This is a genomic window from Burkholderia sp. LAS2 (genome assembly GCF_018417615.1).
GTDB lineage: Bacteria > Pseudomonadota > Gammaproteobacteria > Burkholderiales > Burkholderiaceae > Burkholderia > Burkholderia sola.
In genome coordinates this window covers 686494-741941 of record NZ_CP071053.1, presented here as the reverse complement: position 1 = coordinate 741941, position 55448 = coordinate 686494, and the positions used below count along the sequence as shown (strand labels likewise).

At 66.1% G+C, this 55448-nt stretch carries 59 protein-coding genes (2 of these 59 only partly in view); 17 read left to right on the top strand and 42 right to left on the bottom strand.

Annotation, left to right across the window (positions count from 1 at the left end; all coding sequences use genetic code 11):
- From JYG37_RS23735 to JYG37_RS23725, 3 genes are all read right to left on the bottom strand, one after another.
- Positions 1–878: the 5' end (the start) of a hydantoinase B/oxoprolinase family protein gene (locus JYG37_RS23735; RefSeq protein WP_213346552.1), read on the bottom strand. It extends 2761 nt beyond the left edge of the window; only the first 878 of its 3639 coding nucleotides appear in the window; the start codon lies at positions 876–878; its stop codon lies beyond the left edge, outside the window.
- Positions 879–1005: 127 nt separating this feature from the next.
- Complete coding sequence (locus tag JYG37_RS23730) at positions 1006–2304, bottom strand: MFS transporter (protein WP_213346550.1); 1299 nt, start codon at positions 2302–2304, stop codon at positions 1006–1008.
- 86 nt (positions 2305–2390) lie between these two features.
- Positions 2391–3164, bottom strand: a complete 774-nt coding sequence (locus JYG37_RS23725; protein ID WP_050017234.1) for a putative hydro-lyase — start codon at positions 3162–3164, stop codon at positions 2391–2393.
- A gap of 205 nt (positions 3165–3369) precedes the next feature.
- On the opposite strand from JYG37_RS23725, the gene JYG37_RS23720 reads away from it, so the two are divergent.
- Positions 3370–4302, top strand: a complete 933-nt coding sequence (locus JYG37_RS23720) for a LysR family transcriptional regulator (RefSeq protein ID WP_050017235.1) — start codon at positions 3370–3372, stop codon at positions 4300–4302.
- Positions 4303–4457: 155 nt separating this feature from the next.
- Complete coding sequence (locus JYG37_RS23715) at positions 4458–5348, top strand: hypothetical protein (protein WP_124679491.1); 891 nt, start codon at positions 4458–4460, stop codon at positions 5346–5348.
- Between the two features lie 10 nt (positions 5349–5358).
- Here the strand turns inward: JYG37_RS23715 and JYG37_RS23710 are convergent, their stop codons facing one another.
- From JYG37_RS23710 to JYG37_RS35030, 8 genes are all read right to left on the bottom strand, one after another.
- Positions 5359–5685: an antibiotic biosynthesis monooxygenase family protein gene (locus JYG37_RS23710; protein ID WP_050017237.1), complete on the bottom strand. Its 327-nt coding sequence runs from the start codon at positions 5683–5685 to the stop codon at positions 5359–5361.
- Between the two features lie 67 nt (positions 5686–5752).
- Positions 5753–6739, bottom strand: a complete 987-nt coding sequence (locus JYG37_RS23705; protein WP_050017238.1) for a YkgJ family cysteine cluster protein — start codon at positions 6737–6739, stop codon at positions 5753–5755.
- Entirely contained in the window at positions 6733–7554 is an 822-nt protein-coding gene (locus JYG37_RS23700) for a MetQ/NlpA family lipoprotein (RefSeq protein WP_213346548.1), read from the bottom strand. Before JYG37_RS23700 ends, JYG37_RS23705 begins: the two co-directional genes overlap by 7 nt.
- Positions 7551–8600, bottom strand: a complete 1050-nt coding sequence (locus JYG37_RS23695) for a formylglycine-generating enzyme family protein (RefSeq protein WP_050017239.1) — start codon at positions 8598–8600, stop codon at positions 7551–7553. Before JYG37_RS23695 ends, JYG37_RS23700 begins: the two co-directional genes overlap by 4 nt.
- A gap of 15 nt (positions 8601–8615) precedes the next feature.
- Positions 8616–10565 carry an arylsulfatase gene (locus JYG37_RS23690; RefSeq protein WP_089489016.1) on the bottom strand — a complete coding sequence of 650 codons (1950 nt, stop codon included), beginning with the start codon at positions 10563–10565 and terminating at the stop codon, positions 8616–8618.
- 291 nt (positions 10566–10856) lie between these two features.
- A complete protein-coding gene (locus tag JYG37_RS23685; RefSeq protein ID WP_050017241.1) occupies positions 10857–11168 on the bottom strand; it encodes a hypothetical protein in 312 nt (103 codons plus the stop codon).
- Between the two features lie 25 nt (positions 11169–11193).
- On the bottom strand, positions 11194–11877 hold the full coding sequence (locus JYG37_RS23680) for a hypothetical protein (protein WP_213346547.1): 684 nt from the start codon (positions 11875–11877) through the stop codon (positions 11194–11196).
- A gap of 311 nt (positions 11878–12188) precedes the next feature.
- On the bottom strand, positions 12189–12314 hold the full coding sequence (locus JYG37_RS35030) for a hypothetical protein (protein ID WP_256975687.1): 126 nt from the start codon (positions 12312–12314) through the stop codon (positions 12189–12191).
- Positions 12315–12664: 350 nt separating this feature from the next.
- On the opposite strand from JYG37_RS35030, the gene JYG37_RS23670 reads away from it, so the two are divergent.
- Complete coding sequence (locus tag JYG37_RS23670) at positions 12665–12847, top strand: hypothetical protein (protein WP_244138010.1); 183 nt, start codon at positions 12665–12667, stop codon at positions 12845–12847.
- 123 nt (positions 12848–12970) lie between these two features.
- Here the strand turns inward: JYG37_RS23670 and JYG37_RS23665 are convergent, their stop codons facing one another.
- Entirely contained in the window at positions 12971–13900 is a 930-nt protein-coding gene (locus tag JYG37_RS23665) for a LysR family transcriptional regulator (protein WP_050017244.1), read from the bottom strand.
- A 126-nt stretch (positions 13901–14026) separates the two neighbouring features.
- On the opposite strand from JYG37_RS23665, the gene JYG37_RS23660 reads away from it, so the two are divergent.
- From JYG37_RS23660 to JYG37_RS23635, 6 genes are all read left to right on the top strand, one after another.
- A complete protein-coding gene (locus JYG37_RS23660) occupies positions 14027–15046 on the top strand; it encodes a zinc-dependent alcohol dehydrogenase family protein (RefSeq protein WP_089489012.1) in 1020 nt (339 codons plus the stop codon).
- A 193-nt stretch (positions 15047–15239) separates the two neighbouring features.
- On the top strand, positions 15240–15530 hold the full coding sequence (locus JYG37_RS23655; RefSeq protein ID WP_011694564.1) for a co-chaperone GroES: 291 nt from the start codon (positions 15240–15242) through the stop codon (positions 15528–15530).
- 12 nt (positions 15531–15542) lie between these two features.
- Positions 15543–17183, top strand: coding sequence for a chaperonin GroEL (groL, locus tag JYG37_RS23650; RefSeq protein WP_050017246.1), 1641 nt, complete (start codon positions 15543–15545; stop codon positions 17181–17183).
- Between the two features lie 546 nt (positions 17184–17729).
- A complete protein-coding gene (locus JYG37_RS23645; RefSeq protein WP_050017247.1) occupies positions 17730–17951 on the top strand; it encodes a hypothetical protein in 222 nt (73 codons plus the stop codon).
- Positions 17952–18083: 132 nt separating this feature from the next.
- Positions 18084–18605 (top strand): PTS sugar transporter subunit IIA, encoded by a 522-nt coding sequence (locus tag JYG37_RS23640; protein WP_176016451.1) that lies wholly within the window; start codon positions 18084–18086, stop codon positions 18603–18605.
- Between the two features lie 48 nt (positions 18606–18653).
- On the top strand, positions 18654–19538 hold the full coding sequence (locus JYG37_RS23635; protein ID WP_213346545.1) for an amino acid kinase family protein: 885 nt from the start codon (positions 18654–18656) through the stop codon (positions 19536–19538).
- A gap of 80 nt (positions 19539–19618) precedes the next feature.
- Here the strand turns inward: JYG37_RS23635 and JYG37_RS23630 are convergent, their stop codons facing one another.
- From JYG37_RS23630 to JYG37_RS23575, 12 genes are all read right to left on the bottom strand, one after another.
- Positions 19619–21637, bottom strand: coding sequence for a family 2A encapsulin nanocompartment cargo protein cysteine desulfurase (locus JYG37_RS23630; protein WP_213346543.1), 2019 nt, complete (start codon positions 21635–21637; stop codon positions 19619–19621).
- Complete coding sequence (locus JYG37_RS23625; protein ID WP_050017251.1) at positions 21612–22544, bottom strand: family 2A encapsulin nanocompartment shell protein; 933 nt, start codon at positions 22542–22544, stop codon at positions 21612–21614. The genes JYG37_RS23630 and JYG37_RS23625 overlap by 26 nt, the downstream gene beginning before the upstream one ends.
- 138 nt (positions 22545–22682) lie before the next feature.
- Positions 22683–22904 (bottom strand): helix-turn-helix domain-containing protein, encoded by a 222-nt coding sequence (locus tag JYG37_RS23620; protein ID WP_050017252.1) that lies wholly within the window; start codon positions 22902–22904, stop codon positions 22683–22685.
- An 8-nt stretch (positions 22905–22912) separates the two neighbouring features.
- Positions 22913–23851 (bottom strand): serine O-acetyltransferase EpsC, encoded by a 939-nt coding sequence (gene epsC / locus JYG37_RS23615; RefSeq protein WP_050017253.1) that lies wholly within the window; start codon positions 23849–23851, stop codon positions 22913–22915.
- A gap of 28 nt (positions 23852–23879) precedes the next feature.
- Entirely contained in the window at positions 23880–24350 is a 471-nt protein-coding gene (locus JYG37_RS23610; RefSeq protein ID WP_089489009.1) for a rhodanese-like domain-containing protein, read from the bottom strand.
- A gap of 375 nt (positions 24351–24725) precedes the next feature.
- Entirely contained in the window at positions 24726–26126 is a 1401-nt protein-coding gene (locus JYG37_RS23605) for an amidase family protein (RefSeq protein WP_213346541.1), read from the bottom strand.
- Between the two features lie 76 nt (positions 26127–26202).
- A complete protein-coding gene (locus JYG37_RS23600) occupies positions 26203–26994 on the bottom strand; it encodes an alpha/beta fold hydrolase (RefSeq protein ID WP_050017286.1) in 792 nt (263 codons plus the stop codon).
- 84 nt (positions 26995–27078) lie between these two features.
- The gene (locus tag JYG37_RS23595) at positions 27079–27426 is read right to left on the bottom strand and encodes a DUF4148 domain-containing protein (protein WP_124594177.1); all 348 of its coding nucleotides are present in this window, start codon (positions 27424–27426) and stop codon (positions 27079–27081) included.
- Between the two features lie 259 nt (positions 27427–27685).
- Complete coding sequence (locus JYG37_RS23590) at positions 27686–28228, bottom strand: cytochrome P460 family protein (protein ID WP_050017257.1); 543 nt, start codon at positions 28226–28228, stop codon at positions 27686–27688.
- Positions 28228–29271 (bottom strand): alpha/beta fold hydrolase, encoded by a 1044-nt coding sequence (locus tag JYG37_RS23585; RefSeq protein ID WP_050017258.1) that lies wholly within the window; start codon positions 29269–29271, stop codon positions 28228–28230. The genes JYG37_RS23590 and JYG37_RS23585 overlap by 1 nt, the downstream gene beginning before the upstream one ends.
- Before the next feature lie 291 nt (positions 29272–29562).
- Positions 29563–30840, bottom strand: a complete 1278-nt coding sequence (locus tag JYG37_RS23580; RefSeq protein WP_050017259.1) for an epoxide hydrolase family protein — start codon at positions 30838–30840, stop codon at positions 29563–29565.
- A 198-nt stretch (positions 30841–31038) separates the two neighbouring features.
- Positions 31039–31743 carry an SDR family oxidoreductase gene (locus JYG37_RS23575; RefSeq protein WP_124554383.1) on the bottom strand — a complete coding sequence of 235 codons (705 nt, stop codon included), beginning with the start codon at positions 31741–31743 and terminating at the stop codon, positions 31039–31041.
- A gap of 134 nt (positions 31744–31877) precedes the next feature.
- Between JYG37_RS23575 and gcvA the strand changes: the two genes are divergently transcribed.
- Positions 31878–32768, top strand: a complete 891-nt coding sequence (gcvA, locus tag JYG37_RS23570; protein ID WP_213346540.1) for a transcriptional regulator GcvA — start codon at positions 31878–31880, stop codon at positions 32766–32768.
- A 25-nt stretch (positions 32769–32793) separates the two neighbouring features.
- On the opposite strand, the gene JYG37_RS23565 is transcribed toward gcvA, so the two are convergent.
- The 5 genes from JYG37_RS23565 to JYG37_RS23545 form a co-directional block, all read right to left on the bottom strand.
- Positions 32794–33381 (bottom strand): pyridoxamine 5'-phosphate oxidase family protein, encoded by a 588-nt coding sequence (locus tag JYG37_RS23565; protein WP_213346538.1) that lies wholly within the window; start codon positions 33379–33381, stop codon positions 32794–32796.
- A gap of 97 nt (positions 33382–33478) precedes the next feature.
- Entirely contained in the window at positions 33479–33670 is a 192-nt protein-coding gene (locus tag JYG37_RS23560; RefSeq protein ID WP_124554381.1) for a hypothetical protein, read from the bottom strand.
- Positions 33671–33682: 12 nt separating this feature from the next.
- Complete coding sequence (locus JYG37_RS23555; protein WP_050017263.1) at positions 33683–34882, bottom strand: aminotransferase-like domain-containing protein; 1200 nt, start codon at positions 34880–34882, stop codon at positions 33683–33685.
- A gap of 363 nt (positions 34883–35245) precedes the next feature.
- A complete protein-coding gene (locus JYG37_RS23550; protein WP_249746076.1) occupies positions 35246–35890 on the bottom strand; it encodes a hypothetical protein in 645 nt (214 codons plus the stop codon).
- Between the two features lie 289 nt (positions 35891–36179).
- Positions 36180–38480, bottom strand: a complete 2301-nt coding sequence (locus JYG37_RS23545) for an NADP-dependent malic enzyme (RefSeq protein ID WP_213346536.1) — start codon at positions 38478–38480, stop codon at positions 36180–36182.
- Positions 38481–38614: 134 nt separating this feature from the next.
- Here JYG37_RS23545 and JYG37_RS23540 point away from each other — a divergent pair, with 134 nt between their 5' ends.
- Positions 38615–39586, top strand: a complete 972-nt coding sequence (locus JYG37_RS23540) for a LysR substrate-binding domain-containing protein (protein ID WP_050017265.1) — start codon at positions 38615–38617, stop codon at positions 39584–39586.
- 5 nt (positions 39587–39591) lie between these two features.
- On the opposite strand, the gene JYG37_RS23535 is transcribed toward JYG37_RS23540, so the two are convergent.
- From JYG37_RS23535 to JYG37_RS23525, 3 genes are all read right to left on the bottom strand, one after another.
- Positions 39592–40269, bottom strand: a complete 678-nt coding sequence (locus JYG37_RS23535) for a hypothetical protein (protein WP_050017266.1) — start codon at positions 40267–40269, stop codon at positions 39592–39594.
- Positions 40269–40643 (bottom strand): VOC family protein, encoded by a 375-nt coding sequence (locus tag JYG37_RS23530; RefSeq protein ID WP_213346534.1) that lies wholly within the window; start codon positions 40641–40643, stop codon positions 40269–40271. Before JYG37_RS23530 ends, JYG37_RS23535 begins: the two co-directional genes overlap by 1 nt.
- A 178-nt stretch (positions 40644–40821) precedes the next feature.
- Entirely contained in the window at positions 40822–41514 is a 693-nt protein-coding gene (locus JYG37_RS23525) for a glutathione S-transferase (protein ID WP_089489006.1), read from the bottom strand.
- A 146-nt stretch (positions 41515–41660) separates the two neighbouring features.
- Here JYG37_RS23525 and JYG37_RS23520 point away from each other — a divergent pair, with 146 nt between their 5' ends.
- Positions 41661–42236 carry a TetR/AcrR family transcriptional regulator gene (locus JYG37_RS23520; RefSeq protein WP_213346533.1) on the top strand — a complete coding sequence of 192 codons (576 nt, stop codon included), beginning with the start codon at positions 41661–41663 and terminating at the stop codon, positions 42234–42236.
- Between the two features lie 119 nt (positions 42237–42355).
- Here JYG37_RS23520 and JYG37_RS23515 read toward each other — a convergent pair whose 3' ends face one another.
- From JYG37_RS23515 to JYG37_RS23500, 4 genes are all read right to left on the bottom strand, one after another.
- Positions 42356–42862, bottom strand: a complete 507-nt coding sequence (locus JYG37_RS23515) for a GNAT family N-acetyltransferase (RefSeq protein WP_050017270.1) — start codon at positions 42860–42862, stop codon at positions 42356–42358.
- Between the two features lie 105 nt (positions 42863–42967).
- Positions 42968–43402 (bottom strand): lysozyme inhibitor LprI family protein, encoded by a 435-nt coding sequence (locus tag JYG37_RS23510; protein WP_124594193.1) that lies wholly within the window; start codon positions 43400–43402, stop codon positions 42968–42970.
- Positions 43403–43496: 94 nt separating this feature from the next.
- On the bottom strand, positions 43497–44066 hold the full coding sequence (locus JYG37_RS23505) for a YdeI/OmpD-associated family protein (protein WP_050017271.1): 570 nt from the start codon (positions 44064–44066) through the stop codon (positions 43497–43499).
- Between the two features lie 96 nt (positions 44067–44162).
- The gene (locus JYG37_RS23500; RefSeq protein WP_050017272.1) at positions 44163–45290 is read right to left on the bottom strand and encodes an aminotransferase class V-fold PLP-dependent enzyme; all 1128 of its coding nucleotides are present in this window, start codon (positions 45288–45290) and stop codon (positions 44163–44165) included.
- A 277-nt stretch (positions 45291–45567) separates the two neighbouring features.
- On the opposite strand from JYG37_RS23500, the gene JYG37_RS23495 reads away from it, so the two are divergent.
- Positions 45568–46749: a serine hydrolase domain-containing protein gene (locus JYG37_RS23495; protein WP_050017273.1), complete on the top strand. Its 1182-nt coding sequence runs from the start codon at positions 45568–45570 to the stop codon at positions 46747–46749.
- Positions 46750–46849: 100 nt separating this feature from the next.
- Here the strand turns inward: JYG37_RS23495 and JYG37_RS23490 are convergent, their stop codons facing one another.
- The 4 genes from JYG37_RS23490 to JYG37_RS23475 form a co-directional block, all read right to left on the bottom strand.
- Complete coding sequence (locus tag JYG37_RS23490) at positions 46850–48022, bottom strand: NAD(P)/FAD-dependent oxidoreductase (RefSeq protein ID WP_050017274.1); 1173 nt, start codon at positions 48020–48022, stop codon at positions 46850–46852.
- Positions 48023–48175: 153 nt separating this feature from the next.
- The gene (locus tag JYG37_RS23485; protein WP_176016435.1) at positions 48176–49327 is read right to left on the bottom strand and encodes a branched-chain amino acid ABC transporter substrate-binding protein; all 1152 of its coding nucleotides are present in this window, start codon (positions 49325–49327) and stop codon (positions 48176–48178) included.
- Positions 49328–49741: 414 nt separating this feature from the next.
- A complete protein-coding gene (locus JYG37_RS23480; RefSeq protein ID WP_124630881.1) occupies positions 49742–49933 on the bottom strand; it encodes a CsbD family protein in 192 nt (63 codons plus the stop codon).
- 141 nt (positions 49934–50074) lie between these two features.
- Positions 50075–51613 carry a helix-turn-helix transcriptional regulator gene (locus JYG37_RS23475; protein ID WP_050017277.1) on the bottom strand — a complete coding sequence of 513 codons (1539 nt, stop codon included), beginning with the start codon at positions 51611–51613 and terminating at the stop codon, positions 50075–50077.
- Positions 51614–52005: 392 nt separating this feature from the next.
- Between JYG37_RS23475 and JYG37_RS23470 the strand changes: the two genes are divergently transcribed.
- The 3 genes from JYG37_RS23470 to JYG37_RS23460 all read left to right on the top strand — a co-directional run bounded on the left by JYG37_RS23470 (position 52006) and on the right by JYG37_RS23460 (position 52849).
- Entirely contained in the window at positions 52006–52170 is a 165-nt protein-coding gene (locus JYG37_RS23470) for a hypothetical protein (RefSeq protein WP_162838130.1), read from the top strand.
- A 74-nt stretch (positions 52171–52244) separates the two neighbouring features.
- The gene (locus JYG37_RS23465) at positions 52245–52595 is read left to right on the top strand and encodes a BON domain-containing protein (RefSeq protein WP_050017278.1); all 351 of its coding nucleotides are present in this window, start codon (positions 52245–52247) and stop codon (positions 52593–52595) included.
- A gap of 56 nt (positions 52596–52651) precedes the next feature.
- A complete protein-coding gene (locus JYG37_RS23460) occupies positions 52652–52849 on the top strand; it encodes a CsbD family protein (RefSeq protein WP_050017279.1) in 198 nt (65 codons plus the stop codon).
- A gap of 250 nt (positions 52850–53099) precedes the next feature.
- Here the strand turns inward: JYG37_RS23460 and JYG37_RS23455 are convergent, their stop codons facing one another.
- Positions 53100–54128, bottom strand: a complete 1029-nt coding sequence (locus JYG37_RS23455; protein WP_050017280.1) for a DUF1338 domain-containing protein — start codon at positions 54126–54128, stop codon at positions 53100–53102.
- Between the two features lie 225 nt (positions 54129–54353).
- Between JYG37_RS23455 and JYG37_RS23450 the strand changes: the two genes are divergently transcribed.
- A complete protein-coding gene (locus JYG37_RS23450; protein ID WP_050017281.1) occupies positions 54354–55310 on the top strand; it encodes a LysR family transcriptional regulator in 957 nt (318 codons plus the stop codon).
- 19 nt (positions 55311–55329) lie between these two features.
- On the opposite strand, the gene JYG37_RS23445 is transcribed toward JYG37_RS23450, so the two are convergent.
- Positions 55330–55448 carry the 3' portion of a hypothetical protein gene (locus JYG37_RS23445; RefSeq protein ID WP_050017290.1) on the bottom strand. It continues 343 nt past the right edge of the window, so the window shows 119 of its 462 coding nt (coding positions 344–462); its start codon lies beyond the right edge, outside the window — the gene reads right to left on this strand; it ends in the stop codon at positions 55330–55332.

Sequence of the window (55448 nt, the reverse complement as noted above, 5' to 3'; positions counted from 1 at the left end):
AAGCCGATCACCTGCTCGAAGCCGGCCGCACGCGCCGCGCGCACCATCCCGACGATGCCGCCGGCCGGGCCCGACAGGATCGCATCCTTGCCCTGGAACGCGTCGGCGCGCGTGAGGCCGCCGCTGCTCTGCATGAACTGCAGGTTCACGCCGGGCATCTCGTGCGCGACCTGCTCGACGTAGCGGCGCAGGATCGGCGACAGGTATGCGTCGACCACGGTCGTATCGCCGCGCGACACCATCTTCATCAGCGGCGACACCTCGTGCGACACCGACACCTGCGTGAAACCGATGCGGCGCGCGAGCGTCGCCAGCATCCGTTCGTGCGCGGTATGGCGATAGCCGTGGATCAGCACGATCGCGAGCGCACGCACGCCGCTGTCGAACACGCGACGCAACGACACTTCGGCACCCTGAACATCGAGCGGCACGGCCACGTCGCCGTGCGCGCCGACGCGCTCGTCGATCTCGACGACCGTCTCGTACAGCGCGTCGGGCAGCGCGATGTCGAGATCGAACAGGCGCGGCCGGTTCTGGTACGCGATACGCAGCACGTCGCGAAAACCGCGCGTCGTCGCAAGCGCGGTGCGTTCGCCCTTGCGTTCGAGCAGCGCGTTGGTCGCGACCGTCGTGCCCATCTTCACCATGTCGACCTGCGCGGGCGTGATCGGCTCGCCGGCCGCGAGGCCGAGCAGGTGGCGGATGCCGGCCACGGCCGCGTCTTGGTACTGCTCGGGGTTCTCCGACAGCAGCTTGTGCGTGACGAGCGTGCCGTCGGGCCGCCGCGCGACGATGTCGGTGAACGTGCCGCCGCGGTCGATCCAGAATTGCCAGCGCGCGGCGTCGGAGGGAACGGAGGAAAGGTGTCGGTCAGTCATGATGTCGGTCGATGCGTCGTTGAATCGAGGGACGAGCGCCGCCGCACGGCGCGCGTCGCACGCCGTGTCACGGTGTCGATGAAAAGGGAAAAAAGCGCGGGGCCGACGGCCCCGCCGCTGCCGTCGGTCAGGCGGCGTCGAGTTCGCGGCCGCGGGTCTCGGGCAGTGTCAGCGCGGCGACGATCACCACGCCGTACGCGGCGACCGCGAAGATGCCGATGCTCGTGCCGAGCCCGTACTGCTTGGACAGCGCGCCGATCAGGAACGGGAACAGCGCGCCGATCGCGCGGCCCACGTTGTAGCAAAAGCCCTGGCCGGAGCCGCGCACGCGGGTCGGGAACAACTCGGTGAGGAACGCGCCCATCCCCGAGAAGATGCCCGATGCGAAGAAGCCGAGCGGGAAGCCGAGCCACAGCATCGACGCGTTGGTCAGGTTCAGCGACGTGTACGCGAACGCGATCACCATCGAGCCGACCGCGAACAGGATGAAGTTCGGCTTGCGGCCGAGGCGGTCGGTCAGGTACGCGCTCGTCAGGTAGCCGACCCACGAACCGAAGATGATCATCGCGAGATAGCCGCCGGTGCCCATCACCGTCAGGTGCCGCTCGGTCTTCAGGAAGGTCGGCAGCCACGTCGTGATCGCGTAGTAGCCGCCCTGCGCGCCGGTCGTCAGCAGCGCCGCGCGCAGCGTCGTCGTGATCAGCTTCGGCGCGAAGATCTCGGTGAGGCTCGGCGCATCGGCCACTTGCGCCTGCGCGGCCTTCTCCTTCTCGTAGACATCCGGCTCCTTCACGTAGCGGCGGATCGCGACGACCAGCAGTGCGGGCGCGAGGCCGACGAGGAACAGCGCGCGCCACGCCTGCTCGGCCGGCAGCACCGAGAACAGCAGCGCATACAGCAGCGCGCACAGCCCCCAGCCGATCGCCCAGCCCGACTGCACGAGGCCGACCGCCCTGCCGCGGTCGCGCGCGCGGATCACTTCGCCGATCAGCACCGCGCCGGCCGTCCATTCGCCGCCGAAGCCGAAGCCCATCAGCGCGCGCGCCGCGACCAGTTGGTGATAGTTCTGCGCGAGCCCGCACAGCGCGGTGAACACCGCGAACCACATCACCGTGAGCTGCAGCGTGCGTACGCGGCCGATCCGGTCGGACAGGATGCCGGCGATCCAGCCGCCGAGCGCCGACGCGAGCAGCGTGATCGTGCCGATGAAGCCTGCGTCGGCCAACGAGATGCCCCAGGTCGCGACGAGCGTCGGGATCACGAACGACAGCATCTGCGTGTCCATCCCGTCGAGCATGTAGCCGACCTTGCAGCTCCAGAACGCGCGGCGTTCGCGCGGTTGCGCATCCGCGTACCACGAGAACAGGCCGCTGCGCTCGCGGCTCGCGGGCTCGGCGGCGCTCGCCGCGAAGGTCTTGCTTTCCATGGTGGTACTCCTGTCGTTGTGCGCCGATCAAATGGCGTGTGGTGCTGTGTGTCTGTCGTAGGTGTGTCGCGTGCGGGGCCGGCGGGTCAGAACACGGCCAGCGACGCGTTCGTGATGTCGGTCATCAGCATGTGGCCGGGCGTATGCGCGATCGCGATCGGCAGCTTCGCGTCCATCAGCGCGGTTTGCGGCGTCACGCCGCACGCCCAGAACACCGGCAGCTCGCCGTCGCGGATCGTCACCGCGTCGCCGAATTCGGGCGCGTCCAGATCCTCGATGCCGAGTTCCCGCGGATGGCCGATATGGATCGGCGCGCCGTGCACGCCCGGAAACCGGCTCGTGATCTGCACCGCGCGGATCGCGTCGGCGCCGCGCAGCGGCCGCATCGACACGACCAGCTGGCCGCCGAAAATCCCCGCGCGGCGGTTCGCGATCGACGTGCGGTACATCGGCACGTTGCGCCCCTCCTCGACGTGGCGCAACCCGATCCCTTCGCGGGCGAGCATGTCCTCGAACGAGAACGAGCAGCCGATCGCAAATACGACGAAATCGTCGCGCCACAGCGCTTCGAGCGATTCGACCTGCTCGGTCAGGCGGCCGTCCCTATATACGTTGTAGCTCGGCACGTCGGTGCGGATGTCGAGATCCTCGCCGAGCGCGGCGATCCGGAACGCACCCGGTTCGCCGACGCCCAGCAGCGGGCAGGCCTTCGGGTTCGCCTGGCAGAAGCGCAGGAAATCGTGCGCATACGCGTCGGGCAGGATCGCGAGGTTCGCCTGGGCAAACGGGCCGCAATGGCCGGCGGTCGGGCCGCGGAACGCGCCGCGGCGCACGGACTGGCGGAATTCGGAAGGCGTCATGATGGTCGGTCGCAGATCGGGATGGCGGGGCGATGACGGTGGTGTGTCATCGGATATGGCGAAGAATAGAAAGGAAAAAATTTTGTCGCCAACGAGTTTTTTTGCGCCCGTTGTATAGAATTTCTTAACGGGTCTGCGGGTTTTCCCCGGTCCCGTTCACTTTTCGTCGCCGGCAAGCTGCGCATCCATTGCTCGCCCGACTGCCATGAACACGCGTTTTCTCGAAACCTTCGTCATGCTCGCGAAGCTGCGCAACTTCCGCACGACCGCGGCCGCGCTGCACGCGACGCCGGCCGCGATCTCGCAGCGCCTGAAGGCGCTCGAGGACGAACTGCATACCGTACTCGTCGATCGCGACAGCCGCGCGTTCCGGCTCACGCCGAACGGCGAATACCTGCTCGGCTATGCGAAGGCCGTCGTCGAGGCGACGCAGGAACTGCAGGCCGCCGCGTCCGGCGAGCGTGCGCTGCGCGGCAAGCTGCGGCTCGGCGTGATCGAGACGGTCGTGCACAGCTGGCTACCGCATTACATGCGGCGGCTCGCGGCCGACTACCCGCAACTGGAAATCGACCTGACCGTCGACGTCAGCGTCGTGCTGCAGCGCCGGCTGATGGCCGGAGAACTCGACCTGATCATTCGCGTGGAAGGCAGCGACGAGGCGTCGGTCGTGTGCGACGCGCTCGCGAACTACCCGGTGCGCTGGATCGCGCGCGCCGGGCTGCTGCCGAACACGCGCACCGGCCTCGCGCGGCAGGTGCTGCGCCAGCCGATCCTCACCTACGGGCGCGGCACCGCGCCCCATCGCGCGCTGGAAGACATCGTCCGCACGCTCGCGCATGCGCACGGCGTGCCGCTGTCGGAGACGCGCATCACCGGGTCGCCATCGATCTCGGTGATCGTGCAACTGGTGCGCGACGGTTTCGGCGTCGCCGCGATTCCGGTGCTGTTCGTCGATGCGCTGATCGAAAGCGGCGAAGTCGTCGAGCTGCCGCTGCAGCCGTCGCCGCCGTCGATCGTCGTGTCGATGTCGCGGCGAACGGACGCGCCGCGGTTCGTGCACGGTGCGTCGATCGCCGCGCGGGCGGCGTGTCACGAGTATTGCGAAAAGAGCACGCGCTTGCTGGTCGAAGCGCTTTGACCCCGACGCGCTGGATGACGCACGTTCGACATCGCCGCGCGAATCGCCCACAATCGCGATCGGCGCGTCGCCACATCGGCGCCGCGCATCGTGAATGACCGCCCGGCCGTCCGGCATTCGTCGCTTCGCATGATCGTGCACCACGAGAAGGCAACATGCAGATCCGCTCCACTTCGTCCCGCCTGAACCTCGCGCGCGTCGTGATCGTCGCGCTGTATGTCGCGTCGCTGCTGCTGCCCGTCGCGGCCGAACCGCCGAATGCGGTCGGCGCGGTAAGCTGGTTGCACGGCTACACCGTGCTCGCGCTCGGGCCGCTCGCGATCCTCGACCTGCAATTCGCGTGGCTCGGCAACCCGCTGCTCGTCGTCGCGCTGCTCAGGCCGAGCCGTACCGTGTCGGCGCTACTGGCCGTGGTCGTCGTCTTTGCGCTCGGCTGGCATACGATCCCGACCGATGCGAACTACGAAACGATCCGCACGTTCGGGGCCGGGTACTACTTGTGGATCGCGGCGATGGTGGGCGCCGCCGCGCTGCCGTGGATCGACGGGCGCGAGCGGCAGGATGGCGTGACGCGAAGCGGTGCCGTCGGCGCCGTGGATGGGGTCGTACCGAACGATGCTGTCACCGGCACCGGCGGCCTGGCCCGGCCGAATGCCGCGCCGGCATCGACGCGTCCGCCTGCCCGGCAGCGCGGCTGGACCGTGACGGCAACCGATACGCGCATCGCGTCGACCGATCAGACCGGGACGACACGCGGCATCGCGCTGTCCGACCTCGGCGCGATCCTGATCGAAACCAACGACCAGGGGCCGTTCGTGTCGGATGTCTGGTGGATCCTGTTCGATACGAACAAGCAGTTCGCGTGTGCCTTTCCGCAGGATGCCGAAGGCGCGAAGGCGGCGGTCGACCGATTGCTCGACCTGCCCGGCATCGACCACCGCAAGGTCATCGACGCGCAGACGTCGATCCAGAACGCGACGTTCCCGATCTGGGAGCGCGCGGCGCGCGAACCGGCCACGCCGGGAGAGACCGGCGCGACCGCGTGACCGGCGACCGTTACGCGGAGGGCTCCGCACGCGACGGCGTCAGCTTGCCGTCGCCGTACTCGCGAAGCACCTGCGAAATCACGACACGATACCCGTCCAGCCAGCGCGCCTGCTTCGCCTTGGCTTCGAGATGCGCGGGATGCTGGATCAACTGCCGCAGCGCCGCCTCGGATTCCCAGTAGTAGATATTCTGGATCAAGCCGGCTTCCGCGTTCTCCCACGTTTCCTCGCCGAGATAACCGGGCGTCGCGCGCGCCATGTCGGCGATCTGCCGGTCGAGCCGGTGGAATTCGTCGTCGTACTGCCCGGCACGAAAAATGAAGGTCGACGCGTACATGCCCGCTCACTCTGCCACGATGAAAGAGCGCCAAGTGTAAGGCACGCACGGCGTGCCGCGATCGTCGTCAAGCGGCGAGCGGAGCGGCGGCGGCGCGATCGTCGAGCCACGCGTCGATCCATGACGCATCGTCGCGCGTGGCGGCAGTGGGTGACGGCATGGCTGCGAGCGCTTGTCGCGCCCGTTCCAGCGCCTGCGCGAAGCCACGCAATTCGTGCGTCGCCGGCCGGTCGTCGGACCGTCGACGCGCGAGCGCCGCTTCGACGTTCGCGCCGATCAACGCCAACTGCGCGTCGATGAAGTCGACGCACAGCGCGCGGCAATGCGCGGATACCTGAGCGACGACGAGCAGGACCGGCACGATCGACACGGTCAGGTAGCCGCCGGGCGCCAGCCGCGACAGCGCATCGCGCAGGTCCTGCCCGCCGTCGGTCAGCGACGCGAATACGGCGTCGCGCCACACCGCGCGCTCGAATACGAGCGCATCGCGATACGCGTCGAGCGCCGCACGATCCGCGACCTGCCCGGCCGTCACCAGCGGAATCGGGAACGACGATTCGTTTGTGGATTGCACGCTCCCGGCCTCGACGATGCAGTTCGCGCCGAGCCACGCCGCATCGTCGTGTCGTGCCGCAAGCACGCGGGCCTGCAACCGGTCGGGCAGCATCGGATCGAGCGGCACCGCGCGGCAGATCGACGGCTTGTTCGCGTGCACGCCGCAGCGGCCGTCGTCGGCGAGCGCCGCGCAACGGCCGAGCGACGGATAGTCGTAGCCTTGCAGCGTCAGCGCGAGCCATTCGCCGTGCACGCCGCCGCCGCGATGAAACAGCCGGTCCGCCAGCGCATCGGCGGCCGCGACGTCGTCCGCATCGAGCGTGTGCTCGCGCCCGCCCGCCTGCCAGCGTTCGCCGATCCGCCGCTTCGGCACGCGACGAATCGTCAACGCGCCGACGAAGCGGTGCCGATGCCGGAACAGTTCGCGCAACGACAGCGTCGGCGCGCTGTTGCAGCAGCGTCCGCACGCGTTGCACGCGAGCAGGTAGGTGTCTACCACGGCCGCCGCACCGAATCCTGGTAGCGCGTGAGGATGAAGCGCGCGACGTCGTCCGAGTGATACGCGGCGACGAGCTGCGCGACCCACGGCTTCGCACGATCGGCGTCGCGCACCGTGAGCACGTTCGCATACGGCGAGCGGGCGTCCTCGAGGCTGATGCTGTCGCGCGCGGGCTGCAGCCCGGCGCGGGCCGCGTCGTCGCTGTCGATCGCGACGAATGCGGCCGTGTCGAGCGCCGCGTAAAGCCGGTCGCGGCGCAGCGTGGCGAATTTCAGCGCGAGCCGGTTGCCCGTCACGTCGCGCAGCGTCGCATGCAGGCCGGCTTTTTCGCGCAGCGTCACCAGCGTGTCGTTCTGCAGCAGCACGAGCGAGCGCGCCATCCCGCGCGGATCGGCGGGCAGCGCGACCGTCGCGCCCGGTTGCAGTTCGTTCAGGTTCTTCAGCTTGCGCGAATAGAATGCCATCGGCAGCGTGACCGTCGGCGCGACGGCGGTCAGCGCATAGCCTTTCGCCGCGCGCGTGGCGCTCAGGCGCTGCGCATCCTCGAAGCTGGCCGCGTCGATCCGCCCGTCGGCCAGCGCCGTGTCGATGCGCGACGCATCGTCGAATTCGACGACGTCGACGCCCAGCCCGCGCGCGGCGGCCGCCTTCTTCACTTCGTCGAGGATCTGCGCATGCACGCCGCGCGTGACGCCGACGCGCACTGCCGGTGCGGCACGTGCGGCGGCTTCGACAGCCATCGCCGAACCCTGCTGCATCACCGCGCAGGCAGCCAGCAGCCACGCCGAAACGAATCGCCCGATGCCCGCGGTCACGACGCGTCCCTCAGGATCGTGCGAAACCCGATATGCGATGCGCCGAGATCCGCTTCCTGCTGTTCGCGCGACGACGCGCGATAGCGCACGCAGTAATCGCGCGAACACAGGAACGAGCCGCCCTTGATGACCATCGGCGTATCGTGCCGGCGCGTCGACGGTGCGACGGCTGCGGTGTCGCCGTTCGTATGCGACTGATGCGGGCCCGTGTACGCATCCTTCGTCCATTCCCATGCGTTGCCGATCATGTCGTAAAGACGAAAGCCGTTCGCCGCATAGCAGCCGACGGGCGCCAGCCCCGCGTGACCGTCCTCGGCCGAGTCGAGCACCGGAAACGCGCCCTGCCAGTAGTTCGCGGCCGGCTTGCCGTTGGCGTCGCGCGGCGCCGCATCGAGCGACGCGTCGTCGCGGCCGGCCTTGCCCGCGTATTCCCATTCGGCCTCGTTCGGCAGGTCGCGGCCGAGCCAGTGCGCATACGCGAGCGCATCGCGCTGCGTGACGAGCGTCACCGGCAGGTTGCCAAGCCCGTCCACGTCGCTGCCGGGCCCGCGCGGATGCCGCCACGACGCGCCCTTCACCCACGACCACCACGCGAGGTCGCGTGCATTCATCTCGTCGCGCGTCGGCACATGGAACACCGCCGCCCCGCCCTGCTGCTCGGCCTCGGTCACGTAACCGGTCGCCTGCACGAAGGCTGCGAACTGCGCGATCGTCACGTCGGTCTGGTCGATCCAGAAGCCGCCGACGCGCGTCGCGCCGTCGCCGGCCGGACGCTCGTCCGCATAGCCGCGCGTGCTGCCGAACACGAACGCGCCGCCGCGCAAGTGCACCATGCCCGCCTTCGGATCGTCGCGCCACTTCGCCGGCAGCCCCGAATAGCGCTTGCACTCGCGCTCCGAACCGAGCGGCGCGAGCGCGCGGCCGCGATTCAGATCGTCGAACGCGCCGCCTGCCGGCACCGCCGGATTCGCATAACCCACCGCGAACGCGGCGGCGAACAGCGTGGCGGCCAGCGCCGCGCCGATCGTCCAGAAACGCAACCGCATCGTGTCGCCTCGCGATCAGTAGTAGCCGCGCGGACGCAGCGGCTCGACGCCACCGACGTTGCTCATGTAGGTCTTCCACTGATCGACCAGCGTGCCGATCACCGACGGGTTCTGCGCCGACACGTCGGTCGTCTCGCCACGGTCCGCCGCGAGATCGTAAAGCTGCCAGTGACCGTCGAGCGGGCCGAGCGGCGGCTCGGTCCACAATGCCTTCCAGCGACCGTCGGCGCTGCGCAGATACGCGCGGCCGTATGCTTCGTCGCCGAACGGCGTCGTATGCACTTCGCCCGTCGTCGAACCGGTGAGCACCGGCAGCAGCGACTGGCCCGTCACCGGATACACGTAGCGGTTGTTGTAAATGACCTTGCCCTTGTTCTGGTCGACGCCCGTCAGCGTGTTGACCAGCGGCGGCGCCGGTTGCGACGGCGGCGTGACGCCCGCGACCGCGAGGAACGTCGCCGTGTTGTCGGTCACGTGCGTGAACGCGCGCAGCGTCGGCAACGGTTGCGACTGGCCCGGCAGGTGCACGATCGTCGGCGTCGATACGCCGCCTTCGCCCGAATAGCCCTTCGTGAGCCGGAACGGCGCCGCGCTCACTTCGGCCCAGCGCAGCCCGTACTGCAGGCGCTGTGCGTTCTGCTTGCCGTTGTCGGTGCCGAGCGTCGAGTAGATCGGGTCCTGTCCGTTCGCGGTATCGGTCGCCGTCGGGTCCGCGCCGGAATCGATCGGCCAGCCTTCCGCGCCGTTGTCCGACTGGAACATGATGAACGTGTTGTCGTATTCGCCGATGTCCTTCAGATGCTGGATCAGGAGTCCGATGTTGTAGTCGAGGTTCTCGACCATCCCCGCGTAGATTTCCATGTAGCGCGCCTGAGCCTTGCGCTCGGCCGGCGACAGGCTCGACCACAGCCTGTCGACCTTGCCGGAGCCGTAGTCGCTGTAGCCGTCCGCGGCCGAATGCACCGCGCTGATGTACTTCGCGCTGGCCGTGCCGTTGTTCGCGGTCGCGGGCGATGCCGCCGTCGTCTCCGGCAGCCCGTCGAACGGCTTGAAATCGGCGGGAATCAGGCCGAGCGCCTTCTGTCGCGCGATCCGCGCGTTGCGGATCGCGTCGTAGCCGGCGTCGTACACGCCCGCGTACTTGTGCAGCCACGGATCGGGCACCTGCAGCGGCCAGTGCGGCGACGTGTAGGCCGCGTACGCGAAGAACGGCTTGCCGTCCTGCTTGTTCGCATCGATGTACGAGATCAGCTTCCGCGTATAGAAATCGGTCGAATAGAACACGGCAGGGCTGCCGCCCGTGCCCCCCGGTTGCCCGGGCTGGCCCGGCTGCACGTAACGACCGTCTTCCGTGTAGTTCGACGAGCCGGCCGGCTCGTGCGCGAAGTGGTTCGTCGCCGCGCCGCCGAGCAGCACGTAGCTGCGCTCGAAGCCCCACTGGTCGGGTGTCTGCCCGCTGCCCGTCGCACTGCCGACGATGCCCGAGCCGATGTGCCACTTGCCCGCGATATACGTGTGATAACCGGCGTCCTTCAGCAATTGCGCGAACGACAGCGCGCGATCGTTCAGGTAGCCCTCGTAGCCGGGCAGCCCGCGCCGCTCGTCGGTCGGCACGCCCATCGTGCCCTCGCCGACGAGATGGTGATCGGTGCCCGACACCAGCATCGCGCGCGTGATCGCGCAAACAGTGCCCGTGTGGTGGTTCGACAGGATGCGGCCCGACGCGACGAGCGCGTCGAGGTTCGGCGTGTTGATTTCGCCGCCGAACGCATGGATGTCGGAATAGCCGAGATCGTCGGCCATGATGTACAGGATGTTCGGGCGCTTGGCCGCGGGCGTCGCGCTGGCCTGCGGCGGCGGACTGCTGTCGACGCCGCCGCACGACGCGAGCGACACCGCGCCGGCAATCGCGGCGCAGACGACACGGAAACGAAAAGCATGCAACGGCGACGCGGACTTTTTCATTCTTGTTGACGCTCGATCTACGGGAGCGGCGATCTTAGCGTCGCGCGCGCAACGCCCAAAGTCGGATTCGTCACATGCTAACGGGGTGGGGGAATATGTAAGGAGGCCAGTATTCCGCAACTCGCACGACGATTGATTCGCCGCGTCAGGTTGAATCACGTCGCATCAGCTTCGGGCGAATCGCGATTGCGGCGCACGTTTGTCCGGCACCGCGCCTTTTACGGGGACGTCCGCCCTTCTTCTCGTCGTAGACCATCACGACGGCATGATGCAGGCGCCCCACCCCAATTCTCAGTCGGTGTCCGGGCGCTGAACGGGGGACCAGTCGATGGAACCCGACTCTGCGAACTTGAGCCGTTCGCGCAATTCCGGATGTACACCCGCCTGCATCAGCAGCGCCATGCCGCCCAATCGCCGCGCGTCCTCATCGGTAATCGGGCACCCGTCATTCGGTTCTGCATGCGGCGGAATCGTGATGGCGACACCTGCATTCATTTCGCGGTCAAGGACGGCCTGCACGTCGCGGCGAAACACCGTGCACAGCGTAACCTGTTCGGTCTCCTCGTCGTAAAACACGATGGTGGCGCGTCTCGGTTTGCTCATGTCACCGTCCTCTACAGGTCTGAAATTATTCGAAAGCACGTTGCCTGCACAATGCGTAGGTTCTGGGGTCTTTATACATCGCGCCAGCGGCCGCACACATTTCCATGTCGATTTCGTATCGTGCGAAACACTGTTCCTCTTGAAACGCGTCGACAGCCGCCGTGGTCATAGCGTCGCCCCACGGTGAGTCGTCGAGCGAGAACGGTGTCGCGTCGCTGAGCAGCGCACTATCAACCCGTACGGGCGCGATGCCGGCAATACCACTGCCTGTGCCAGCTATGATGCTCTCCAGGTATCGTATCAACTCATCAGCCGATACATCGCTTGGCCGTGCCCAACTCGGGATTGGCGTGTCCGCAGACCGCAACGCCATGGGTGCCACTCTACCGAACCGGTTCCCACGAGGGAAAGGGGGCAGGGACCGCCGACCATCCGAAGCGCCGCCATTCACCGCCACGCGCTCAATCTCGACGACGACCCGCCCATCCTCGATGGCGGACCTGAGCACATCGAGCGGTGCACCACGAACGGTACCAAGGCCCAATTGCCGCACGTACATCACCGCATTCGTCGTCAGGCCTGCATACTTCGGCCAGTGCAGCATCAGTTCGGAGATTGCGGCGCGCTGACTGGCCAACAACGTTCCACGTCCCGCGCGCGTCAGTGTCGCGCGCTTTCCCGAACCCAATTCGATTGCGATTGAAGCCATTCGAAACCCCGGCGTTACCGTCGGGCGAATCTACTTTTCGCAACACGATGTCACAAGCTCGCGGTTTTCATGGAACACGCAAAAACCTGCGCGCGTCGGGACTGACGGCTCGCATTGTTTCCCCGAGACATGCCGCCGAGGCGCTGCGGCTCGCTGTTTGGCGCCGCGCAGACGCTCGCATTCCGGATGTGTGCACGTATGTGCTCCCAGCGTCGGAAATCTTTAAATTCTGTTACCTGCCCCAGGTAGTCCCTGTCGTGCGCTCAATACCGCATCACCCGATACAGACCGGCGGCCGCGAGCGCCATGCCTCACCACGCGAGCCCGCCGCTCGTCTCGCTGACCACGACGAGCGCGATCAACGCGGTGGCGGGTGGTATCAGGAAAACAGCGCCGACACACGCGACGCGTCGCCGTAGCGCACCAATGCGCTCCATACCCTCGCCATCCTTGGCGTGGAAACATTAGAAAAAGTCTCGAGACGGCCAACAAGAGCTGCAAAACTACACCGATCGCGGCAATCGCGAAGGTTACCGCGACCGATCGGCATGCCAGCGTCAGCGCTACCCGGCACCATGGGCGGGATATCGCCGGCGCAATCACCCGATCTAAACTCGATCGATCTGCTCGACAACCTGCTAGAGTTGCCGGTCAATTTTTGGAAAGGGACATGTAAGAATTGCGCGACTTATCCCGAGAAAGTGCTCGCGCCGCGCCCGCACAGCTATCTCGGCCTGAAGGCGAACACTGCGATTCGGGGTGCGCAATGAATTGGCTTGCAGACCGATTGCTTCTCATCGTCACGGCACTGATCGTCACGGCCGCAGGCTGGGCGATCATCAGCGCGACAGGCGAATGGTTTCCGCTTCTGATGACGGTGACCGCGTTCGCTTCACTGTGGATCGAAAACTCGCGGCTGCGCAAGCTGCTCGAACAAAACGGTATCGATCCGCGACGACGCAAGCGCTAGTCGCCCGAAAAAAGCGGCTTACCGGTTTTTCCTCACTGGGTTCAGGCTGACTATGCGAGACGCACGAAAGTGCGACACGCATCCAACCAGATTGTCACGTCGTCATCGGAGAACCGCTCGCCGTCATCCGCGCTCGCCGTTCGCGTCGTCCGACGCCAGCATGTTCGGAATCTCGTCGACCAGCGCATCGACGACCACGCGCACCTTCGACGGCACGTGACGCGCCGCCGGTCGCACCGCGAACACTTCGGCGCCCGACACGCTGTCGCTGTCCATCACGAGCGCGAGGCGGCCGTCGCGCACGTACGGCGCCATCAGCCAACACGGCAGCCACGCAAGGCCCGCGCCGGCGGCAGCCGCATCGGCGATCGCCTGCAGGTCGTCGAACCGCAGCCGGCCGGCCGCGCGATGGTCGTGCACCGCGCCGTCCGCGCCGATGACCCGCCATGGCGTCGGTTGTCCGCCGCGCGAATACGCGATGCCGACGTGCGACGCGAGTTCGTCGAGCCCCGACGGCCGGCCGTGACGCGCGAGATACGCGGGCGATGCGCAGATGCCCATGCGCTGCACGCCCAGCTTGCGGCCGACCAGCGCGTTCGTATCGGCCAACTCCCCGATGCGCACCGCCAGGTCGAAGCCGTCGTTGACGAGGTCGGCCACGCGGTCGCTGAACGACATGTCGATTTCGAGCCGCGGGTGGCGCTCGACGAGACGCCGCACCACGGGCGCCACGCACTGCCGCCCGAACAGCACCGGCACGCTGACGCGCACGCGCCCGGCCGGCTCGCGGCGCCCCGCGTCGAGCGCGGCCTCCGTTTCGCCGAGTTCGGCCAGCAGCCGCCGGCATTGCTCGTAATAGACGAGCCCTTCGTCGGTCAGGCCGAGCTGGCGCGTCGTGCGCTGCAGCAGCCGCGCGCCGAGACGCAGTTCGAGCCGCGCGATGATCTTCGCGACGGCCGAGCGCGTCATGCCGAGGCGCAGCGCCGCCGCCGCGAAGCTGCCCGATTCCACCACGTCGACAAATTCGGCGACGCCTCTCAGCCGTTCATCCATGCCGCTCCGCTCCGGTGCGATGACAAGGTTGTGTCCGTGCTGGCGACAATCGTCGGCCGAATTCTCGCCAATGCGTCCACCTGCGCAACACTATGATAGTCCTGACTATCTCGAAAAGGAGTCGACATGCATGCATGGCAAATCAAACCGGGCGACGGCATTGCCGGGCTCCGGCGCATCGACGCGACACCGCGCGCGGTCGGGCCGACCGGCGTCGTCGTCAGGATCCATTCGGCCGCGCTGAACTATCGCGACCTGATGTTCGCGCGCGGCGACTATCTCGGTATCGGCACCGACGCGCTGATCCCGGTCGCCGACGGCGCCGGAGAAGTGGTCGAGACGGGCCGCGACGTCACGCGCTTCAAGCCGGGCGACCGCGTGATCAATACGTACTTCCCGCGGTGGATCGACGGGCCGCCGACACCGCACAAAGTGTCGGGTTCGCCCGGCGCGCAATTCGACGGCGTGCTCGCCGAACGCTTCGTGTCCGACGAGGCCGCGCTGGTCGCGATCCCCGCGCATCTCGACTACGACGAAGCCGCGACGCTGTCGTGCGCGGGCGTCACCGCGTGGAACGCGCTGTTCGTCGACGGCGGACTGTCGCCGGGCGCGACCGTCGTGCTGCTCGGCACGGGTGGCGTATCGATCATCGCGCTACAGCTCGCGCAGGCCGCCGGGTTGCGCACGATCGTCACGTCGTCGAGCGACGCGAAGCTCGAACGCGCTCGTGCACTCGGTGCGGACGCAACGATCAACTATCGGACGACGCCCGAATGGCAACACGAAGTATTGCGCCTCACCGGCGGTGCGGGCGCGGATCTCGTCGTCGAAGTCGGCGGACGCGATACGCTGCCGCGCTCGCTCGCCGCGACGAAAACAGGCGGCATCGTGTCGGTGATCGGCGGGCTCAGCAGCTTCGACGGGCCCGAACTCGGGCTGCTGCCGCTGATCGGCGGCTTCCGGCGTCTGCACGGCTTCATGGTCGGCAGCCGCGCGATGCTCGACGACGTCGTGCGGCTCGTCGACGCGAAACGGATCAAGCCGGTGGTCGATCGCGTGTTCGGCTTCGACGAGGCGCCGCAAGCGTATGCATACCTGCAATCGGGGCAGCACTTCGGCAAGGTCGTGGTTCGCGTCGCATCGTGACGCCTGAAGGCGGCAGACGCCGCCTTCTTCCGCCTCCTCCCTCTCCGTTCCCCGTCTTCCCGTCCAAAGCGCATTCGCGCAAATGCTTTTCCGAATCCGTTATTGGATCGCACCGCCGCGCGTTTTTATACTCGTCAGCACTCTCTGTTAAAGAGTGCCAGCCAATTTCGACAGAACAGCACAGGACGAAAAGATGAGCCTACGCCCCTTGCACGACCGCGTGATCGTGAAGCGACTCGACCAGGAAACCACCACCGCATCGGGCATCGTGATTCCCGATAGCGCCGCCGAGAAACCCGACCAGGGCGAAGTGATCGCCGTCGGCCCCGGCCGCAAGGATACCGACGGCCAGCGCATCGTGCCCGACCTGCAGGTCGGTGAGCGCGTGCTGTTCGGCAAGTACGCGGGGCAAGCCGTCAAGGTGGACGGCAACGAGTTTCTCGTACTGCGCGAAGAAGACATCGTCGCGGTCGTCAATCAATAACGGAGCGCAATCATGGCAGCCAAGGAAATCATTTTCAGCGACATCGCACGATCGAAGTTGACCGAAGGCGTGAACATTCTCGCGAACGCGGTCAAGGTCACGCTCGGGCCGAAGGGCCGCAACGTCGTGCTCGAACGCAGCTTCGGCGCGCCCGTCGTCACGAAGGACGGCGTGTCGGTCGCGAAGGAAATCGAACTCGCGGACAAGCTGCAAAACATCGGCGCGCAGCTCGTGAAGGAAGTCGCGTCGCGCACCAGCGACGCGGCCGGCGACGGCACGACGACGGCTACCGTGCTCGCGCAGGCGATCGTCCGTGAAGGCCAGAAGTACGTCGCGGCCGGGCTCAATCCGCTCGACCTGAAGCGCGGCATCGACAAGGCCGTCGCGTCGGCCGTCGACGAATTGAAGAAGATCAGCAAGCCGACCACCACGAGCAAGGAAATCGCGCAGGTCGCGACGATCTCCGCGAACGGCGAGGAATCGATCGGCCAGCGTATCGCCGAGGCGATCGACCGCGTCGGCAAGGAAGGCGTGATCACCGTCGAGGACGGCAAGTCGCTCGCGGACGAGCTCGATGTCGTCGAGGGGCTGCAGTTCGATCGCGGCTACCTGTCGCCGTACTTCATCAACAATCCCGACAAGCAGATCGCCGAGATCGAAAACCCGTACATCCTGCTGCACGACAAGAAGATTTCGAACATCCGCGATCTGCTGCCGGTGCTCGAACAGGTCGCGAAGTCGGGCCGGCCGCTGCTGATCATCGCGGAAGACGTCGAAGGCGAAGCGCTCGCGACGCTCGTCGTGAACAACATCCGCGGGATCCTGAAGACGGTGGCGGTCAAGGCGCCGGGCTTCGGCGATCGCCGCAAGGCGCTGCTCGAGGACATCGCGATCCTCACCGGCGGCCAGGTGATCGCCGAGGAAACGGGCCTGACGCTCGAAAAAGCCACACTCGCCGAGCTCGGCCAGGCGAAGCGCATCGAAGTCGGCAAGGAAAACACCACGGTGATCGACGGCGCGGGCGATGCGAAGAACATCGAGGCGCGCGTGAAGCAGATCCGCGTGCAGATCGAAGAGGCGACGTCCGACTACGATCGCGAGAAGCTGCAGGAACGCGTCGCGAAGCTCGCGGGCGGCGTGGCGGTGATCAAGGTCGGCGGCGCGACCGAAATCGAGGTGAAGGAGAAGAAAGATCGCGTCGACGACGCGCTGCACGCGACGCGCGCGGCCGTCGAGGAAGGCATCGTGCCGGGCGGCGGCGTCGCGCTGATCCGCGTACGGCAGGCGATTCGTGAACTGAAGGGCGCGAACGCCGATCAGGACGCGGGCATCAAGATCGTGCTGCGCGCGCTGGAAGAACCGCTGCGCCAGATCGTCACGAATGCGGGCGAGGAGGCGAGCGTCGTCGTCGCGAAGGTCGCGGAAGGCGCGGGCAACTTCGGCTACAACGCGCAGACGGGCGAGTACGGCGACCTCGTCGAATCGGGCGTGCTCGATCCGACCAAGGTCACGCGCACCGCGCTGCAGAATGCGGCGTCGGTGGCCGGGCTGCTGCTGACGACCGATGCGACCGTGTTCGAAGCGCCGAAGGATGCGGCGCCGGCCGCCGCGCCCGGCGGCCCGGGCGCGGGCGGGCCGGGGTTCGATTTCTGACGACGCGGCGGCGTGCGCGCCGGTTTGTCGGTATGCGCGCGGTCATGTAGTCACGGGAAACGCGTGGCGACGGAAGTCGTCACGCGTTTTTCTTTAGGATCGACCGTCTGCGGAACCGCTGGTAACGCGCGACTCACACTCCTTTACGACCTTTTTACTTGCGCCCGCGCATCCGTTCACTAGAATGGGTTCGCCATCCACGACCGAGCACGCGCCATGCGCATCCGACGTCCTCGTCCTCCGAGTTGCTTTTCTGCCTGACAGGCCGGACGCCTGCGTCATCTTCCCGAGTCACCGTCCTGCCGACAGGCGGACGATGCGCGCCGTAGTCCTTTCCGTGCACGCTTGAACGCGATGTCGATGTGGTCGTCACGCATCGCAATGTATGCGTTCGAGCACGTGCATCGACACAGGCCGCGTAACGACGCGCCATCGATCCGCCGATTCTAGCCGGTTGTTTTGCATCACTGATTTCATTCACGGGGCCTTCCGCTTCCGCAGCATCGCATGCCCCGTCGCGATCGTCTTTCATACAGGAGCCGTGAAATGATGCTGGGTTTGACGTTCTGGAAACACGTGATCGGGCGGCGGACCGAAACCCTCCACGAAGCACGAACGACGGCGCACGACCGGCATCGCCGGGTGTCGAGAACGCTCGTACTGGCGAGCGCCGCGGTCGCGTTCGCGGCAATCGCGTTCGGTGCGCCGGTCGTCGGCATTTCGGTGTTTGTGCTGACGACGCTGCCGTTCGTACTGTCGGGCACCTGAGGTTGCCCATATCGGGCGCGGCTCCGTCGGCGCTCGATACGAAATTTTAATGCTTGCCCACCGCGTATCTAACACCGTCTTTACGCGAGGTTATCTAGGATTTCCCTGTCATCCCGACACGGAGCAATCCGCATGCAAACGCAGCAGGCCGCCGTCGGCGGCCAATCCCCCCTCGCTCACCGACGCGGCAGCACGCCGTCCGCGCCCCGGCTCGCCAACGCTTGTCCGCCGGACAACATCCTGCTCGATGTACCCGTGGAAAGCGCGAGCCAGTTGTTCGACCTGATCGCGCGCCATGTCGCGCGCGGCAGCGGCGTATCCGCCGACCGGATCCGCGCCGAACTGATCAAGCGCGAGCAACTCGGCTCGACCGGCCTCGGGCAAGGCGTCGCGATTCCGCATGCGCGCGTCGACGGGCTCGGCTCGGCCGTCGCGCTGTTCGTTCGCGCGCGGTACCCGTTCGCGTTCAACGCGCCGGACCGCAAGCCCGTGCATGAATTCATCGTGCTGGTGCTGCCGCACGCGGACGACCGCGTGCACCTCGAACTGCTCGCCGATGCCGCGCGATGGTTCAGCGAACGCGCGATCCGGCAGGCGTCGCGCGATGCGCAAACGCCCGAAGAGATTCACCGGCTCATGCAACGCACTGTTTGACCCGACATCGTGCAACGGCAGGCATTCCCTCCATCATTTCCGATTCCTATGTTCCCAGACCCTGATACTCCCACCCGACGCGTGGCCGGCCTGACCCGCGCGCTGCCTTTCATGCAGGCGCTGCACGGACAGACCGTCGTCATCGTCGACGGCGGTGCCGCGAGCGACGCCCACGCGCGCTCCGCCTTCGCACAGGATGTCGCGCTGCTCGCACTCACCGGCATCCGTCCGATCGTGATCCAAAGCATCCCGACCGCGTCCGGCACGCAATCGGTCCACACCGTGCATGCGGCCATGACCGGCATCAATCATGAACTGGTGCGCCTGATCGGCAGCCACGGCGCCCGGGCGATCGGTGTCGACGGTCACGACGGCGGCTTGCTGGTTGCCTGCGCTGAACCCGACCACGCGAGCACAAGCGCGATCGCACGATTCGACAGCGCTGCGTTGCACGCGTTTCTCGACAATGGACTGGTGCCCGTCGTGATGCCGGTCGCACCGGACGACGCGGGCCACGACCGGCTGTTGCGCCCGGAAAGGCTCGGCAGCCTGTTCGCGCAACGCACGGGCGCCGTCACGCTGGTGATGATGGTCGACAGTGCATGGCTGCGCGAACTCGGCGAGCTTGCCGGTCTGTACGGCGTCGCGGAACTCGAGCAATGGCTCGCCGAACATCCAGCCGCCGACGCGGCGCCGTGCGTACGCGACGCGCTCGATGCGCTCGCGCACGGCGTGCAGAACGTCCATCTCGCCGATATCGGGCAACCCGAATCGCTGATCGATGAGCTGTTGACGGAGGAAGGATCGGGCGTGGTGCTCTGCCGGCGCGGCAGCACCGATCTGCTGTCGGAAATCCGCCGCTATTTCGCGGATTCGGCCAGTGTGCTGCGTGACGGCTTCAGCGTCGAGCAGAAGCCGGTCGTGCGTTTCTAACCGGGTAGCATAAAAACGCTTGCGGCGGCCCGCAAAGGCCGCCGCAAGCGGGCAACATCGACGTCAGCGCAACGAAAACATCAACGCCGCGCCGCCAGTCTCCTGACGACGCTCACCAGCGCATCGACTTCATCGCACGTGTTGTAGAACGCGAGCGACGGCCGCACCGTGGCCTCGAGCCCGAAACGCCGCAGGATCGGTTGCGCGCAGTGATGCCCCGAGCGCACCGCGATGCCCTCTTCGTTCAGCGCCTGCCCGACCTCCTCGGTTTCATAGCCCTTCAGCACGAACGACAGCACGCTCGCCTTGTCGCGCGCGGTACCGACGAGCCGCACGCCCGGCACCGGCGCGAGCACGCTCGTTGCATACGCAAGCAGATCGTGCTCGTAGCGCGCGATGTTCTCGATGCCGATGCGGTTCACATAGTCGAGCGCCGCGCCGAGCCCCACCGCATCCGCGATGTTGCCGGTGCCGGCTTCGAAGCGGTTCGGCGGCGGCTGGAACACCGTGCGCTCGAACGTCACGTCCGCGATCATGTTGCCGCCCCCTTGCCACGGCGGCATGTCGTCGAGGATCGCGCGCTTGCCGTACACGACGCCGATCCCGGTCGGCCCGTAGATCTTGTGTCCGGAGAACACGAAGAAATCCGCATCGAGCGCCTGCACGTCCACACGCATGTGCGAGATCGACTGCGCACCGTCGACGAGCGCCTTCGCGCCCGCTCGATGCGCGAGTTCGACGATCTCCTTCACCGGCACGACCGTGCCGAGCGCGTTCGACACCTGCGTGACGGACACGATCTTCGTGCGATCGTTGAGCAGCTTCCGGTATTCGTCGAGCAGCACCTGCCCCGAATCGTCGACCGGAATTACACGCAGCTTCGCGCCCTTGACCGCGGCAAGCTGCTGCCACGGCACGATGTTCGCGTGATGCTCGAGATGCGACACGACGATCTCGTCACCTTCGCCGACGTTCTGCACGCCCCACGTCTTCGCGATCAGGTTGATCGCCTCGGTCGTGCCGCGCACGAACACGATCTCGTCCGGCGACGATGCGCCGATGAAGCGCTGCACCGTTTCCCGCGCATGCTCGTACGCATCCGTCGCGCGGCCGGCCAGTGCATGCGCCGCGCGGTGGATGTTCGAGTTCTCGTGTGCGTAGAAGTATACGAGGCGGTCGATCACGGCCTGCGGCTTGTGCGTCGTCGCCGCGTTGTCGAACCAGACGAGCTGCTTGCCGTTCACGCGCTCCTGAAGGATCGGGAAATCGCGGCGGATCGCGTTCACGTCGAACGGCGGATGCGCGCCGCGATACAGCTGGCTTTGCGGCTCGGCTGCGTGCGCGTCGTCGATGAAATACCGCGGCACATCCGCGCCCGATGCGCCCGATGCGCCCGATGCACGCGACACCGGCACGTCGCGATGCACGGCGAGCAGTTCGCGCAGCGCGTCGTCGTCCGGCAACCCGAACGCTTCCGGCGACGCCAGCCCGTTCGACGGCACGACGATGTCCTGCGGCGTCGCCTGCCAGCCTTGCAGCGAACCGTCGGTGAAGTAGTACGGCGACGTCTTCGCCGCGCTTTCCGGTGCCGGCGTATTCACCTGCGGCACGCCGAGCGCCGCGCCGCCGACACGCGGTTCGAGCGCGGGCGCGATCGACACCGCGTTGTCGGGCAGCCCGTTCTGCGCGGCCGCATGCGGCGCGAGCGCGGGTGCGCGGTTGCCGAGCGACAGCACGTGCGTCGGCGCGGACGGCGCGAGGTTCGCGCCCGGTACCTTGCCTTGCGGCAACGCAAGACCCGGCACGCCGGTGCCCGCGCCGCCCGGGCCCGCGAGCGGCGAGCCGCCCGGCACCGGGTTGCTCACCGCCGCGAGAATCGGCGCCGCGGCCGGCAAGGCCGACGGCACGCCGCCAACCGCACCGCTGCCGGCCGACAGCCCGGGCGCGGTGGCCTGCCCGGGCGGCGTCGCGAAGAACTCGGACGCGAGCCGCGCGAGCGTCGCCGGGTCGGGCAAGCCGGCCGGCAGCGGCGCATGCGGCAACGCGTGCGCGTCGCCGCCGGCCAGGCCGGGATTAACGGTAGGTGTCGGGATAGTCATGGAACTTGGCGATTTCGACGTCATCGAGGACAGCCAGCGCATCCGGAGAATGGATCGCGAGCGAGCAATACAGCGAGATCAGGTACGACGCGATCGCCTGGTTGTTGATCCCCATGAAGCGCACCGACAGGCCCGGCCCCTGCTCGCCCGCGACGCCCGGCTGATACAGGCCGACGACGCCCTGGCGCTTGTCGCCGACGCGCAGCAGCAGGATCTTGGTCTTGCCGTCCGCGACCGGCACCTTGTCCGACGGAATCAGCGGAATGCCGCGCCACGTGAGGAACTGCGAGCCGAACAGGCTGACCGTCGGCGGCGGCACGCCGCGTCGCGTGCATTCACGGCCGAACGCGGCGATCGCGAGCGGGTGCGTGAGGAAGAATGCCGGCTCCTTCCACACCTTCGTCAGCAGCTCGTCGAGATCGTCCGGCGTCGGCGCGCCCGTCAGCGGGAAGATCCGCTGTTCGTCGGTCACGTTCGCGAGCAGCCCGTAATCGGGATTGTTGATCAGCTGGCTTTCCTGCAGTTCCTTGATCGTCTCGATCGTCAGGCGCAGCTGTTCCTTGATCTGATCATGAGGACTGCTGTAAAGATCGGAGATCCGCGTATGCACGTCGAGCACCGTGCTCACCGCGTTCAGGAAGTATTCGCGCGGCTGTTCCTCGTACGGCACGAAGGTCTGCGGCAGCACGCTTTCGTCTTCGAGCTGCGTGCACGCGGCGCGCACCGCTTCCGGGTTCTTCACCTGGTTCAGGCGGTAGATGCCGGCCTCGACCGGCACCCATTGCAGCAGATGGGTCAGCCAGCGCGGCGTGATCGTGGAAAGCTGCGGGACGGTCTTGGTAGCGTTCGCTAGTTGGCGGGCGGCGTGATCGCTCAGCGCGGCCGTGCCGCTTGCAACGGTCGACATGTGTGGCTCCGGGTTCTTAAGATGAAAAACGGGATTGCTTATGACGCTGGGTGATTATCGGAAGCACGCCCCTGCCGGCTCAACATGCTATAGCCGTCAGGTCGTGCACCCGAAGGGGGAAAACGATGGGGGGCGGCCTCAGGTGACGTACGCGCTCGGCAGTAGCGTGGAGATCGACACGTCGAATGCGCGCGCGATCTTGTCGGCCGTGACGATCGATGCGATCGCCTCGCCGCGCTCGATCTCGCCGACATACGAGCGGTTCAGCCCCGCGTGCTCGGCCAGTTGCTCCTGCGACCACGTGCGCGCTTCGCGCAGCTTGCGCACGGTGGCGCCGAAGTGATGGATGAGGTCGCTCATCGCGCCTCCTAGGCGACGCGCGCCGCCGTGCGCGGCGCGGCGTTCGCTTCGCTGCGCAGCACGGCCTGCGTGACGTTTTCGCCGGCCGGCACGTCCTGCGTGAGCCACACGTTGCCGCCGATCACCGCGCCGCGCCCGATCGTCACGCGGCCGAGAATCGTTGCGCCCGCATAGATCACCACGTCGTCCTCGACGATTGGATGGCGCGCGAGCCCTTTCTCCAGATGGCCGTCCGCATCGCGCGGGAAGCGCTTCGCGCCGAGCGTGACGGCCTGATACACGCGCACGCGCTCGCCGATGATCGCCGTCTCGCCGATCACGACGCCCGTGCCGTGGTCGATGAAGAACCCCGCGCCGATGCGCGCGCCCGGATGGATGTCGATGCCGGTTTCCGCATGCGCTTGCTCGGCGATGATCCGCGCGAGCAGCGGCAGGCCGAGCCCGTACAGCTCGTGCGCGAGCCGGTGGTGGATCATCGCGAGGATGCCCGGATAGCACAGCAGCACCTCGTCGACGCTGCCCGCCGCCGGATCGCCGTGGAAGGCCGCGAGCACGTCGCTGTCGAGCAGGCGGCGAATCTCCGGCAAGCGTGCGGCGAACGCCTGTACGGCCTTCGACGCGACTTCGCCGAGGTTGTCTACCGGCCCGTCGGCGTTACGCTGGCGCGCCGCGTAACGCAATTCGAGCGTCACCTGCGTGAGCAGCGCGTTCAGCGCCGCGTCGAGCGCGTGAGCCACGTGGAAGTTCTCGCTTTCCTGCCGCAGGTCGGGGGGCCCGAGCCGCATCGGGAACAGCACCCCCTTCAGCGCGCCGACGATCTGCGCGAGCGCCTCGCGCGCCGGCAAATCGCGCCCGCCCGGTTCGAGCGAGCGCCGCTGTTTTTCGCGCCATGCGCGGCGCACCGTCTGCAGCGATTGAACGATGTCGTCGATATCGAATGCGGCCATGCTGCTTTCTCCCCGTAACGGCCGTGAATCAATCCTGCGCCCACGGCAGGCCGCGAAAGCGCCAGCCGTTGTGGCCGCCGCGATGCTGCCGCTCGTCGAGGTCGCCCTCGAAGCCTTCGAGCACATTGAACACCTGCGTGAAACCACCCTTGGTGGCAGCCTCGGCCGCCTGCGCCGAGCGGTTACCGCTGCGGCACAGCAGCAGCACGAGCGCATCCTTGCCGGTCTTCGCTTCCAGTTCGCGCACGAAGCGCGGGTTGCGCGTCAGGCTCGTACCGGTCGCCCACGGCACGTGCAGCGACTCCGGCACGTAACCGACGAATTTCCGTTCCTCGGCCGTGCGCACGTCGACCAGCACTGCGTCCCCCGCCGTGAACAACGCCCACGCGGCTTCCGGCGCAACGCCGCCCGCGTAGGGCGTGCCGGCCGCCACGGCCGTTGTGCGCGCGTCTTCCAGCGCCTGCTGGGCGGCGGTTCGTTCTTCCAGTTCAACCGTCATGACACTTCCTTGTATTCTCAGATTCGTATGAACAAAGACACCGGGAATGCGGCTGTTGCAGCTTGCGTGCTGTCTATAGCCGTCAGCGCCACTATGCGAGTGCGGTCGGGGAAGCAGAACCAATAAAAATTCATTTCCTAATCAGCGCCGCGGGGAATGCAATAGCAGACGCGCGCTATCGATGCGCGGTCGCTGGCGGGATGGAAATGGAGGACGGGGGCCGTTCGATGTCGTGCATCGAAGGGATTCGAAAGGAAGCGAGAGAGACGATCGGCGCGGCATGCGGCGCGTCGTCATGGAGTCCGAAATGGAACGGATCACGCGATGCACCGACGAAGCCACCGCGCCTCGCCGATGCACGTGTTCTTCAGTACGTCACACCACCGGGTCGACCACCGTAACCGGCGCGCCACGCGCCTCGATATCGCGCCCCGCGAGCAGACACAGATCCTCGCGATGATGCGTGGCGACCACCTGCACGCCCACCGGCACGCCGTTCACGATCGACGTCGTGACGGCCAGCCCCGGCAGCCCCATCGCGGGCAGCGCGCGCAACGTGAGCTGCGCTTCCCATACGCGCTCGAACCCGTCCGGCCCTTGCCGGTCGAGATCGTCCGGAAACGGCAGTTCCGACGAAACCGGCAGCAGCAACACCGGATACTCATCGAAAAACAGCCGCCACTCGCGCGTCAACGTCGTGCGTCGGACCAGCGCGCGGCTGATCACGTCGGCCGGCAGATCGCACACCTTGCCGCGCACGGCGGCGATCACCGCAGCCGCGCCCGGATCGCCGTCCTGCTCGACCGAGTTCGCCAGCGCGTCGAAGCCATCGCCGAGCCACAGCTGTTCCTGCAGCAGCGCGGCCTCGCGCATCGGCGGCGTATCGTCGATCTCGTCGACGGTCCAGCCGGCATCGACGAGCCGGCGCGCGGCATCGCGCAACGCGGTCTCGACTTCGGGCACGACCTCCAGGCCGCGCGGACGCACGCACAGCGCCGCGCGCCTCGGCACCTCACGCCCGTCGAACGGCACCGCGACGTGCCACGGATCGCGCGGGTCCGGTGCGGAGAACGCCCGCAGCGCAAGCGAGAGATCGTCGATCGTGCGCGCGATCGGCCCGGCCGCCGACATCAGTTGCGCGCCGATCGCCCGCTCGGGCGACGACGCATTGAATGCCGGCACGCGACCGAGCGACGGCCGGATTCCATGCACGCCGCACGCATAGGCCGGGTAGCGCACCGAGCCGCCGATGTCGGTGCCGACCGCGAGCGGTCCGATCCCGGCTGCCACGGCCGCCGCCGCGCCGCCGCTCGATCCGCCCGGCGTCAGCGACGCATTGCGCGGATTGCGCGTATGACCATGCACGCGATTCGACGTGAACCAGCGCAGTGCGAACGTCGGCGAATTGGTGCGGCCGAGCAGCACTCCGCCGGCCTTGCGGATGTTGGCGACCACCGGGCTGTCGGCGGGCGCGATCAGGTTTTCCTGCAGGCGCGTGCCGTTGGTCGTCGCGAAGCCGGCCTGATCGACGTTGATCTTCACGGTGACGGGTACGCCCGCGAGCGGCCCCGGATCGTCGCCGCGCGCGATCGCGCGATCGACTTCGTCGGCCTGCCGCCACACGTCGTCGGGGCGGTGTTCGACCACCGCGTTGATCGCCGGATTCACCGCATCGAGACGATCGAGCACGGCGTCCGCCACTTCGCGCGCGGACACGTCACGCTGCCGCACGCGTTTCGCGAGTTCGGTCGCCGACAGTTGCCAGAGTTCGGTCATGACTTCTCCTGCTGAAAAGACATCACAATCACGCGCGGCGCCGCGCTTCGTCACGAAAGCGCGGCGCCGCATTCGCTCACTGCGTATCCTGCTTCGCTCGCTCGGCGGCGGCGATGATCGCGTCGGCCACGGCCTTCGGCTGGCTCAGCATCGCGACGTGGCTCGCGTTCACGCGCGCGACCGTCGCGCCGATCCGCTTCGCCATCGCTTCCTGCAGCGTCGGATCGATCATCCGGTCGTGCGTCGCGACGACGAACGTCGACGGCTTCGCATGCCATGCGGCTTGCGCGACCTTCTCCGAGATGCACCCGCTATACCACGGCCCCTGGGTCGCGGCAACGATGCGCTGCTGCGCGGGCGGCAGATCCGGCGCGAAATCCTGTGCGATCGCCTTGTCCGACAGCCGCGCGAAACCGCCGGCGTCCTTGCGCAGTTCGCCAGCCCATGCCGGCGCCGGCAGCCCCTGCGTGACGTCGGCGATCGACTGGCCGTTGTCCGGCGCGAACGCCGCGACGTACACGAGCGACTTCACCTTGTCGTCGTTGCCCGCGTCGCTAATCACGACGCCCGCCCACGAGTGGCCGACCAGCACGACCGGCCCCTTCTGTTCGTCGATCGTACGCTTCGTCGCGGCCGCGTCGTCGGCAAGCGAGCTCAGCGGGTTCTGCACCGACACCACGTGCAGCCCGCGCGCCTCGAGCAGCGGAATCACGCGGTTCCAGCTCGACCCGTCGGCAAATGCGCCGTGTACGAGCACGACGTTGGTGCCCTTCAGGTCTTCCTTCGGCGCGGCCTGCGCCGCGACCGCACCGAACAGTCCGCCGATCATCGCGGCGGATACCAGAACGCGTTTCATCAAACCGGCCATCGTCATGCTCCCTTCCTTATCGTGTCGTTGAAATGAAGTGCTGCCTGAGCAGCCGCGCGTGCATGCGGCAAGCGCGGCGCCCGATCACGAATGCGCGTACAGGTCGTCGGCGGCGTAGCGTGCGGCGCGCGACGGCGCGGCACCGCGATGGCCGGCCGGCGTCGACGCATCGGCCACGTTGTCGCCTTGCGACTTCGACGGGCCATTCTGGTCGGAACGCGCGACCTGCTCGGCAGCCGCGACGGCGTTCTCCGCGGCGGCGATGTCGTCCGGGTAGTGCGCTTCGCTGCCGGCCGGGTTGTAGCCGGCCTTCTCGAGACGGATGAGGTCGGCGCGCACTTCAGCACGCGTGAGGCTGTGGCCGGTATCGGCGAACGACAGCGCGGGGGCGACGGCGAGGACGGCAACGGCGAGGATTCGAGCGGCTTTCATGAAGGTTCTCCTTGAACGAAGTTGAGGTGTCGAGCACTGGGCATCCGGTGCGAACGCCTGGCACCGAACGTTTGCTGCATGTCGACAGTAGAACCCGCGCACGTATCCGGCATGTTTCCGGAACCGGGCTTTCTGCATGCCAGTTTTTCAGGAACGGCCGCAGATACAGTGCGATACACACCGGCCACGCAACGCACCACGAAAAAAGGCGTGCCTCGCCGGGCACGCCTTTCCATCCGCTTCACGCTCACGCGTCACGTCACGGTGCGAGCCGCGTGAACACGTAATCGTGGTTCTTGACCCGCGCCTGATGGCACGCAAAGCACGTCTGATGCTGGCCGATATCGGCCGGCACGCCGTTGATGAAGCGCCCGAACCCCCAGCCGCCCGTCGCCGCATAGCGACGCGAGTCCTTCACCATGACCTGCACGGTCGTCGCCTGGCCGGGCACCGTCGCGGGCGCGAACTCGTCGGACTGCTTGCGCTTGTACGCGAGCTTCACGAGGATCGTGCCGTCCGGGAACGGCAGCGTCGCTTTTTCGAGCGCACGCATCGCAACCGGATTGCCGAGCACCACGCGCAACTCGTCGAGCGGTGCGGCCTCTTCGGCCGGCGCGACCATTTCCCACTTCCGGTAGCCGGGCGGAATCGTCACGCCGTAAATCGGCGATGCGGCCGCGGCCGGCTTCGACTGTTCCGCGAACGCGGCCGGGCCGCTGGCCGACCACGCGCCGGCCAGCAGCACGCCCGCGACGAACGCGCGGCGCGCGCCGCGCCGCCATCCCCCCACGCGGGCCCGCATCACAGATGCTCCACTTGCAGGATCGCATCGGCGAAGGCCTGCGGCGCTTCCTGCGGCAGGTTATGGCCGATGCCGCCGGTAATGGTCCGGTGCTGGTACTTGCCGGTGAACTTCTTCGCGTACGCGGCCGGGGCCGGATGCGGCGCGCCGTTCGCGTCGCCTTCCATCGTGATCGTCGGCACGGCGATCGAAGGCCCGGCCGCGAGACGCCGCTCGATGTCGTCGTATTTCGCTTCGCCCTGCGCGAGCCCGAGACGCCAGCGATAGTTGTGGATCACGACGGCCACGTGATCGGGATTCCGGAACGATGCGGCCGAACGCGCGTAGGTCTCGTCGGAGAACTGCCACTTCGGCGACGCGAGTTGCCAGATCAGCTTGTTGAACGCGTCGCGGTTCTGCGCGTAGCCGAGTTCGCCGCGCTCGGTCGAGAAGTAGAACTGATACCACCACTGCAGTTCGGCCTGCGGCGGCAGCGGCTTGGCGTTCGCCGCCTGGCTGCCGATCAGGTAGCCGCTCACCGACACCAGCGCCTTCACGCGCTGCGGCCACAGCGCCGCGATGACGTCGGCCGTGCGCGCGCCCCAGTCGTAGCCGCCGAATATCGCGTGGTCGATCTTCAGCGCATCCATCAGCGCGACGATGTCGACGGCCGTCACCGCCTGCTGGCCGTTGCGCACCGTGTCGGCCGAGCGGAACGTCGTCGAGCCGTAGCCGCGCAGGTACGGCACGATCACGCGATAGCCGGCCGCGACGAGCAGCGGCGCGACGTCCGCGTAGCTGTAGATGTCGTACGGCCAGCCGTGCAGCAGGAATACGACCGGGCCTTGCTTCGGGCCGAGATCCGCATAACCGACGTTGAGCACGCCCGCATCGATCTGGTGGATCGTACCCAGCGACGCGACGCCGGCCGGGCGCTTCGCCGCCGATGCATCGGGCGCCGACTGCGCATGCGCGAGCGCGCTGAAGCCGAGGTCGGCCAGGCTCAGGCTTGCCAGCGTGGTGCCCAGGAGCAGGCGGCGGCGGGTGTTCACGGTATCGGTCATGACTCGTTCTCCATTGTCGATCGCTAAGAAAGAGGCCCGCGGCACGTGCGGGCAATCGGGTGTCGTCGGTCGCGGCGGCAGCGGATGGCGCCGCGCCGCCGTGTGAATTGCTTCACCGGTTTTATATCCGAACCGTCCGGAGGCTTTGTATCTCAACGTATCCGTGTGCGAACACGACACACAGCGATTCAAAAATCGCGATAAAAACGACGTTTCGGCGCGGCCGCGCGGCAGAAACGAAAACGGGCCGCGCACCAGGCCGGCCCGTATTCACTGCGCTTACTACGCCGCTTACGCGCGCCGCAACGGCCGGAACCCCGCACGCACTTCGCGCGCAAACAGTTCCGGTTCTTCCCATGCCGCGAAGTGCCCGCCCTTGTCGACTTCGTTGAAGTAGATCAGGTTGTGATAGCTGCGCTCGGCCCAGCTGCGCGGCGCCTGGTAGATCTCGCCGGGAAACACCGTGATCGCGGCCGGCAGCGAGATATCCACCGCGTTGAAGTTGTTCGAGTGATCCTCCCAGTAGATCTGCGCGGACGACGTCGCGGTGTTCGTCAGCCAGTACAGCGAGATGTCGTCGAGGATCTCGTCGCGCGGAATCGAGCGTTCGGGCACGCCGCCGCTATACGTCCACTGCGAGATCTTGTCGTACATCCACGCAGCCTGCCCGGACGGCGAATCGGCAAGCGCATAGCCGACCGTCTGCGGCCGCGTGACCATCATCGCCGAGTAGCCGCAATTGTCGCGATAGAACGTCGCGAGCTTCTCGTACGCGGCCTTCTCCTTCGGCGTCAACGAAGCCGGCGCGGGCGCATCGATCTCGAGCAGCGTCGCGATATCCGGCGGCACCGTCGCCGGCATGTTCACGTGAATCCCGGCCAGACCCTGCACGCGCTGCATCGCCATCCGGTGCGAGATCACCGAGCCGCAGTCGCCGCCCTGCGACACGAAACGCGTATAGCCGAGCCGCGCCATCAACTCGCCCCACGCTCGCGCGATGTGGTCGGAGCCCCAGCCGGTCTTCGTCGGCCGGCCCGAGAATCCGAAGCCCGGCAGCGACGGCACGACGACGTGGAACGCATCGTCGGCGCTCGCGCCATGCGCGGTCGGGTCGGTCAGCGGGCCGATCGCCTTCAGCAGCTCGAAGATCGAGCCGGGCCAGCCGTGCGTCATGATCATCGGCATCGCGTTTGCGTGCCGCGACCGCACGTGAATGAAATGAATGTCGAGCCCGTCGATTTCGGTGATGAACATCGGGAAACCGTTCAGGCGCGCCTCGCCCTTGCGCCAGTCGTAGTCGGTGCCCCAGTAGCGCAGCAGCGCCTGCATGCGCTCGAGCCGCACGCCCTGCGATTCGTCGACGACGGTCTCGCGGCCCGGCCAGCGCGTCGCGACGATACGACGACGCAGATCGACCACGGCTTCATCGGGGATGTGGGCGGTGAACGGGCGTATGCCGCTCGCGCCGGTGGCCGCATGCAGGGCAGTGGGCAGCATCGCCGAGACCCCGGCGGCCACGGAAGTGGCCAGCAGGTGGCGACGCATCGGGGAAAACGGTGTGGAAGACATCGTTCGGCATCTCCTTTCGTGAAATGGAAAGTGAACATGCCGCGGGGGATCGCGCTCAGGCTTTCAATCCGGCGTGCCCATGTCACGCGGCGTCGCCCATTTGAAAGGTCGGATGTATCCCGAATTTGTCTGATTTGTACGCGTTTGTAGCTGCTGCGCGGCGAGCGGCGCTTGCGCGGCCGCTCGCCGGTGTCGCGCTCAGAGCGCGTTGACGATCGCGCCGTCGACGCGAATGTTCTGCCCGGTGATGTAGCCCGCGCCGTCCGACAGCAGGAACGCGACTGTCTTCGCGATCTCGCCGGTCTTGCCGAAGCGGCCGGCCGGAATGCGCGCGACGATCTGCGGCGTTTCCGGCCAGCTGTCGATGAAGCCCGGCAGCACCGCGTTCATCCGGATGTTCTCGGCCGCATAGCGTTCCGCGTACAGCCGCGTCCATGCGCTCAGCGCCGCGCGCAGCGCCGACGACACGGGCATCGGCTGCTCGGGTGCGTCCGCCGCGAAGCTCGAGATATTGACCACCGCGCCGCCGCCCTGCTTCTGGAAGATCGGCGTCACGCGGCGCATCACGCGCACCACGTTCAGCAGGATCAGGTCGAGCCCCGTGTGCCAGTTGTCGTCGGTGATCGCCAGCAGCTCGCCCTTCGGCGGATGGCCGGTGTTGTTCACGACCGCATCGATCCGGCCGTAGCGCGCGACCGTTTCCTGCACGAGCCGGTCGATATCGGCCTCTTCGGTCACCGAGCCCTTGATGCCGAAACCGCCGAGTTCGTCGCCGAGCGCCACCGCGCTGCCGGACGGCGACATCAGCGCGACACGATAGCCCGTTGCCGCCAGTTCGCGCGCGATCGCCGCGCCCATGCCCTTGCCCGCCGCCGTGATCAACGCCACTTTTTCTACAGTCACGATCCGCTCCTCGTTCCCATTCTGCCGCCGCGCAGCCGCCATTCGGCGCGCCATGGTGGTAATGTAGGCGCATCGCTTCCCACTGTCGAACCAGTATTTCTGCCGCCAGCCGATAGTTTTTCTACAGCCTGACGATGCCGCCACGCCCTTCCCGCCTGCCACCGCTGAATGCGCTTCGCGCGTTCGAAGTGTCCGCGCGGCACCTCAATTTCCGCGCGGCCGCCGACGAGATCGGCGTCACGCAGGGCGCCGTCGCGCAGCAGGTGCGCCACCTCGAGGACGTGCTCGGCCTGAAGCTGTTCGAGCGCCTGCCGCGCGGCCTCGCGCTCACGCACGACGGCGCCGCGTATTTCTCCGACGTGCAGCGCGCGCTGCACGCGATCGCCGACGCGACCGACAAGCTCGTGAAGCGGCGCGCCGCGCTGACGATCAGCACGACGCCGTCGTTCGCGTCGAAGTGGCTGATTCCGCGGCTCGCGCAGTTCACCGACGCGCATCCCGACTACGACGTGCGCGTGATCGCCGATCCGCAGATCGCGACGTTCCGCCATGACGGCGTCGATCTCGCGATCCGCTACGGCAAGCCGCCGTTCGGCAAGCATCTCGCCACTCATGCGCTGTTCCCGCTCGACGTGTGCGCGGTGTGCAGCCCGTCGGTGCTGACCGCGCCGGCTTCGCCGCGCGCGCTCGCCGGGCAGGTGCTGCTGCACGACGCGCACGACCTGTGGCCCGAGTTCCTCGCCGCGATGCCCGAACCGGTCGACGTCGATCCGCACAAGGGGCTGCGCTTCAACCAGACGTCGCTCGCGATCGATGCGGCCGTCGCCGGCCAGGGCATCGCGCTCGCGACCGAGCCTTTGGTCGAACGCGATATCGCAGCAGGCCGGCTGTGCAAGCCGTTCGATTTCGCGTTTCCGCTGTCGGTGGGGTTCTATCTCGTGTATCCAGCCGAGCGTCGCGACGACGACACGATCGCGGTGATGCGCGAGTGGATGATCCAGGCCGCGTCGGACGGGCGGCCTTGAGTGGATCGAGCGCGCTTGACCAGCGTCAAGGCGCGATCCAGCGGGCTTCGTAGTCGCTTTCGTTCAGGTCGAATACCGCGCGGCGATGGCCGGCGCGCGCGAGTTCGAGCCAGTCGATGCGCGTGATCGTCATGTGGATCAGGCAGAAGTTGTCGTAGCCGTCGCCGGTTGAGGCGGCGTCGTCGATATGCGCGTCTTCCGGTGAGGAGATCGGCGTGCCGGGCGGCAACGGCGCGCGATACAGCAGCAGCGTATGCGGGCGGCTCGATGCCCAGATCGCGCGCCGTTGCGCTTCGTCGTCGCAGATCGATGCAACACCTTCCGCGCGAATCTGCGCGAGCGCGTCGAGATCGTTCGCGACGATCGAGATGCGCGGATCGCGACGCAACTCCGCGACTTTCTCCGAACGCACGTCGGTATGAAACGACAGCACGTGCGCGGTGCGGCTCACCTCACGCAATACGATCGTCCGGACCTTCGGCGCGCCATCGAGGCCGAGCGTCGCCGCCTGCAGCATCGTGAACGGCGAACGCTGTACGCTCACGCCGGATTCGAGGCAGGACCAGACGCGGTCGTATGTTTGCGCGAGCGATTCGGAGGTCGAGTCGGACATGAGGCGGCGGCGATCGTCGGTGTTTCGATCGCGCAAGCTTAACCGTTTGTGTCGGCGACGGCTCGCATCGGATGCGCCGCAGCCGCCGTTGTGCCGCTCAGTTGTAGCCGAGCACGACCGGCGCCGCATCGCCGGCATCGGTCGCCGGCTCCGCGCCGAAGCGGCCGAGCACGTCGGCCACATACTGCGGCCCGGCGCTGATCTGCGACGACGGATGCTTTGCCGGCCGCTTGTCGCCGGTGTTCGCAGCCGCGCCCACCGCGGCCGTTTCGTTGATGGTGTCATTCATGTCGGTGTCTCCTCACGCGGCCCGCGCCGCACCATACGCGCGCACGAGACGCGCGACGCCTTCCCGGATCGCATCGACGTCCGGCGCGGCGAACGACAGGCGCAGCGACGCCGCATCGACGTTGTCCGCGAAGAACGCCTTGCCGGGTACGAACACGATCTTGTTGGCGATCGCCTGTTGCAGCAACCCGTCCGACGATACCGCGCCGAGCCGCGCCCACACGAACATCCCGCCTTCGGGACGATGGAATTCGATCGCATCGCCGAAGCCGTCGCGCAGCGCATCGCACATCGCGTCGCATTTGCGACGGTACGCGGCCGTGATGCGCGGCAGATGGCGTTCGAGCGCGCCGTCCGCCAGATATTCGGCGGCGGTGGCCTGCGTCCACGGCGCGCTGCACAGGTCGACCGTCTGCTTCGCGATCACGCAGCGCCGCGCGATTTCGGCCGGCGCGATCGTCCAGCCCACGCGCAGCCCCGGCGCGACGATCTTCGACAGGCTCGCGAAATGCACGAGCCAGTCGCGCGCGCCATCCACCTCGCCGGCCAGCGCGAGCATCGACGGCACGGCTTCGCCCGCGAAACGCAGGTCGCCGTACGGATCGTCCTCGATGATCAGGAAGCGGTATTGCACCGCGAGACGCAGCAGCTTCAGCCGGCGTTCGCGCGTCAGTGTCGCGCCCGTCGGGTTCGCGAAAGTCGGGACCGTGTAGAGCAGCTTCGGCTGCGCGATCGCGCCGGACGCGAGTTGTTCGGCCAGACGATCGACGTCGACGCCTTCGCCGTCGACCGGAATCGTCACGATGCGCGCCTGTTGCAAACGCATCGCCTGCAGCGTGGCCGGGTACGCCGGTTGTTCGGTCAGCACGACGTCGCCGGGCGACACCATCACGCGCAGCAGCAGGTCGAGACCTTGCTGCGAGCCGGTCGTGACGAGCAGTTCGGCCGGCGTGCACGCGACGCCGCGACGCGCCATCAGCGCGATCAGCTGCTGCTTCAGTTCGGCGAGGCCGTCGGTCGGGCCGTATTGCAGACAGCGGATGGGCTGCCCATACGCACGTTCGGCCGCCGCGTTCAGGCCGTCGACGTCGAACAGGTCGCTGGCCGGATAGCCGCCCGCGAAGGAAATCATGCCCGGTTCGGACAGGTACTTGAACAACTCGCGGATCGGCGAGCCGGCGGGGTTTTGGAATGAGGGCGTGAACGCGTACATGTCGTCGTGAGCGAGTGGGCGCGGACGGCCGGGATAGCCGCCGAGCGCCGGCCGCCAAGGCGCTTCTGGCGTCGCGGCGGTGAATTCGAGCCACGATTGTCGATAGTCATTAAGGGCTCGGCAAACGATATCTATGCACTAGGTCTTGCGGTTTGGTCATTACATCGCGGTTGGGCGGGTGTTGGCGGCGCGTGGGGGTGCGAGGTTCGGGGGCGGTTCGTCGAACGGGTGTTTGATTCGGGCGATTGTTTCGCCGGGGGGTGGTCACGGCGATCACCGCTGCTTTCTTGGCTTGGGTGGTTCGGCGAGAATCGTGGGTGGCGCCGCTTCAACGCAACGACCGCCCGGGCGGCGGGACCATTCTCAGCGAATCCAAATCGGAAATTTTGCCGCGACCCAATCGAACGTGGTGGGTGGCAGCGAGATCGACCTTTCACTGTCGTCCTCATCCGATGCGTCGAAATAAACCAACTTGTTCTTACGGATGATGGTCGAGTCCTCACCCGGCCGGCCGTCCCAAAAAACGAAAAATAGTCGCGTAGCAAGCGTCGAGCCATGTGCCTCGCTGACGACGAGTTTGACCTGCTCATTCTGATCACCCAAAAAACCATTGCTGCGGACACCGCTTCCGCAGATGTTGACGATGTAGGTTATGCCGTCGACCTGTTTGACACCACCATCCATCTTGACGTTGTAGTTGAAGCGCTGACAATCGGTACGGTCAATCATGATTCCGCGATAGCCTACCAAGTAGACGAATGCGAAAAAAACGAGTGTGACGATCGCGGCGCCTGCGCGCTTCGCTCGGCTGAAACGGTTGAAATTTCTGACGAGCCGGTACACGTAGAACCCGAAGATGATCGACGTGATGGCGAAGATCGCCAGCTTCGTATGCACGAGCGCGAAAATCGTGATCGCGTTATGCACATCAACCGGCACAAACGTCCACCCGATATCGACTACCAGGTATATGGCGATCACGGACAAGACTACTTTGAGGATGGTCACGAGTAGATAGCACTTCTTAATTAATCGGCGCCAAAATAATCGATACCCTTGCAAGTCCGCAATAGCAATGAAAACAACTGTTAAATCAGTTCGAGTGCGCGAAAGCCGTGAAGCTTGGGATAATTCTCAAGGGGATAATTGGATACGAAGATCTGTCACGAGTCGCCCCAAGATTCCTGGCTTGGGTACCAGACTAGGACAGACATTGCTGAGCGCCGTCACGACGGCCGCTCATGGCTGAATCTGACAAAACAAGGGGCGGCCGTGGCCGCCCACAAGTTGCAATCAATCACCCACCCACACCCCGATTCGCCTCGATCACCGTCAACGCAGCCATATTCACGATCCGCCGCACGGTAGCGCTCGAAGTGAGGATATTCACGGGAGCATTAACGCCCAGCAGGAAAGGCCCCACCGCCACATTGCTCCCCGCCTCGGTCTTGAGCAGGTTGTACGCGATGTTACCGGCATCCACATTCGGACAAACCAGCAAATTCGCCGCCCCCTTCAACGGCGACATCGGCAGCAGCTTTGCCCGCAGCCCTTCATCGAGCGCGCAGTCGCCATGCATCTCGCCATCCGCTTCGATATCCGGCGCCTGTTCCCGCACGATCTCCAGCGCGCGGCGCATCTTCACGCCCGAAGCCGCACTCCCCGACCCGAAATTCGACCGCGACAGCAGCGCGACCTTCGGCGTCAGATTCAACCATTCCATCTGCCGCGCCGCCGCGATCGTGAATTCCGCGATCTGCTCCGCATCGGGGTTGTCGTTCACGTGCGTATCCACCAGCGCGACCGTCCGCTGATCGAGCAACAGGATGTTCATCGCCGCGTAGGTCGACGCACCCGGTTTCTTGCCGATCACTTCGTCCACGAACCGCAGGTGATTGTGATACTCGCCCACCGTCCCGCAGATCATCCCGTCCGCGTCGCCGAGCTGCACCATCATCGCGCCGATCAGCGTCAGGCGGCGGCGCATTTCCACGCGCGCCATTTCCTTCGAAATACCGTCGCGGCAGCGCAGCTCCCAATACTTCGTCCAGTACTGCGGGAAACGCTCGTCATATTCGGGATTGGTCACTTCGACATCCTGACCGAGTCGCAAGCGCAGCCCAAATCGCTCGATGCGCGCGAGCAGCACCTCCGGACGCCCGACCAGAATCGGCCGCGCAAGCTTCTCGTCGACGATCACCTGCACCGCACGCAGCACCCGCTCGTCCTCGCCTTCGGTGAACACGATCCGCGCCTTGCCGCCGTCACGCACGAGCTGGCGCGCGGTCGCGAACAGCGGCTTCATGAACGCGCCCGAGTGATAGACGAATTGCTGCAACTGCTCGACGTACGCGTCGAGATTCGCGAGCGGACGCGTCGCCACGCCGCCTTCCATCGCCGCCTTCGCGACGGCCGGCGCGATCCGTACGATCAGGCGCGGGTCGAACGGCTTCGGAATCAGGTATTGCGGGCCGAACGACACGTCGTACGCGCCATAGGCCGCCGCGACGACTTCGTTCTGCTCTTCCTCGGCGAGCCCGGCGATTGCGTGCACCGCGGCAATTTCCATCTCGCGCGTGATCGTCGTCGCGCCCACGTCCAGCGCGCCGCGGAAAATGTACGGGAAGCACAGCACGTTGTTGACCTGGTTCGGATAATCCGAGCGGCCCGTCGCGATCACGACATCGTCGCGGGTCTCATGCGCCAGTTCCGGGAAGATTTCCGGCGTCGGGTTGGCCAGCGCGAGAATCAGCGGACGCGCCGCCATCTGCTTGAGCATCTCCGCCGTGAGGATGCCGCCGACCGACAGTCCCAGGAACACATCCGCGCCGCCGATCACTTCGGCGAGCTTGCGCGCCTCGGTTTCCTGCGCGAAGCGCGACTTGGCCGGGTCCATCAGCGTGGTACGGCCGCGATAGACGACGCCCTCGATGTCGGTCACCCACACGTTTTCCACCGGCAGCCCGAGGTCGACCAGCAGGTCCAGACACGCCAGCGCGGCCGCACCGGCGCCGGACGTCACGACCTTCACTTCCTTGATGGATTTCCCGACGACCTTCAGCCCGTTGATGAACGCGGCGGACACCGTAATGGCCGTGCCATGCTGATCGTCGTGAAAGACGGGAATCTTCATGCGTTCGCGCAGCTTCTGCTCGACGGTGAAGCATTCCGGCGCCTTGATGTCCTCGAGATTGATGCCGCCGAACGTCGGTTCGAGACCCGCGATGATGTCGACCAGCTTGTCCGGATCGGTCTCGTTGATCTCGATGTCGAACACGTCGATCCCGGCGAACTTCTTGAACAGGACGGCCTTGCCCTCCATCACCGGCTTCGATGCGAGCGGGCCGATGTTGCCGAGACCCAGCACGGCGGTACCGTTCGTGATCACGCCCACGAGGTTGCCGCGGCTCGTGAAGCGGTGGGCCTGCAGCGGATCGGCGGCGATCGACTCGCACACGCTCGCCACGCCGGGCGTATAGGCCAGCGCCAGATCGCGCTGCGTCACCAGCGGCTTGCTCGCCACGACCGAGATTTTCCCGGGGGTCGGAAACTCGTGATAGTCGAACGCGGCCTGCTGCTGTGTCTCTGTCTGTTTCATGTTGTGGTCCCGGCGTGGGCGCCAGGCCAGTCCCGGCGCGATCCATGAAGGTGATTCTAGGGATCCGCCATAACGTGACGATTTTGTTTTAGTATCGGTCCATCACTTTTTCATGATGAATACATGACTAGTCAATGAATTTTGACGCAAACGACGTGGTCAGGCGGCTGGGCGCGCGTCTGAAGATTCGGCATCTGGTGTTGTTGCTGCAGATCCAGCAGCACGGATCGCTGACGCGCGTCGCCGAGCACATGGCGAGCAGCCAGCCGGCCGTGACGAACGCGCTGTCCGAGCTGGAGAGCATGTTCGGCACGCCGCTGTTCGAACGCTCGTCGCGCGGCATGCGGCCCACCGCGCTCGGCGCGGTCGTGCTCGAACGGGCGAAGGCGATGATCAAGGATCTCGACCACCTCGCCCGCGAGATGGAGACCGTCGCCGCCGGGCATGCGGCCCATCTGCACATCGGCGTGATTCCGTTCATCTCCGGCCAGATGCTGTCGGCCGCGCTGAAGCGGCTGCAAGCGCGCATGGAGCGGCGCCTGACCGTGACGATTCACGAAGGCACCAGCGATCAGTTGCTGCTGCAACTCCGCGATCACAGCGTCGACATCGTGATCGGGCGCGCGTCGTCGGCGATCGACCTCGGGCAGGTTTCGTTCGAAGTGCTGTACCAGCAGCAGCCGCGCATGATCGCGAGCCGGCGGCTGGCGGCCAAGCTCGCCCGCACGCCGCTGGACTGGCACAAGCTGCACGCGCTCGACTGGATTCTCGGCGCGCCGCATACGCCGATGCGCGAACAGGTGACCGACCTGTTCCTGTCGGCCGGCATCGCGCCGCCCGTGCCGATCGTCGAAAGCTACTCGTCGAAGCTGATCGGCGAAATGATCGCGTCGAGCGACGAGGCCGTGTCGATCGTGCCGGCCGATATCGCGGAGGAACTGGTGCGGATCGCCGGCGTGGCGATCGTGCCTTATTCGCTGGTGTGGACGTTGCCGCCGATCGCGCTGTTCACGCGCTCCGCCGATTCGCAATCGCCCGCGCGCGATCTGCTCGTCGACGCGCTACGCGCGGTATGCAAGGAGACGTACGGAGAAGTGCAGCGATAGCGGCGTTATTTGCCGGCAGCAAGGCGCCGCAGGATTTCCGGACGCTCGGCGCTCAGCACGTGGTCCGCACCCTCGCCCCTGTCGTAGCGTTTGCTCGTGCGGTAGGAAAAGCGCTTCGCGTATTGATTGGCGGCGGGATCGAACATCCACGCATCGACGTCGAAGAAGTGCTGACCGAAATGATCCTCGTCCTTGCCCCACACGTAGTCGGCTCGGACGAACAGCGGATACGGCGACACCTCCGGCAAGTTCCACATCGCGCGGTCGGCCATTTCCGTTTCGGTGACGATCGGCATCAGGTTCTCGATCTTGCCAGTCGCGCCGACCCGCAGCACGGCCACGCGCTCCAGCATCCCGCTGCCGCCACCCGAGAACATCCCCGAGAAGAATACCCACGAGCCGCCCGATGCAATCGGCAACCGCTCGGACCGTGGATTCAGGCCGAACTGGTACAGCTCCTTCGAGGAATGAGGAAGCGGCGCCGGCGGCATCTCGAAGCACGGCGCACGGTCGGGCAGCACGCAGAGCTTCACGCCGGAAAGCGGAAGCCCGTCGCCATCGAGCTTGCCTTCCGTCTGAGTGAAGCGCGGGAATGCCGTTTCGCGGGGCGCTGCTTGAACGCAGGCGATGCCGACGAGCGCCATGCTTGCGATCGCCGCGAGCGTTTTACCGATCCAGCGCATCACCCCTCCGCCCGATGACACACCGCCTCGATATTGTGTCCATCCGGCCCGATGACGAACGCCGCGTAGTAGTTCGCGTGATAATGCGGCCGCAGCCCGGGCGCGCCATTGTCTTTCCCGCCGGCCTCCAGCGCCGCGCGATGGAATGCATCGACTTGCTGCCGCGTGTCGGCCGCGAACGCGATGTGGAGAGGCGCCGGCTTCTCGTCGGTCGGGAACAGACACAGCGAAGACTTGCTGGGCAGACCGATCTCGATCCCGTACGACGGGTCGCTTTCCCCGACAATTTCGGCGCCCAGCGGGGCGAGTGCCTTCAGGAAAAACGCCCTGCTGGCGGCGTAGTCGCTGACGCCGAATTTGACGTGGTCAAACATGAGATCCCTCCCGGATGAATGGGCGTGCACGCTCGTGTGCGGGACGGTCAGATGGTTCGGTCCCGACGAATCGGACAGATGATACGGGAATGGCGATGGTCGATGCCGATCTACGATCGCGCAACGCGCCGGTATTCTATGCGCCCTCGCGCACGCCGAAGCAGTCGTCTGCGGCGACTCAGGTCACGGTAGCAAACACCGGCTGGTTCCTGACGCTCTCACGCGCCAGCATTCTCGCGTACCAGGCTCGAAGCGCTTCGCATTCCTCAGGCACCGGCAGCTTCACGAGCATCGCAAAGATCAAACCACCGATGACGGTGATGTCGGCCATCGAGAACGTTTCGCCCGCAACATACGGTTGCCGTTGCAGCATGGCATCGAAGTAGCGCATGCCCCTCAACGCCTTGTCGCGTTGACGGAATCCCCACTCCGGATTTTGATACGTCTCCACGTCGGGCCCCAGCCCCGGCGTGCCGTGATGGAAATAGACGCTGATCGCGTCGAGCAGTTCCAACTCGGCGCGCTTGCTCATCATGTGGATGATGCCCTTTTCGCGTGGCGTGCTGCCGGTGAGCGTGGGTACGCCATCGAGCGTGTCGAGGTACTCGGTAATGGCCGTGCACTCGGCAATGCAGGTGCCATCATCGAGTTCAAGCACCGGCAACGTACCCGAATAATTCTTGCCGGCGATGAATTCGGGCTTTTTATGCTCGCCCTTGTAAAGATCGACCATCACGAACTGGACGCGCGATTGCAGCCGCTTTTCGGCCAGTGCAATGCGCACGCGTGTCGGATAGGGCCCTGTCGGGAAATCGTGGATCTTCATCATGGGCAGTTGGGCTGTGTCGAAATCGACATTGCTGGAAGTCATTGCTGGGGCGCTCCGTAGTCGGTTGCAGGGGATCGGACGACGCGAAAATACGTCGCCCCACGAATCCACCTAACGTTTGTTAGGTTAACCATATAAGGTAGAATCCGGGGTGTCAACACCCTTTCCTGTGCGCGGAGACTGAAGCAGTGACGAACGACGCGAGCTCGAACTCGAGAGAAAGAATTCTGGCAGCCGCCACGAGGCTCGCGCAGACGCACGGCTACGGCGGCTTGAATTACCGGGATCTTGCCAACGAGGTGGGCATCAAGGCCGCGAGCATCTACCACCACTTCGACAGCAAGGCCGATCTCGGCGCCGCGGTGGCGAGGCGTTACTGGGAGGATTCCGCGGCGGCGCTGGACGACATGCTGGCCGGATCTCGCGATCCGCTGGACTGCCTGCGCCGCTATCCGGATACCTTCCGCAAGGCGCTCGCGACCGGCAACCGCCTGTGCCTGTGCAGCTTCATGGCGGCCGAAACCGACGATCTTCCGGAAGTCGTGATGAAAGAAGTCCTGGCCTTCGCCGACGTGAACGTGGCGTGGTTGAGCAAGGTTCTATCCACAGCGGCGGTGGTCAGTGCCCGGGAGAGCAAACAGCGGGCGCGGGCAATCTTCGCCGCCATCGCCGGCGCTCAGCTCATCGCGCGGAGTCGCGCCGATCTCTCGCTCTATGACGCGCTGATCGACAATTATCGTAAAGCGGGGCTTTTGCCGGCGTAGCAGGGTAACGGTGACGCGGCTTCGGATGATGTCGAACGTTCGCGAATGCATGATGTTCGATCGTGTGACCCCGACTGACGTGGATTCCGTCGCCGATGTTTGCTGCCGGACCGCCGCGATCAGCAGCAGGCCGAATTGACAGGCTTTTCGTAAAGAGACCAGACAATACCGTCCGTTTTCAATCCAACGCGGACAAAGCCCAGGGACTCGTAGTAAGCGCAGAGCGTCATGTTTTCGGCGCCGCAGTCGAGTCGAAGCAAACGCCGATTCAAGCGACTCACCTCGTGAGCGCACCAGTCGAGCATGAAGCTGCCGAGCCCGAGCCCGTTGAAACCCTGCCGCACACAGAGGCCGTGCACGTAGCCCGCAATCGGCGCTTGAGGCCCCCAGTGCCTGTCGTCGTCGAAGTCGAGCGAAAACGTTCCGACCAGCGTGCCATCCTGTTCGACGACGTACACGGCCTTCTCGGCGACGTGGTTTCGTACCCACCGTTCGGAGAAGCCGTCGCCTTCCTTGCCCCATACGTGGTCGCCGTGCGCGACCTTCTTGGCATGTGCATCGTTCCGGATCTGTGTCAGCACCGGGACATCGTCTGCCGTCGCTCTGCGGACGCTTTTCGACACCATCGTTCGTTTCCCCGTTATATCCGAGCTACCATCCCGGCGCACCACGTAACCAACCTGACGCTAGCCGCGCGCACGGCACCCATGCTGTCTTTATCCAGCGCTGCGCTAACCGTGGCTCACTTGCTTGAGCCACGCGTTCAATTGACGCGTACGATCGCGTGTTCTGTCGATTTCGCAAGTCAGTAGATCAAGATTACGATCCGCGCCTGCCTCGTTTATCAGATACCAAGCGGAACATTCGTCATCGAGAAAACGGATCCATTGCCGCTGAGCCGCGACAAATTTCACCTTGAGTGCAGGGTAGTCGACGTACTCGTCACGCGGCCGAGACAGCGACTTCAAAACCTTTTGGTAAGTGCGGTTCAATTCGTCGTCTGCTTGCTGAAATTCATCTTGACTACGCTGCAGCAAGCACTCGGGAGCTACGCTATCCGGTGCGCAGCTCTGCGCTTGCGCAGCGGTGAACCACGACAATGTCAGCGCCATGGCGGCGCCCAGCGCCGCGCGACGAAGGCTGAACGCCGATGCGCGGATATGCATTCTTGCTCCTATTCCCGTTTTCCCATTCATATGGCGATCGGAACAATTCACGCGCCGATCGCGTTCGACAAAATCTCCGTCGGAAACCCACGCTCTACGGATGAAAAGTCTCGCCCCGCTTCAGCATGTCGATGAATTCCGCGATTTTCCGTGCTCGTGTTTCCGGCTTCTTGGCATTCTGTATCCGAAACAGGATCGCATAGCGATTACGGCTGTTCAGCGTTGCGAAAAACTTCCCGGCTTTCGGATGGGCATCCAACGCCGCCTGCAAGTCGTCCGGCACGATCGAGTTGCCGGCCGACGCATAGGCAGCCGCCCAGCGGCCGTCCTTCCTCGCCTTCTCGATTTCGCCCATGCCGGCTGGGCGCATCCTGCCTGCGGCGATCAACGCTTCGGCCTTGTCCTTGTTCAGTTTGGACCAGATGCTTTTCGCCGAGCGCGGGGTGAAGCGTTGCAACCAGTATTGCTCGCTCTCGGCCCTCTTTTGGCCGTCGATCCAACCATGACAAAGGGCACTCTCCAACGCCTCTTGGTAGGTGACGGTTTGCTGCCCCGCGCCTTTTTTCGCGAGCCGCAGCCATGCTCCGGTCGACGTGCCGCCGTTCTGCCCCAACCAGCTTTCCCATTCGGCTTGACTGGCAAACGTCAGAGCGCCTTCGGTCATGTCACGATCCTGAATGGTTGCGTTTTCAACGACTCGAAAGCCGCCGCTCAACGAACGAGCGGCAGCCACCGGAGCCCCCGATTCCGCAAAACCGCCTCAAAGAATCCGGTTCAACGCATCGGCAAAGCGCTTCACCGCGCCATCGACATCATGCAGCTTGTCGAGCCCGAACAACCCGATCCGAAACGTCTTGAAATCCTCCGGCTCGTCGCATTGCAACGGCACACCCGCCGCGATCTGCAAACCGACATCGGCAAACTTCTTCCCAGTGCGAATACCGTCATCGCCGGTGTAGCTCACGACGACCCCCGGCGCCTCGAACCCTTTCGCGGCCACGCTCCTGAACCCCTTCTCCGTCAGCAGCGCGCGAATGCGCTCGCCAAGTTCGAGTTGTTCCGCCTTCACCTTGTCGAAGCCGTATGCATCGGTTTCCTTCATCACGTCGCGCAGCGTCGTGAGGCTGTCGGTGGGCATCGTCGCGTGATACGCGAACCCGCCGTCCTCGTACGCTTCCATGATCTGCAGCCACTTGCGCAGATCGCATGCGAAGCTGGTGCTGGTGGTCGAATCGATGCGCTCGCACGCGAGCGGGCTGAACATCACCATCGCGCAACACGGCGACGCACTCCAGCCCTTTTGCGGCGCACTGATCAGGATATCGACGCCGCTCGCCTGCATGTCGACCCACACGGTACCCGACGCGATGCAATCCAGCACGAACATCCCGCCGACCGCATGCACGGCATCGGCCACCGCGCGCAGGTACGCATCGGGCAGCATGATCCCGGACGCGGTTTCGACGTGCGGCGCGAACACGAGATCGGGTTTGTTGGCGTGGATCGCGGCGACCACTTCGTCGATCGGCGCCGGCGCATAGGCGGCCTGCCTGCCCGCTTCGACCGGGCGCGCCTTCAGCACCGTGGTCTCTGACGGAATGCTGCCCATGTCGAAAATCTGCGACCAGCGGAAGCTGAACCAGCCGTTGCGGATCACGAGGCACTTCTTGTTCGTCGCGAACTGTCGCGCCACGGCTTCCATGCCGAACGTGCCGCTGCCCGGCACGATCGCGACCGACTTCGCGTTGTAGACTTTCTTCAGCGTGGCGGAGATGTCGCGCATGACGCCCTGGAAGCGTTGCGACATATGGTTGACCGAGCGATCGGTGTACACCACCGAATATTCGAGGAGCCCCTCGCGGTCAACATCGGGAAGTAAACCTGGCATGCGCGCCTCCGGTGAAAGATGAACGATGGAATCAGGACAAGCAGCGTCTTCGATTCGATACTGCTCTGCACCATGCAAATACGTCATTTCCTCGACGAAAGCCGATTCTAGCGAACGCCGCCGGCCGATTGGCGCATATTTTTGCCCGCTCCCGGGCTCGGTATGCGCCGACGCCGGTCCGTGCCGCGCACATCGCCCTGTTCCGTGTAAGGGTTAACGACGCGCACGGCAACAGCCGCCTAACATGTCGACCAGCCCCCTCACGACGGAATTCACGATGACCTCCTCTCCCGCATCGTCACTGCAGTCGTCAACCGATCCCGCGCTCGCCGAGCGCATCGACGCGGTCCTGTCCCGCCAGCTCGATACGCAGCGCCTCGTCGGCGCGGTCGTCCTCGTCGCTCGCGACGGCGAACTCGTCTATCGCCGCGCGGCCGGGCTCGCGGACCGCGAATCGCGTACGCCGATGCGCGAGGACACGCAGTTCCGGCTCGCGTCGGTCACGAAGCCGATCGTCTCGGCGGCCGCGATGGCGCTCGTCGCGCAACGCAAGCTGTCGCTCGATGAAGACATCACGCGCTGGCTGCCGGAATTCCGTCCGGCGCTGCCCGATGGCCGCGTGCCGACGATCACGGTGCGCCAGTTGCTCGTGCATACCGCCGGCCTTGACTATCGCTTCAACGAAACCGACGCGAACGGCCCCTATGCGCGTGCGGGCGTGTCCGACGGGCTCGACGGCGCATCGATCACGCTCGCCGAAAACCTGCGCCGGATCGCGAGCGTGCCGCTGCTGTTCGTGCCTGGCACCAACTGGAACTATTCGCTGTCGATCGACGTCATCGGCGCGCTGATCGAGGCTGTGTGCGGCGTGCCGCTCGCCGACGCGATCGATGCGCTCGTGCTGCGCCCGCTCGGCGCACGCGACACGGGCTTCGTCGCACGCGATCCCGCGCGGCTCGCCACGCCGTACGTCAACGACACGCCGCAGCCGCACCGGCTCGCGGAAAACGAGACGGTGCCCATCGAGGAGGGCTTCGTCGGCGTCACGTACTCGCCGTCGCGCGCGCTGAATGCACAGGCGTTCCCGTCGGGCGGCGCCGGAATGGTCGGCACCGCCGGCGACGTGCTGACGGTGCTGGACACGCTGCGCGCGGGCGGCGGCGCGATCCTGCCGGCCGAACTGGTCGACGAGATGGGACACGTGCAGACCGGCGATTTCGAATTGCCGGACCTGCCGGGCGCGGGCTTCGGGATCGGCTTCTCGGTGCTGCGCGACCCGCAGGCGGCCGCGTCGCCGGAATCCGTCGGCACGTGGCGCTGGGGCGGCGTCTACGGTCATTCGTGGTTCGTCGATCGCGCGCGCGGACTCACCGTCGTGTCGCTGACGAACACGCTCTACGAAGGGATGAACGGGCAGTACACGCTCGATCTGCGCGATGCCGTCTACGGCGTCGGCTAACGCGTGCACACGAAAAAAGGCCCGACAGCGTCGGGCCAACGGGTTTGAGACACAAGGAGAATCCCGCCCACCCCATACCGGGCGGTTACGCCGCACTACACTACACGACGTTCTTTTCGACGATCGGCCGGTTTTCGAGCACACGCGCCCAGCCGAGCGACGACAGGTCGAGCGTGTCGTAACGCCCGCCCAGAATGAGTTCACTGACGCCACGCCCCGTCGCCGGCCCTTGCTGCAAGCCGTGGCCGCTGTAGCCGTTCGCGAACACGACGTTGTCGAGCTCGGGGTGGTAGCCGATGATCGCGTTGTGATCGAACACGTTGTACTCGTAGTAACCGGACCAGCAATTCTCGACGCGCAGCGCCTCGAATTCCGGCACGCGGTGCGCGAGCGTCGGCCAGATCACGTCGTCGAACAGCGCGTGGTCGACCTCGTCGAGCGGCAGGTCGTCCGGGTCGCGATCGGGGCTCGGCGACGTCCCGCAGATATACGTACGCCCTTCGGGCCGGAAATACACGCCGGTCGGATCGATCAGCAGCGGGCAATCGGCGAGCTTCGCCGGCGACGATACGTTGAAGATGCTGCGCCGTCGCGCATACACCGGAATATCGATGCCCATCATCGACGACAGCGTGCGCGTCCAGGCACCGGCCGCGTTGACGAGCGTGTCGCACGCGTAGCGCTCGCCGTCGCCCGTCACGACATGCGTGATTCTGCGGCCGTCGCGCACCACGTCCTTCACGTCGGCCGGCACGTAGCGCGCGCCGAGCGCCTGCGCCTTCTTGCGCAGCGCCTGCACGAGCCCGTAGCCGTCGAACCAGCCTTCACCGCTCACGCCATACGCGCCCGACACGAGATCGTCGACGTTCAGCCACGGAAACTTCGCACGCAGCGCATCGCGATCCATCAGCCGGATATCGGCGCCGAGGCGCGTCTGCAGCGCATGGTTCTCGCGCAGCGTCGCGTCGCCGGCCGGCGTCGCGAGAAACAGGTAGCCGCCTTCGTGCAGATCGATCGACGGCCGATTGCCGTCCACTTCGAGCCGCTCGCCGATCGTGCGCAGGAAGTCGATGCCGAACAGCGACATCTCGATCGACAGCGGCGTCGAGAACTGCTGGCGAATCGACGCGGCAGACAATGCCGACGACGATTTGGCATAGGTGGGGTCGCGTTCGATGACGGTCACGGCGACCGTGGGATCGGTGGCGCGCAGGAAATAAGCGATCGAGCTGCCGATCACACCACCGCCGACGATGACGACTTGAGAACTCACGACTGACTCCGGTTGCACGTAAAAGGCTCAGGGCCTGTGGGTGATTCATGCCGCGTCGCACGCGGCGTCGCGCGGGCAGGCTTCGTGGACGATCGCTGCGGCTATTTCAGCACGTCCTGCATCGCCGCGAAAGCCCGCCCGCGCGGGTTGCCTTCAGTCCGCCGATTTGGTCGTGACGGGCTGCCACGCGGCGTTCTTCACTTCGTACAGCGTCGAGCTCGGGTTCTTCAGGTCGCCCGTGCTCGTGAACGCGATCGTGCCGGTGATGCCGTCGTAGCGCGTGCCCTTGAGCGCGCCATTGAAATCGGCCGGCTTCGTCGAGTTCGCCTTCTGCATCGCGTTGATCGCGATCCACGTCGCGTCGTACGCGAACGGCGCATACGCGAGCATGTCGACGCCGTACTTCTGCTTGAATTTCGTCTCGAACAGCTTGCCTTTCGCGAGACGCGACAGCGGCTGCCCGTACTCCCACACCGATGCGCCTTCGGCCGCATTGCCGGCGAGCTTGATGAAGTTCGCATTCATCACGCCGCCGCCCGCGAGGAACTGCGCGCGGATGCCGAGCTGGCGCATGCGCTTCACGAGCATCGCGGCCTGCGCGTCGAGGCCGCCGAAGAACACGAGATCGGCGTTGGCGCTCTTGATCTTCGTGAGCTGCGCGCTGAAGTCGACGGCCTTGTCGTTCGTGAACTCGCGCGCGACGATCGCGCCGCCGTTCGCCTTCACGGCCTTCTCGAATTCGTCGGCTTCGCCCTGGCCGAACGCGGTGCGATCGTCGATGATCGCGATGCGTTTCGCCTTCGTCACGCTCGCGGCATACGTCCCGGCATTGCCGGCATTCTGCGTGTCGGTCGCGATCACGCGGTACACGCTATCGAGCCCGGCGCGCGTGATGTCGGGATTGGTCGCCGACGGCGTGATCATCGGAATGCCGGCCTTCGCGTAGATCTTCGACGCGGGCAGCGTCGTGCCCGAATTGAAGTGGCCGATCACGACGGCCACCTGCGCGTCGGCGAGCTGCTGCGCGGCCTGCACGCCGGTGCGCGGATCGCTCTGGTCGTCCTGCGACGCGATCACGAACTTCACCGGCTTGCCGCCGACGGTCGTGTGCGCGGCATTCGCTTCGTCCACCGCCATCCGCACGCCGTTCTCGATGTCCTTGCCGTAAGCGGCGCCGCCGCCCGTCAGCGGGCCGGCCACGCCGACCTTGACGATCGTCTCCTGCGCATGGGCCGCGTCCGTCTGAAACGCGAGAAGCACGGCGGTCAGGGCGACGCCGGAAAGCGAACGAATGCGGAACGTCATGGCAGTCCTTCTTGTGAGAGTCGGGATGCAACGCGCGATCGGCGCGCGTCGGCAACCTCCTGCGCGCCGATGATGTCTTGCGCTGCCGACGCGCAATGCGCGCGACCGGTGCGCCGATCACCGCGATTCCGTCTCCGAAGAACCTTTCATCGCGAAAGAGGTGAATGGATTGTGGGTAGCCAATACCCGTGCAGCAAACGAAATATCGGAACTACGTTGTGAGGATTTGTCATCAAGTTCCGGATTCATGGCCGATCCGCGGCCCGTACGACGGCGGGCCGTGGACGGAGGTGTTCCGAGGGGAAATGGCGGTCGCTTCGCCGGGTAAAGGCCGGCGCGGTCATGCCGGCAACGCATCATCGTGGCGACGCCGTCCGGCCTTCGCGACGCCGACAGCCGGCGCCGCATCATCGGTCAGTGCCGGTCGGTGCCCGTGTGGTGGCGCACCGCATCGGCCGCCTCGCCGGCCTTCTCCTGAAGCTTGCCGGCCTGCTGTTCGGCGACGCCATCCGCTTCGGTCTCGCGGTCGCCCGTCACCTTGCCCAGTGCTTCCTTGACCGAACCCTTGACCTGCTTGAGCTTGCCTTCGATGCGATTCCTGTCCATGGTCTTCTCCTGCGATGGTTGAGGAAAGCCGGCAATGCAGCGGCCTGCGCGGCACCGCCGAGCGGACAGGATCGCAAGCGGGCGCCGCGCGCGGCAGATGCGGATGCACCAGTGCGCATGGTGCATTCGCACCGAACGCCGTCAGTCCTTGTCCTTCGCGCCTCCCTTGTCGCCACGCGCGCCGTTCGTTTCGGCCGCGGCCGCGCCGACGATCCCGCGCTCGCGCGCCCAGACGATCGCCTCGGCGCGGCTGTGCACGTCGAGCTTCGCGTAGATCGTCGCGACGTGATTGCGCACGGTGTTCGGCGCCAGCCCGAGACGACCGGCGATCTCCTTGTCGGCGAGACCATGGCACAGCAGGTCGAACACGTCGCGCTCGCGCGCGGTCAGGTCGGACAACTGCGCGCCCGCATCCGGCGCATTCGCGCGTCGCACGTTCGCGAGTTTCTCGATCAGCGTGCGGCTGAACCACGACGCATCCTGCATCGCGGTCTCGATCGCATAGACGAGCTCCATCTCGGTGCGCTTGCGATCGCTGATGTCGAGCAGCGCGACGAGCAGGCAGTCGCGCCCGTGAATCGCGACGGGGTCGGCCGACACGACGCAATCGCGGACGTCGCCGTCGCGCGTGCGGATCTGCACGTCCGCGTTGCGCACGTTGCCGTCGCGCACGAGCCGGCCTTCGATGCGCGGCCATACGCCGCGTTCGGCCCACAGCCCGATCTCGTCCGCGGATTTGCCGAGCAGGTCGGGCTGCGCGTGGCCCGTCATCGCGGCAAACGCGTCGTTCACGTCGAGCAGCTCGAAACCGTCAGCCGTGACGATCGCCATCGCGACCGGCGCCATCCGGAAGGCGGTCGCGAAGCGTTCCTCGCTTTGCATCAGCGCGCGCTCGGCCTGCTTGCGCGGCTCGAGATCCATGAACGTGAACAGCATGCACGCCTCGCCGTTCATGTCGATCGGCTGCCCGGCGACGACCACCGCCTTGGTGCTGCCGTCGGCCAGTTTCAGCACGGCTTCCATCTGCGGGATCGTCGCGCCTTCGCCGAGCCGCTCGATCGCCAGCTCGCGCCGCTCGGCCTGTTCGAGCACGTCGACCTCGTATACCGAGCGGCCGAGCACGTCGTCGCGTGCGTGGCCCGTCATGTCGAGGAAGCCCTGGTTGACCTTAACGTAGCGCAGGTCGTCGAGCCGGCAGATCACGGCCGGCGCCGGATTCGCGTTGAAAGTGCGCTCGAAGCGCTCCTCGGCACTCGCCCATTCGGTCGCGTCGTGCAGCACGAGCGCGAGGCAGTCGGGTGCGCCGGCCGCGTTCGTCAGCACGAGGCTGCGGATGCGGTGAACCCAGCTCACCGACTCGTCGGCGGCCGATTCGACCTCGACCGTCACGTCGCTGAACTCCTCGCCGGCGATCACGCGATCCATCGGATAGTGGCCGTCGCGCACCGGATGGTTGTTCCGGTAGCGCAGCCGGAACCGCTCGCGGTATTCGGTGACGTTCGCGCCGAGCGCCTTGAGCTCGGTCACGCCATGCATCGCGAGCGCGGCCTCGTTCGCCCAGACGATCCGCTGGTCGGGCTCGATCAGGATCACGCCCTCGGTGAGTCCCGCGATGATCTGGTGCAGCTGGCGCCGGTCGGTATGCGACTTGAGCACCTGTTCGTCTACTGGTTCGTTCATCGATTCGTTGTCCCTGTCGTCAAACATGAGCGTCAACAGTGCGGCCGGGCGCCCGTTGCAGCGTCACGCGCCGGCCGGCGGGTGCGGCGATGATCACGTGCGGCGCAACGGCGCGACAGGCGCGGATGCACTATCTCGAATAGTACATTCGCACGCCGCCCGCGTTTCGTGCGGCGCCCCGCCCAATGGCGCAGCGCAGCCCGCGCGCCCGTCACGCAGCATTGCCCAGGTCATGGTGCACGTCGCGTGCCCGCCCGTCCGTTCCGTCCCCAGTGCAAACGCACTAGCCGATCAGGTGAATTTGCGCGATGTCCGCTCGCGTTCGCGTCGGTACGCTGGTACTGCATCGGCGCTCAGGCGCCGCCCTTTCATACCGCAGAGGAGGACACCGGATGAAATTGCAACAGACACCCGATCCGACGCGGCCCGAGCCGGCCCCGGATCACCCGCCCGAACCGGCGCCCGGCACCGATCCGCCGGTGCCGCTGCCGCCCGACGTGCCGCGCCCCGACATGCCGCCGCGCGAGCCCGGCTACGACACGCCGATCGCCCGCTAACGCGCCGAAGTGCACGGGAACGATCCGTGCTCCCGCAGCAACTGATTCAACCCGCCAATCGAAGGAGAACATCAATGAACAAGACCTCGCACCTTTCGACGCTGCTCGCCGTCAGCGCGGCTTTCCTGCTTTCCGCTGCCCCGCTCACGAACGCGCACGCCCAAGCCTCGTCGACCGACAGCGGCATGGCGACCGAATCGAACCAGCCTGTCACCGACACGTGGATCACGACCAAGGTGAAGGGTGAGCTCGCCACCACCAAGGGCGTGGAAAGCACCGACGTCAGCGTGAAGACGGTCGACGGCGTCGTCACGCTCACGGGCGTGCTGCCGACCAAGACCGCCGTGAAGAAGGCCGTCGCCGTGACGCGCGCGGTCAAGGGCGTGAAGCACGTCGACGCATCCGGCCTGAAGGCGAAGGGCTGAGCTACCACGCGGCGGCCGACCGCCGCACTTTTCTCCCCGTACACAAGGAGCACACCATGAACGAAGACAAGATCAAGGGCCAGTGGAAACAGCTCACCGGCAAGCTGAAGGCCAAGTGGGGCAAGCTGACCGACGACGATCTCCAGGTCGCGGAAGGCAATCGCGATTATCTGGCCGGGAAGATCCAGGAGCGTTACGGGATCGCCCGCGACGAAGCCGAGAGGCAGTTGAAGGAATTCGACCGCGAGCTGTAACGCGCCAGTCGTCTCACCCAGCCGCGACGCGCACCGCGTCGCGGCCACGCGGAGGACAACGACATGGGCAAATATCTGATCGCATGGCTGCTCGGTGTACCGATCGGGCTGCTGGTGCTGTTTTATCTGGTCACGCACCTCTTCTGATGCTCTTCTGATGCACGTGACGCCCCGTCGACGAAAACGGGCCGACGGCTGAAACCAGCCGCCGGCCCGTCTGCTTTTGCATGCTGTATGCGATGCGTCGCGCTTACTTCGCCGCGTTTGCCGTCATCTTGAAGATGCCTTGCGCGTTGCCCGCGTCGAAGCGCAGGTCGGTCACCCAGCGACGCGCCGCCTGGTCGAACGTGCGCTTGCGCGTGATGAACTCGTAGAACGATCCCGGCACGTTGCGCTTGACCGTGCCGCCGTCGCGGGTACGGAACTCGCGCTCGACCGTATCCGCGCGATAGGCCGTCTGGAACACGCGGCCCGAGCGCGAGCGTTCGACTTCCGGCTTCATCGGCCGGCCCTTCGCCTTCTCGTCGTCGGACAGCTTGAACACGTCGGCGACGCGGTCGGTCGCGTGATTGAACGCATTGCCCTCGGTCGCGATCCACGCCATTTCCGCCGATTCCATCAGCAGCGTCTCGTAGTCGAGTTCGTTCGGCACGTCGTGCTGACGCGCGAACGCGCCGACGATCTCCGGCAGCAGCGCATGCGCAGCTTCCAGCGACAGCCAGCCTTCGCGCTCGACTTCCCACAGCAGCGCGACGGCCGCCGGCGACAGCGGATCGCGCGACGAGCCGACGACGTTCGTCACGGCCTGCTGGAATTCCTTCGAGAAGCGCTCCGGATGCAGTTCGCTGACGAAGAACTGTGCGATTTCGTCCGGCGCGTCCTCATGCGCATACGCCCGGCCGGTCATGCCGAGCTTGTCGAGCGGGTAACGGCCGTTCAGGCGAAAGCCGAGCGGCCGCAGGATGCGCGTGAACGCGGCCTCGCCCGGCGGCAGCGCGCCCGTGTGCGGCCAGCGCACCGTGCGCAACGCGCCGTGGTCGAAATAGACCGAGCCGCCGCTTTCGACCGCGTCGGCCGTGTACGCGCGGCCGTTCGCCGAACGCTCGAGCAGCCCTTCGAACAGCGCCATGTTCATCGCCTGCGCGATTTCCGCGCGCGTCACGACGCCGTCTTCCCATTCCTCGAGGATGGCCGGCATGTTCAGGGTGGAGAACAGGGCGTCGGTCTTCGCCTGTCCCAGCAGCTTCGTCAGCAGGCTGTCGATATTCGGATTGCGCATCGGGATTCTCGTCTCGGGGGACCGCCGGCAAACGTGCCGGCAACTCGTCGGCCGGCCGCCCCACGAGCGCCTGACCTTGCGTGGGGAGCATTATTCAAAGGGTTGCAGCCGGGCGTAAAGCGAGATTAAATTGATATGTGATGAGTTTTTGGAATTATTGGCCGCTCCCGGCTCCGCCCGCCGGCCCGCACCGGGCAGGTGCGTTCGTCAGACGAATCGAACATCATGCGTAAATTCAAGATTCCCAACATGGGCGCGCTGGTGGCGTTCGAAGCCGCCGCCCGCCACGAGAGCTTCACGCACGCGGCCAAGGAGCTGTTCCTGACCGAAAGCGCGGTGTCGCGGCAGATCGCGACGCTGGAGGCGAGCCTCGGCGTGCGGCTGTTCGCGCGCGTGAAGCAGCGCGTCGTGCTGACGCGCGCCGGCAAGCTGTACGGCACGCAGGTGCGGCGCGCGCTGGAAGCGCTCGACCGCGACACGCTGTCGATCATCGCTCACGGCAGCGGCGGCGGTTACCTGGAACTCGCGGTGCTGCCGACCTTCGCGTCGCACTGGCTGATTCCGCGCATCAAGAGCTTCTACGACCGCACGCCGGACGTGCGCGTGAACATGGGCAGCCGCACCGACCTGTTCTCGTTCGAGGACACGCACTTCGAAGCCGCGATCCACTACGGCAAGCCGACCTGGCCCGGCACGTCGTCCGACTACCTGTTCGGCGAGGAAGTCGTGCCGATCTGCGCGCCCGCGCTGCTGAACGGGCCGGTCGAGCGTGTCGAGGATCTGCTCGCGTATCCGCTGCTGCACTCGACGACGCGCCCCGGCGCGTGGGCGCAGTGGTTCGAGACGCACGGCGTCGAGGACATCCGCACGATGCAGGGCGTGCGCTACGAACTGCATACGATGCTGATCAGCGCGGCCGCGGCCGGGCTCGGCGTCGCGCTCGTGCCGAAGTTCTTCGTCGAGGAACAGTTGCAGCAGCTCGGCCTCGTCGTGCCGTGCGATGCGGCAACCGTCGGCGATTCGGCGTACTACCTCGTGTATCCGACCGAGTTCAGCCACAGCAAGCCGCTGGAATCGTTCCGCGGCTGGCTGCTCGAACAGGCGAGCGCGTATGCGGCGCCGGAGCGCGATGCGCACGACGCCGATGCGGAAGATGAGGAAGACGACGAGGACGTCGAGTAACGGCGGCGTCGCACCGGCGTCATCGCGCGGCGGCTGCGCATGCGTGTCGCGACGGCACGTCGGCCGCCACGACCTTCACCAGCCGCGCACGATCGGGCGTTTCCAGCCCGGGACACGCCGTCTCCAGATCGCGGATCA

Excerpts from the sequence above, each read along its gene's own strand:
- JYG37_RS23730 (WP_213346550.1), bottom strand. The coding sequence starts at position 2,304 with ATGGAAAGCAAGACCTTCGCGGCGAGCGCCGCCGAGCCCGCGAGCCGC.
- JYG37_RS23725 (WP_050017234.1), bottom strand. The coding sequence starts at position 3,164 with ATGACGCCTTCCGAATTCCGCCAGTCCGTGCGCCGCGGCGCGTTCCGC.
- JYG37_RS23720 (WP_050017235.1), top strand. The coding sequence starts at position 3,370 with ATGAACACGCGTTTTCTCGAAACCTTCGTCATGCTCGCGAAGCTGCGC.
- JYG37_RS23715 (WP_124679491.1), top strand. The coding sequence starts at position 4,458 with ATGCAGATCCGCTCCACTTCGTCCCGCCTGAACCTCGCGCGCGTCGTG.
- JYG37_RS23710 (WP_050017237.1), bottom strand. The coding sequence starts at position 5,685 with ATGTACGCGTCGACCTTCATTTTTCGTGCCGGGCAGTACGACGACGAA.
- JYG37_RS23695 (WP_050017239.1), bottom strand. The coding sequence starts at position 8,600 with ATGCGGTTGCGTTTCTGGACGATCGGCGCGGCGCTGGCCGCCACGCTG.
- JYG37_RS23690 (WP_089489016.1), bottom strand. The coding sequence starts at position 10,565 with ATGAAAAAGTCCGCGTCGCCGTTGCATGCTTTTCGTTTCCGTGTCGTC.
- JYG37_RS23685 (WP_050017241.1), bottom strand. The coding sequence starts at position 11,168 with ATGAGCAAACCGAGACGCGCCACCATCGTGTTTTACGACGAGGAGACC.
- JYG37_RS23680 (WP_213346547.1), bottom strand. The coding sequence starts at position 11,877 with ATGGCTTCAATCGCAATCGAATTGGGTTCGGGAAAGCGCGCGACACTG.
- JYG37_RS35030 (WP_256975687.1), bottom strand. The coding sequence starts at position 12,314 with ATGGAGCGCATTGGTGCGCTACGGCGACGCGTCGCGTGTGTCGGCGCT.
- JYG37_RS23665 (WP_050017244.1), bottom strand. The coding sequence starts at position 13,900 with ATGGATGAACGGCTGAGAGGCGTCGCCGAATTTGTCGACGTGGTGGAA.
- JYG37_RS23660 (WP_089489012.1), top strand. The coding sequence starts at position 14,027 with ATGCATGCATGGCAAATCAAACCGGGCGACGGCATTGCCGGGCTCCGG.
- JYG37_RS23655 (WP_011694564.1), top strand. The coding sequence starts at position 15,240 with ATGAGCCTACGCCCCTTGCACGACCGCGTGATCGTGAAGCGACTCGAC.
- groL (WP_050017246.1), top strand. The coding sequence starts at position 15,543 with ATGGCAGCCAAGGAAATCATTTTCAGCGACATCGCACGATCGAAGTTG.
- JYG37_RS23645 (WP_050017247.1), top strand. The coding sequence starts at position 17,730 with ATGATGCTGGGTTTGACGTTCTGGAAACACGTGATCGGGCGGCGGACC.
- JYG37_RS23640 (WP_176016451.1), top strand. The coding sequence starts at position 18,084 with ATGCAAACGCAGCAGGCCGCCGTCGGCGGCCAATCCCCCCTCGCTCAC.
- JYG37_RS23635 (WP_213346545.1), top strand. The coding sequence starts at position 18,654 with ATGTTCCCAGACCCTGATACTCCCACCCGACGCGTGGCCGGCCTGACC.
- JYG37_RS23630 (WP_213346543.1), bottom strand. The coding sequence starts at position 21,637 with ATGACTATCCCGACACCTACCGTTAATCCCGGCCTGGCCGGCGGCGAC.
- JYG37_RS23625 (WP_050017251.1), bottom strand. The coding sequence starts at position 22,544 with ATGTCGACCGTTGCAAGCGGCACGGCCGCGCTGAGCGATCACGCCGCC.
- JYG37_RS23620 (WP_050017252.1), bottom strand. The coding sequence starts at position 22,904 with ATGAGCGACCTCATCCATCACTTCGGCGCCACCGTGCGCAAGCTGCGC.
- epsC (WP_050017253.1), bottom strand. The coding sequence starts at position 23,851 with ATGGCCGCATTCGATATCGACGACATCGTTCAATCGCTGCAGACGGTG.
- JYG37_RS23610 (WP_089489009.1), bottom strand. The coding sequence starts at position 24,350 with ATGACGGTTGAACTGGAAGAACGAACCGCCGCCCAGCAGGCGCTGGAA.
- JYG37_RS23605 (WP_213346541.1), bottom strand. The coding sequence starts at position 26,126 with ATGACCGAACTCTGGCAACTGTCGGCGACCGAACTCGCGAAACGCGTG.
- JYG37_RS23600 (WP_050017286.1), bottom strand. The coding sequence starts at position 26,994 with ATGGCCGGTTTGATGAAACGCGTTCTGGTATCCGCCGCGATGATCGGC.
- JYG37_RS23595 (WP_124594177.1), bottom strand. The coding sequence starts at position 27,426 with ATGAAAGCCGCTCGAATCCTCGCCGTTGCCGTCCTCGCCGTCGCCCCC.
- JYG37_RS23590 (WP_050017257.1), bottom strand. The coding sequence starts at position 28,228 with ATGCGGGCCCGCGTGGGGGGATGGCGGCGCGGCGCGCGCCGCGCGTTC.
- JYG37_RS23585 (WP_050017258.1), bottom strand. The coding sequence starts at position 29,271 with ATGACCGATACCGTGAACACCCGCCGCCGCCTGCTCCTGGGCACCACG.
- JYG37_RS23580 (WP_050017259.1), bottom strand. The coding sequence starts at position 30,840 with ATGTCTTCCACACCGTTTTCCCCGATGCGTCGCCACCTGCTGGCCACT.
- gcvA (WP_213346540.1), top strand. The coding sequence starts at position 31,878 with ATGCCGCCACGCCCTTCCCGCCTGCCACCGCTGAATGCGCTTCGCGCG.
- JYG37_RS23565 (WP_213346538.1), bottom strand. The coding sequence starts at position 33,381 with ATGTCCGACTCGACCTCCGAATCGCTCGCGCAAACATACGACCGCGTC.
- JYG37_RS23560 (WP_124554381.1), bottom strand. The coding sequence starts at position 33,670 with ATGAATGACACCATCAACGAAACGGCCGCGGTGGGCGCGGCTGCGAAC.
- JYG37_RS23555 (WP_050017263.1), bottom strand. The coding sequence starts at position 34,882 with ATGTACGCGTTCACGCCCTCATTCCAAAACCCCGCCGGCTCGCCGATC.
- JYG37_RS23545 (WP_213346536.1), bottom strand. The coding sequence starts at position 38,480 with ATGAAACAGACAGAGACACAGCAGCAGGCCGCGTTCGACTATCACGAG.
- JYG37_RS23540 (WP_050017265.1), top strand. The coding sequence starts at position 38,615 with ATGAATTTTGACGCAAACGACGTGGTCAGGCGGCTGGGCGCGCGTCTG.
- JYG37_RS23535 (WP_050017266.1), bottom strand. The coding sequence starts at position 40,269 with ATGCGCTGGATCGGTAAAACGCTCGCGGCGATCGCAAGCATGGCGCTC.
- JYG37_RS23530 (WP_213346534.1), bottom strand. The coding sequence starts at position 40,643 with ATGTTTGACCACGTCAAATTCGGCGTCAGCGACTACGCCGCCAGCAGG.
- JYG37_RS23525 (WP_089489006.1), bottom strand. The coding sequence starts at position 41,514 with ATGACTTCCAGCAATGTCGATTTCGACACAGCCCAACTGCCCATGATG.
- JYG37_RS23515 (WP_050017270.1), bottom strand. The coding sequence starts at position 42,862 with ATGGTGTCGAAAAGCGTCCGCAGAGCGACGGCAGACGATGTCCCGGTG.
- JYG37_RS23510 (WP_124594193.1), bottom strand. The coding sequence starts at position 43,402 with ATGCATATCCGCGCATCGGCGTTCAGCCTTCGTCGCGCGGCGCTGGGC.
- JYG37_RS23505 (WP_050017271.1), bottom strand. The coding sequence starts at position 44,066 with ATGACCGAAGGCGCTCTGACGTTTGCCAGTCAAGCCGAATGGGAAAGC.
- JYG37_RS23500 (WP_050017272.1), bottom strand. The coding sequence starts at position 45,290 with ATGCCAGGTTTACTTCCCGATGTTGACCGCGAGGGGCTCCTCGAATAT.
- JYG37_RS23495 (WP_050017273.1), top strand. The coding sequence starts at position 45,568 with ATGACCTCCTCTCCCGCATCGTCACTGCAGTCGTCAACCGATCCCGCG.
- JYG37_RS23485 (WP_176016435.1), bottom strand. The coding sequence starts at position 49,327 with ATGACGTTCCGCATTCGTTCGCTTTCCGGCGTCGCCCTGACCGCCGTG.
- JYG37_RS23480 (WP_124630881.1), bottom strand. The coding sequence starts at position 49,933 with ATGGACAGGAATCGCATCGAAGGCAAGCTCAAGCAGGTCAAGGGTTCG.
- JYG37_RS23475 (WP_050017277.1), bottom strand. The coding sequence starts at position 51,613 with ATGAACGAACCAGTAGACGAACAGGTGCTCAAGTCGCATACCGACCGG.
- JYG37_RS23470 (WP_162838130.1), top strand. The coding sequence starts at position 52,006 with ATGAAATTGCAACAGACACCCGATCCGACGCGGCCCGAGCCGGCCCCG.
- JYG37_RS23465 (WP_050017278.1), top strand. The coding sequence starts at position 52,245 with ATGAACAAGACCTCGCACCTTTCGACGCTGCTCGCCGTCAGCGCGGCT.
- JYG37_RS23460 (WP_050017279.1), top strand. The coding sequence starts at position 52,652 with ATGAACGAAGACAAGATCAAGGGCCAGTGGAAACAGCTCACCGGCAAG.
- JYG37_RS23455 (WP_050017280.1), bottom strand. The coding sequence starts at position 54,128 with ATGCGCAATCCGAATATCGACAGCCTGCTGACGAAGCTGCTGGGACAG.
- JYG37_RS23450 (WP_050017281.1), top strand. The coding sequence starts at position 54,354 with ATGCGTAAATTCAAGATTCCCAACATGGGCGCGCTGGTGGCGTTCGAA.